Annotated in this window: 52 protein-coding genes and 2 pseudogenes (2 of these 54 only partly in view); 42 read left to right on the top strand and 12 right to left on the bottom strand. The window is 69.8% G+C overall.

What is annotated here, in order from left to right; all coding sequences use genetic code 11:
- From C8K38_RS01670 to C8K38_RS01655, 4 genes are all read left to right on the top strand, one after another.
- Positions 1–646, top strand: partial view of a 5-oxoprolinase/urea amidolyase family protein gene (locus tag C8K38_RS01670; RefSeq protein WP_097209924.1) — the final stretch only. The gene continues 1,361 nt to the left of window position 1, outside the view; 646 of the gene's 2,007 nt are visible here — the last part of the coding sequence; its start codon lies beyond the left edge, outside the window; the stop codon is at positions 644–646.
- Complete coding sequence (gene atzF / locus C8K38_RS01665; protein ID WP_097209923.1) at positions 643–2,319, top strand: allophanate hydrolase; 1,677 nt, start codon at positions 643–645, stop codon at positions 2,317–2,319. The genes C8K38_RS01670 and atzF overlap by 4 nt, the downstream gene beginning before the upstream one ends.
- A 78-nt stretch (positions 2,320–2,397) precedes the next feature.
- The gene (locus tag C8K38_RS01660) at positions 2,398–2,664 is read left to right on the top strand and encodes a DUF1876 domain-containing protein (RefSeq protein WP_097209922.1); all 267 of its coding nucleotides are present in this window, start codon (positions 2,398–2,400) and stop codon (positions 2,662–2,664) included.
- Positions 2,665–2,666: 2 nt separating this feature from the next.
- Positions 2,667–3,014: a YidH family protein gene (locus C8K38_RS01655; RefSeq protein ID WP_097209921.1), complete on the top strand. Its 348-nt coding sequence runs from the start codon at positions 2,667–2,669 to the stop codon at positions 3,012–3,014.
- Here C8K38_RS01655 and C8K38_RS01650 read toward each other — a convergent pair.
- From C8K38_RS01650 to C8K38_RS01625, 6 genes are all read right to left on the bottom strand, one after another.
- Entirely contained in the window at positions 3,009–3,890 is an 882-nt protein-coding gene (locus tag C8K38_RS01650; RefSeq protein WP_245221324.1) for a formylglycine-generating enzyme family protein, read from the bottom strand. The genes C8K38_RS01655 and C8K38_RS01650 overlap by 6 nt on opposite strands.
- Before the next feature lie 76 nt (positions 3,891–3,966).
- Positions 3,967–4,908, bottom strand: coding sequence for an HAD family hydrolase (locus C8K38_RS01645; protein WP_097209919.1), 942 nt, complete (start codon positions 4,906–4,908; stop codon positions 3,967–3,969).
- Between the two features lie 5 nt (positions 4,909–4,913).
- Positions 4,914–6,452, bottom strand: coding sequence for an arylsulfatase (locus C8K38_RS01640; protein WP_097209918.1), 1,539 nt, complete (start codon positions 6,450–6,452; stop codon positions 4,914–4,916).
- Positions 6,453–6,505: 53 nt separating this feature from the next.
- Entirely contained in the window at positions 6,506–7,189 is a 684-nt protein-coding gene (locus C8K38_RS01635) for a hypothetical protein (RefSeq protein WP_097209917.1), read from the bottom strand.
- Positions 7,190–7,242: 53 nt separating this feature from the next.
- Positions 7,243–8,883, bottom strand: a complete 1,641-nt coding sequence (locus tag C8K38_RS01630; RefSeq protein ID WP_097209916.1) for an FAD-dependent monooxygenase — start codon at positions 8,881–8,883, stop codon at positions 7,243–7,245.
- Positions 8,884–8,895: 12 nt separating this feature from the next.
- The gene (locus C8K38_RS01625) at positions 8,896–9,810 is read right to left on the bottom strand and encodes a DUF5995 family protein (RefSeq protein WP_097209915.1); all 915 of its coding nucleotides are present in this window, start codon (positions 9,808–9,810) and stop codon (positions 8,896–8,898) included.
- 87 nt (positions 9,811–9,897) lie between these two features.
- On the opposite strand from C8K38_RS01625, the gene C8K38_RS01620 reads away from it, so the two are divergent.
- The 3 genes from C8K38_RS01620 to C8K38_RS01610 all read left to right on the top strand — a co-directional run bounded on the left by C8K38_RS01620 (position 9,898) and on the right by C8K38_RS01610 (position 13,140).
- Positions 9,898–10,926, top strand: a complete 1,029-nt coding sequence (locus C8K38_RS01620; protein ID WP_097209914.1) for an Rv2578c family radical SAM protein — start codon at positions 9,898–9,900, stop codon at positions 10,924–10,926.
- A gap of 58 nt (positions 10,927–10,984) precedes the next feature.
- Positions 10,985–11,923, top strand: coding sequence for a hypothetical protein (locus C8K38_RS01615; RefSeq protein ID WP_143548366.1), 939 nt, complete (start codon positions 10,985–10,987; stop codon positions 11,921–11,923).
- 83 nt (positions 11,924–12,006) lie between these two features.
- Positions 12,007–13,140, top strand: coding sequence for an AI-2E family transporter (locus C8K38_RS01610; RefSeq protein WP_097209912.1), 1,134 nt, complete (start codon positions 12,007–12,009; stop codon positions 13,138–13,140).
- Between the two features lie 31 nt (positions 13,141–13,171).
- Here C8K38_RS01610 and ypfJ read toward each other — a convergent pair whose 3' ends face one another.
- Positions 13,172–14,116 carry a KPN_02809 family neutral zinc metallopeptidase gene (gene ypfJ, locus C8K38_RS01605; protein WP_097209989.1) on the bottom strand — a complete coding sequence of 315 codons (945 nt, stop codon included), beginning with the start codon at positions 14,114–14,116 and terminating at the stop codon, positions 13,172–13,174.
- 151 nt (positions 14,117–14,267) lie between these two features.
- On the opposite strand from ypfJ, the gene aspS reads away from it, so the two are divergent.
- The 3 genes and pseudogenes from aspS to C8K38_RS01590 all read left to right on the top strand — a co-directional run bounded on the left by aspS (position 14,268) and on the right by C8K38_RS01590 (position 18,808).
- Entirely contained in the window at positions 14,268–16,064 is a 1,797-nt protein-coding gene (aspS, locus tag C8K38_RS01600; protein WP_097209911.1) for an aspartate--tRNA ligase, read from the top strand.
- Between the two features lie 210 nt (positions 16,065–16,274).
- On the top strand, positions 16,275–17,462 hold the full coding sequence (locus tag C8K38_RS01595) for a phosphotransferase family protein (RefSeq protein ID WP_097209910.1): 1,188 nt from the start codon (positions 16,275–16,277) through the stop codon (positions 17,460–17,462).
- 24 nt (positions 17,463–17,486) lie between these two features.
- Positions 17,487–18,808: pseudogene (locus C8K38_RS01590) on the top strand (phytoene desaturase family protein).
- Here C8K38_RS01590 and C8K38_RS01585 read toward each other — a convergent pair.
- Both C8K38_RS01585 and C8K38_RS01580 read right to left on the bottom strand, forming a co-directional pair.
- Positions 18,790–20,532 carry an alkaline phosphatase D family protein gene (locus C8K38_RS01585; protein WP_097209909.1) on the bottom strand — a complete coding sequence of 581 codons (1,743 nt, stop codon included), beginning with the start codon at positions 20,530–20,532 and terminating at the stop codon, positions 18,790–18,792. The pseudogene C8K38_RS01590 and the gene C8K38_RS01585 overlap by 19 nt on opposite strands.
- Before the next feature lie 89 nt (positions 20,533–20,621).
- Complete coding sequence (locus C8K38_RS01580; RefSeq protein WP_373560216.1) at positions 20,622–22,298, bottom strand: alkaline phosphatase D family protein; 1,677 nt, start codon at positions 22,296–22,298, stop codon at positions 20,622–20,624.
- Between the two features lie 181 nt (positions 22,299–22,479).
- Between C8K38_RS01580 and C8K38_RS01575 the strand changes: the two genes are divergently transcribed.
- The 10 genes and pseudogenes from C8K38_RS01575 to aroQ all read left to right on the top strand — a co-directional run bounded on the left by C8K38_RS01575 (position 22,480) and on the right by aroQ (position 33,226).
- Complete coding sequence (locus C8K38_RS01575) at positions 22,480–23,880, top strand: replication-associated recombination protein A (protein WP_097209907.1); 1,401 nt, start codon at positions 22,480–22,482, stop codon at positions 23,878–23,880.
- A gap of 101 nt (positions 23,881–23,981) precedes the next feature.
- Positions 23,982–26,651: an alanine--tRNA ligase gene (alaS, locus tag C8K38_RS01570; RefSeq protein WP_097209906.1), complete on the top strand. Its 2,670-nt coding sequence runs from the start codon at positions 23,982–23,984 to the stop codon at positions 26,649–26,651.
- Positions 26,648–27,157, top strand: a complete 510-nt coding sequence (gene ruvX / locus C8K38_RS01565; protein WP_097209905.1) for a Holliday junction resolvase RuvX — start codon at positions 26,648–26,650, stop codon at positions 27,155–27,157. Before alaS ends, ruvX begins: the two co-directional genes overlap by 4 nt.
- Positions 27,158–27,180: 23 nt before the next feature.
- Positions 27,181–28,389: pseudogene (locus tag C8K38_RS01560) on the top strand (endolytic transglycosylase MltG); the annotation flags it as partial.
- Positions 28,379–29,203, top strand: a complete 825-nt coding sequence (locus tag C8K38_RS01555) for a shikimate dehydrogenase (protein WP_097209903.1) — start codon at positions 28,379–28,381, stop codon at positions 29,201–29,203. The pseudogene C8K38_RS01560 and the gene C8K38_RS01555, both read left to right, overlap by 11 nt.
- Positions 29,204–29,300: 97 nt before the next feature.
- Positions 29,301–29,882, top strand: coding sequence for a prepilin peptidase (locus C8K38_RS01550; RefSeq protein ID WP_257016987.1), 582 nt, complete (start codon positions 29,301–29,303; stop codon positions 29,880–29,882).
- A 46-nt stretch (positions 29,883–29,928) separates the two neighbouring features.
- Positions 29,929–31,128: a chorismate synthase gene (aroC, locus tag C8K38_RS01545; RefSeq protein ID WP_179800413.1), complete on the top strand. Its 1,200-nt coding sequence runs from the start codon at positions 29,929–29,931 to the stop codon at positions 31,126–31,128.
- Complete coding sequence (locus tag C8K38_RS27010) at positions 31,125–31,628, top strand: shikimate kinase (protein WP_179800412.1); 504 nt, start codon at positions 31,125–31,127, stop codon at positions 31,626–31,628. Before aroC ends, C8K38_RS27010 begins: the two co-directional genes overlap by 4 nt.
- A gap of 63 nt (positions 31,629–31,691) precedes the next feature.
- Entirely contained in the window at positions 31,692–32,804 is a 1,113-nt protein-coding gene (gene aroB / locus C8K38_RS01540) for a 3-dehydroquinate synthase (RefSeq protein WP_179800411.1), read from the top strand.
- Positions 32,801–33,226 (top strand): type II 3-dehydroquinate dehydratase, encoded by a 426-nt coding sequence (gene aroQ / locus C8K38_RS01535; protein WP_097209902.1) that lies wholly within the window; start codon positions 32,801–32,803, stop codon positions 33,224–33,226. Before aroB ends, aroQ begins: the two co-directional genes overlap by 4 nt.
- A 68-nt stretch (positions 33,227–33,294) precedes the next feature.
- Here the strand turns inward: aroQ and C8K38_RS01530 are convergent, their stop codons facing one another.
- Entirely contained in the window at positions 33,295–34,008 is a 714-nt protein-coding gene (locus C8K38_RS01530) for a B-4DMT family transporter (protein WP_179800410.1), read from the bottom strand.
- Positions 34,009–34,108: 100 nt separating this feature from the next.
- On the opposite strand from C8K38_RS01530, the gene C8K38_RS01525 reads away from it, so the two are divergent.
- From C8K38_RS01525 to C8K38_RS01435, 19 genes are all read left to right on the top strand, one after another.
- Positions 34,109–35,221 (top strand): M24 family metallopeptidase, encoded by a 1,113-nt coding sequence (locus tag C8K38_RS01525; RefSeq protein ID WP_097209900.1) that lies wholly within the window; start codon positions 34,109–34,111, stop codon positions 35,219–35,221.
- Positions 35,222–35,237: 16 nt separating this feature from the next.
- Positions 35,238–35,801 carry an elongation factor P gene (efp, locus tag C8K38_RS01520; RefSeq protein WP_077041498.1) on the top strand — a complete coding sequence of 188 codons (564 nt, stop codon included), beginning with the start codon at positions 35,238–35,240 and terminating at the stop codon, positions 35,799–35,801.
- A 1-nt stretch (position 35,802) separates the two neighbouring features.
- On the top strand, positions 35,803–36,306 hold the full coding sequence (gene nusB, locus C8K38_RS01515; RefSeq protein ID WP_097209899.1) for a transcription antitermination factor NusB: 504 nt from the start codon (positions 35,803–35,805) through the stop codon (positions 36,304–36,306).
- Positions 36,307–36,513: 207 nt separating this feature from the next.
- Positions 36,514–37,140 carry a bifunctional pyr operon transcriptional regulator/uracil phosphoribosyltransferase PyrR gene (pyrR, locus tag C8K38_RS01510; RefSeq protein WP_097209898.1) on the top strand — a complete coding sequence of 209 codons (627 nt, stop codon included), beginning with the start codon at positions 36,514–36,516 and terminating at the stop codon, positions 37,138–37,140.
- Complete coding sequence (locus C8K38_RS01505; RefSeq protein ID WP_077041500.1) at positions 37,137–38,081, top strand: aspartate carbamoyltransferase catalytic subunit; 945 nt, start codon at positions 37,137–37,139, stop codon at positions 38,079–38,081. The genes pyrR and C8K38_RS01505 overlap by 4 nt, the downstream gene beginning before the upstream one ends.
- Positions 38,078–39,403 carry a dihydroorotase gene (locus C8K38_RS01500; RefSeq protein WP_257016986.1) on the top strand — a complete coding sequence of 442 codons (1,326 nt, stop codon included), beginning with the start codon at positions 38,078–38,080 and terminating at the stop codon, positions 39,401–39,403. The genes C8K38_RS01505 and C8K38_RS01500 overlap by 4 nt, the downstream gene beginning before the upstream one ends.
- The gene (locus C8K38_RS01495; protein ID WP_097209897.1) at positions 39,400–39,891 is read left to right on the top strand and encodes a PH-like domain-containing protein; all 492 of its coding nucleotides are present in this window, start codon (positions 39,400–39,402) and stop codon (positions 39,889–39,891) included. The genes C8K38_RS01500 and C8K38_RS01495 overlap by 4 nt, the downstream gene beginning before the upstream one ends.
- Positions 39,888–41,069: a glutamine-hydrolyzing carbamoyl-phosphate synthase small subunit gene (gene carA, locus C8K38_RS01490; RefSeq protein ID WP_257016985.1), complete on the top strand. Its 1,182-nt coding sequence runs from the start codon at positions 39,888–39,890 to the stop codon at positions 41,067–41,069. Before C8K38_RS01495 ends, carA begins: the two co-directional genes overlap by 4 nt.
- Positions 41,069–44,422, top strand: coding sequence for a carbamoyl-phosphate synthase large subunit (gene carB, locus C8K38_RS01485; RefSeq protein ID WP_097209896.1), 3,354 nt, complete (start codon positions 41,069–41,071; stop codon positions 44,420–44,422). The genes carA and carB overlap by 1 nt, the downstream gene beginning before the upstream one ends.
- Positions 44,419–45,291 carry an orotidine-5'-phosphate decarboxylase gene (gene pyrF / locus C8K38_RS01480; RefSeq protein WP_097209895.1) on the top strand — a complete coding sequence of 291 codons (873 nt, stop codon included), beginning with the start codon at positions 44,419–44,421 and terminating at the stop codon, positions 45,289–45,291. The genes carB and pyrF overlap by 4 nt, the downstream gene beginning before the upstream one ends.
- A gap of 126 nt (positions 45,292–45,417) precedes the next feature.
- A complete protein-coding gene (gene mihF, locus C8K38_RS01475) occupies positions 45,418–45,741 on the top strand; it encodes an integration host factor, actinobacterial type (protein ID WP_027499670.1) in 324 nt (107 codons plus the stop codon).
- 91 nt (positions 45,742–45,832) lie between these two features.
- Positions 45,833–46,384, top strand: coding sequence for a guanylate kinase (gene gmk / locus C8K38_RS01470; RefSeq protein WP_097209984.1), 552 nt, complete (start codon positions 45,833–45,835; stop codon positions 46,382–46,384).
- A gap of 129 nt (positions 46,385–46,513) precedes the next feature.
- The gene (gene rpoZ / locus C8K38_RS01465; protein WP_027499672.1) at positions 46,514–46,816 is read left to right on the top strand and encodes a DNA-directed RNA polymerase subunit omega; all 303 of its coding nucleotides are present in this window, start codon (positions 46,514–46,516) and stop codon (positions 46,814–46,816) included.
- 10 nt (positions 46,817–46,826) lie between these two features.
- Positions 46,827–48,122 (top strand): bifunctional phosphopantothenoylcysteine decarboxylase/phosphopantothenate--cysteine ligase CoaBC, encoded by a 1,296-nt coding sequence (gene coaBC / locus C8K38_RS01460; RefSeq protein ID WP_097209894.1) that lies wholly within the window; start codon positions 46,827–46,829, stop codon positions 48,120–48,122.
- Between the two features lie 152 nt (positions 48,123–48,274).
- On the top strand, positions 48,275–49,489 hold the full coding sequence (gene metK, locus C8K38_RS01455) for a methionine adenosyltransferase (RefSeq protein WP_097209893.1): 1,215 nt from the start codon (positions 48,275–48,277) through the stop codon (positions 49,487–49,489).
- 125 nt (positions 49,490–49,614) lie between these two features.
- Complete coding sequence (locus C8K38_RS01450) at positions 49,615–51,576, top strand: primosomal protein N' (RefSeq protein ID WP_179800419.1); 1,962 nt, start codon at positions 49,615–49,617, stop codon at positions 51,574–51,576.
- Between the two features lie 98 nt (positions 51,577–51,674).
- Entirely contained in the window at positions 51,675–52,073 is a 399-nt protein-coding gene (locus C8K38_RS01445) for a VOC family protein (RefSeq protein WP_097209982.1), read from the top strand.
- Between the two features lie 121 nt (positions 52,074–52,194).
- Entirely contained in the window at positions 52,195–52,425 is a 231-nt protein-coding gene (locus tag C8K38_RS27005; protein ID WP_169310482.1) for a DUF2188 domain-containing protein, read from the top strand.
- A 41-nt stretch (positions 52,426–52,466) separates the two neighbouring features.
- On the top strand, positions 52,467–53,261 hold the full coding sequence (locus C8K38_RS01435; protein WP_097209891.1) for a class I SAM-dependent methyltransferase: 795 nt from the start codon (positions 52,467–52,469) through the stop codon (positions 53,259–53,261).
- A gap of 12 nt (positions 53,262–53,273) precedes the next feature.
- Here C8K38_RS01435 and C8K38_RS01430 read toward each other — a convergent pair whose 3' ends face one another.
- Positions 53,274–54,383 carry an FAD-dependent oxidoreductase gene (locus C8K38_RS01430; protein WP_097209890.1) on the bottom strand — a complete coding sequence of 370 codons (1,110 nt, stop codon included), beginning with the start codon at positions 54,381–54,383 and terminating at the stop codon, positions 53,274–53,276.
- Positions 54,384–54,412: 29 nt separating this feature from the next.
- Here C8K38_RS01430 and C8K38_RS01425 point away from each other — a divergent pair, with 29 nt between their 5' ends.
- The 3 genes from C8K38_RS01425 (at position 54,413) to C8K38_RS01415 (ending at position 56,947) form a co-directional block, all read left to right on the top strand.
- Positions 54,413–55,024 (top strand): TetR/AcrR family transcriptional regulator, encoded by a 612-nt coding sequence (locus C8K38_RS01425; RefSeq protein ID WP_097209889.1) that lies wholly within the window; start codon positions 54,413–54,415, stop codon positions 55,022–55,024.
- Between the two features lie 116 nt (positions 55,025–55,140).
- The gene (locus tag C8K38_RS01420) at positions 55,141–55,815 is read left to right on the top strand and encodes a PadR family transcriptional regulator (RefSeq protein ID WP_097209888.1); all 675 of its coding nucleotides are present in this window, start codon (positions 55,141–55,143) and stop codon (positions 55,813–55,815) included.
- An 88-nt stretch (positions 55,816–55,903) separates the two neighbouring features.
- Positions 55,904–56,947 (top strand): esterase/lipase family protein, encoded by a 1,044-nt coding sequence (locus C8K38_RS01415; protein ID WP_257016980.1) that lies wholly within the window; start codon positions 55,904–55,906, stop codon positions 56,945–56,947.
- A gap of 24 nt (positions 56,948–56,971) precedes the next feature.
- On the opposite strand, the gene C8K38_RS01410 is transcribed toward C8K38_RS01415, so the two are convergent.
- Positions 56,972–57,671 carry the 3' portion of a dipeptidase gene (locus C8K38_RS01410; protein ID WP_097209887.1) on the bottom strand. The gene runs 491 nt beyond the window's last position, so 700 of the gene's 1,191 nt are visible here — the last part of the coding sequence; its start codon lies beyond the right edge, outside the window; the stop codon is at positions 56,972–56,974.

The following is a 57,671-nucleotide window of genomic DNA, read 5'->3' as shown; positions in this document are numbered from 1 at the left end:
GCACGGCGTCCGGGCGGACGCGCCCTGGTGCCCGTGGAACATCGAGTTCATCCGGCGGATGAACGGTCTGGAGTCGGTGAACGACGTCTTCGAGACCGTCTTCGGTGCGCAGTACCTGGTCCTCGGGCTGGGCGATGTCTACCTCGGCGCGCCGGTGGCCACCCCGCTCGACCCGAGGCACCGGCTGGTCACCACCAAGTACAACCCGGCCAGGACCTGGACGCCGGAGAACGCGGTCGGGATCGGCGGCGCCTACCTGTGCATCTACGGGATGGAGGGTCCGGGCGGCTACCAGTTCGTCGGTCGCACCACGCAGGTGTGGAATCACCGGCACCCCCAGCAGTCGGGGCCGTTCGAGGAAGGCACCCCCTGGCTGCTGCGGTTCTTCGACCGGATCAGTTGGTACCCCGTCGAACCCGACGAGCTGTTGGAGTTGCGAGCCGAGACGGCCGCAGGCGGAGCGGGCGGGGTCCAGATCGTCGACGGCAGCTTCTCGCTCGCCGAGCACGACCGGTTCCTCGCGGACAACTCCGAGTCGATCGACTCGTTCCGCGCCACCCAGGCGCGGGCGTTCGGGGCCGAACGCGAGGCCTGGTCCGCGGCGGGGGAGTTCGCCAAGACCGAGGCAAAGGAGGTGGCCGCATGACGGCGGTGGAACGGGTCAGGGCGGCGTATCGCGCGATCGAGGCGGCCGACCGGCCGGAGATCTGGATTCACCTGCGCCCCGAGTCGGAGGCGTTGGCGGAGGCGGAGGCGGTGGACCGGCGCGCCGACACGCCGCCGTTGCGCGGCACGGTGCTGGCGGTCAAGGACAACGTCGACGTGGCGGGGATGCCGACCACGGCCGCCTGCCCGGAGTTCGCCTTCCGACCGGAGTCGGACGCCGAGTCGGTTGCCGCCCTGCGGGAGGCGGGCGCGGTGGTGATCGGGAAGACGAACCTCGACCAGTTCGCGACCGGCCTCGTCGGCACCAGGAGCCCGTACGGCGCGGTGCGCGATTCCCTTCGCCCCGAGTACATCTCGGGTGGCTCCAGCTCGGGCTCCGCCGTGGCGGTCGCGCTCGGCCTGGTGGACCTCGCGGTGGGCACCGACACCGCCGGATCGGGGCGGGTGCCCGCAGGCCTGCAGGGGATCGTCGGGATCAAACCGACCTACGGGGTCGTCTCCGCCGAGGGCGTCGTGCCCGCGTGCGCGTCCTACGACTGCGTGACGATCTTCGCACCCGACCTGCACGGTGCGTCGCGGGCGATGGCCGTGCTCGCCGCGGGCGCGCCTGGCCGAGCCTGGCCGGCGGACGTCCGGCTGGCCGCGCCGCCGCGGCCGCGGGTGGCCGTGCCGCGCGAGCTGCCTGGCCTCGACGCCGACTGGGCGGCGGCGTTCGGCGCGGCGGTCCGCGCGCTGGCCGAATCCGGCGCCGAGATCGTGGAGATCGATCTCGACCCGTTCCTGGCCGCAGCCAGGCTCCTCTACGACGGGGCGCTGGTGGCGGAGAGGTACGCGGCCGTCGGGGCGTTCGTGGATTCGCGGCCCGGCGCCGTCGATCCCACCGTCCGGGCGATCGTCTCGCCTGCGGGCGGGATCGAGGCGCATCGACTGATCGCCGACCGGAGCCGCCTGCAGCAGCTGCGCGCCACGGCGATGGCGCGGTTGGAGGGCATCGACGCCCTGCTGATCCCCACCGCTCCTGAGCACCCGACCATCGCCGAGGTCGCGGCCGACCCGATCGGGGTGAACTCCCGGATGGGGACCTACACCAACTTCTGCAACCTCTTCGATCTGTGCGCGGTGGCGGTACCCGCAGGGACCGCGGGACCCGCACACTTCGGGGTGACCGTGCTCGCGCGTGCCTTCGAGGACGCGGTCGCGGCGGACATCGCGGGGATGGTGACCGGCTCGGTGGTCGAGGGGTGGTCCGCAGCGGCGGCTCCGTCGGTCGAACTGGCGGTGTTCGGCGCCCACCTGCTCGGCCAACCGCTCGAGCACCAGCTCACCACGCTGGGCGCCCGCTGGCTCGGGCCCGTGTGGACCGCGCCGAACTACCGGCTCACGGCCCTGGACACCGTGCCCCGCAAGCCCGGACTGATCCGGGTGGCCGACGGCGGGGTGTCGATCGCGGGGGAGAAGTGGCTACTCTCCCCGGCCGCACTCGGGGACTTCCTCGCCGAGCTGCCGACACCGATGCAGCTCGGCGCCGTCGAGTTCGACGACGGGAGCTGGGGGACCGGATTCGGGTGCGATCACGCCGCGGCGGCCCGCGGCCGGGACATCAGCGAGTACGGCGGCTGGAAGGCGGCGCTTGCGGCGGGGGCGCTCGGGTGAGGGGCCGATGCTCTCGCGCTCTCGACGGGTGGCCGCGCGCCTGCAATGGTTGAGGTGTGACTCGAGGAGGTGAGCATGATGGACGTGAAGCAGTGGTCGGTGGGCGTCGTCATCGACGAGCACGACGGCCGAACGCGGGCCAAGGCACGGCTGAGCGCGGGCGAGAAGCCTGAGATGGTCGGTGTCGGGCTGGCCAGGCTCAACCCGGAGGACGCCGACGTACCGGCGATCGGCGACGAGCTGGCGACCGCGCGTGCACTGGCAGACCTGTCCCACCAATTGATCGAGGCCACCGCGGCCGATATCGAGGAGGTCACCAAGCAGCCGTCGAATCTCTACAGCTAGGCATGAGCCGCAACCTGTTCGGCCCAACCCAGCCGAATACCGGCAGCACCGCTCGCGACCATCTCGCGAACGAGCGGACCTATCTCGCGTGGCATCGCACCGGTATCAGCGTCGCCGCGCTCGGTGTCGCGGTCGCGAAGTTTGCCCCGAACCGCGGCGGCCACGCCGTCGCCGCCGGGTTCATCCTGATCGGCGCCGGACTGCTGGTGTCCGCGTACGGCACCATGCGCTACCGGGCCATCAGCAGGCAGATCGAGTCGGGGGAATTCGCCCCGGCGACCTTTGCCGCGATCGCCACCTCGAGTGTCGTGACGGTGCTCGCGCTGCTCGCGGTGGTGGTCCTGCTATGAGCCAGGAACGTCCGCGACGCAGCGGAACCCGATGTGACTCATCCCGGTGTCGATCATCTGCGGCCTCCTGGCCGCGGGCCGATACCGTCGGCAGTAGCTGTCCGCGCACAGGAACGAGCCGCCCTTGATCACCTTGCGGGGAACCAGGAACTGCGGCTGGCGGGGGTCGAAGCTCTCCGAGCGGCCGGGCCCGCGCGGGTTGCGAGGTGCGCAGCACGACTCCGTCGTGTCGGGGTGTCGGTCCGAGTACCAGTCCGCGGTCCATTCCCAGACATTGCCCGCCATGTCGCGCAGGCCGTACTCGTTCGGCGGAAAGCCTCCGACGGCGGTGGTGGTGCCGTAGCCCGCCTCGGCACGCCACGGGAAGTCCCCGTGCCAGTAGTTGGCCAGCGGGCGGGACTCGGATTCGGGGTCGTCGCCCCAGGTGAAATCGGCGCCGTCGAGGCCGCCCCGAGCCGCGGCCTCCCATTGCGCTTCGGTGGGCAGCGACCGGCCCGCCCACCGTGCGTACGCTTCCGCGTCCTCGTGCGCGACATGGACCACGGGATGCTGTTCCAGGCCGGCCGTCGACGACACGGGGCCCATCGGGTGCTGCCACGACGCACCGACCGTCCAGGTCCACCACTGGCTCAGGTGGCGGAGGTCGACGGGACCCGGAGTGGGCGTGAACACCATCGAGCCCGGTTGCAGGTTCTCGGCGGGAGCCCCGGGGAACTCGGCGGGATCGAGCGGGCGTTCGGCGACCGTGACGTAGCCGGTGTCCCGCGTGAAATGCGCGAACTGCGCGTTGGTGACCGGGTGGGTCTCGATGGCGAAGACGTCTACCGCGACGCGATGCGCAGGACCTTCCTCCTGGTAGTGCCGATCCGAGCCCATGGTGAAGGTCTGGGCGGGGATGCGCCGGACCTCGGAGACGATCTGGGTTTCCAACGAAGCCTTTCCTACTGCCTGATCAGGTGACGGCCGACGAGAAGACGTTCGTCCAGTCGTTCTTCATGCTCACCACGGTCCAGTTCTTTTCTCGTGCGTGATCGAGGGCCTGCTCGGCTCCGGCGACGTAGTCGAACTCGCGGTCGGCGTCGTCGTGCAGGATCAACGCCCGCAGGGACGGGCGGTCGGGCTGCCCGGAGAAGGCGAGCATCGGCAGGTCGCCGTTGGAGTTGCCGACCGACAGAATCGGCCGTCGTCCGATCCGGCTCCAGATCCGGATCGGTTTCTCCGGTCCGTCGTCGAAGAAGTCCATCGCGCCCTTGTAGAGCAGGTCCGTCGCCTCCGCTCCCTCCCGGTACGAGAGGCCCAGGGCGCTGCCGATGATGCGTTCCGGCGGAATCCCGTAGAGCTCGCCCGCAACCGGGCGCATGAAGTCCCGATCGCCGCCCGACGCGATGTAGTTCGCGAAGCCGTTTGCCTCCAGGTAGCGCAGGAGCTCGACCATCGGCGCGTACCCACAGCCCCGATATGGGCGGCTGAGCGTGGGGTGGTCGGTGCCGGCGAAGAATGCCCGGACCCGAGCATCGTAGTTCTCGACCGTGACGGAATCGAACGCCTCGGTGACCGCGCCCATCAGCAGTCTCAGGTCGCCGTCGTCGCCGTGATAGTGCTTGACCATCGCCGCACCGAGCCACTGGAGGTCGTGCTCGTGGGCCGCCTTCCAGGGTTGCATCTCCTGGAGGGCGGGATCGCCTGCCGCCATCTCGGCGAAGCGCCGGACGGTGAAGTCGAGCTGGATGGGCATCGGCTTCTCACACCAGAGCGTGCCGTCGTTGTCGAAGACGGCCACCCGGTCCGTGGGTTCGACGAAGTCCGGGCCGCCCGTGGTGGTGACCCGCTCGACGAAGTCGACGATCGCGGCTCGGGTCGATCCGTCCGCCCAGGAAGCCAGGTGGTTCCCCATAGACGTCAGTCCTTCGCCAGGAAGGCGTGCAGCTTGGCCACCGCGTGGTCGATGGTGAAGCTGGCCGGCTCCTGCCGCGGCGGGAACTCCTTGAAGGTCTCGAGGAACTGACTGGTGATGAACGTGCCGTAGATGGCGATGTAGTCGTGGTCGAGGAACCAGTCCCAGTAGGTGTTCGAGGTGATGTCGGCGCGCTCGAACGGGTCGGTGCGCAGGTTGAACACCTTCGGTACCCGCAGGGCCGTGAACGGCTCCGCCCACAGCCCGAGGGTGCCCTTGGCCCGTTGCTCCATGAACACGATCTTCCAGTTGTCGAAGCGTATGCCCAGCACGTCGCAGTCGTCGGAGAAGTAGATCAGCCCCCGGCGCGGGGACGTCTCGACCTCACCGGTGAGGTACGGGAGCAGGTTGTAGCCGTCGATGTGCACCTTGAACGTCTTGTCGCCGACGGCATGCCCTGCCTTGAGTTGGTCGACGATCTCGGGTGCGCCCGCGGCGGCGAGGAAGGTCGGCAGCCAGTCGTGATGCTGGACGATCTCGTTGGACACACTGCCCGCGGGGATCTTGCCCGGCCAGCGGATCACCTCGGGAACCCGGAAGGCGCCCTCCCAGTTGGTGTCCTTCTCGCTGCGGAACGGGGTGGTCGCGCCGTCCGGCCAGGTGTTTGCATGGGGACCGTTGTCGGTGCTGTAGATGACGATGGTGTCCTCGGCGAGGCCCAGGTCGTCGACCGCGTCGAGCAGCCTGCCGACATGCTTGTCGTGATCGACCATGGTGTCGTGGTACGGCGACTGCCAGTGCCCGGCCTGCCCGAGGCTCTCCGGTTTCGTGTGGGTCCGCAGGTGCATGTGCGTGGTGTTCATCCACACGAAGAACGGTGTGTCGGCTTCCTTCTGCCGGGTGATGAAGTCGATTGCCGCGGAGACCGTCTCGTCGTCGATGGTCTCCATCCGCTTCTTGCTCAGCGGCCCGGTGTCCTCGATGCGTTGCTTCCCGACCGGCCCGTAGCGCGGATCGACCTCGCCCGCGTCCTCCTCGGTGGCCCAGGTATGCAGGACACCGCGCGGCATCATCACCTCGTGGAGTTTGGGGTAGTCCTGCGCGCTGGGGTAATCGGCGAGCTCGGGCTCCTCCTCGGCATTGAGGTGGTAGAGATTGCCGAAGAACTCGTCGAACCCGTGCACGGTCGGCAGGTACTTGTTGAGGTCACCGAGGTGGTTCTTCCCGAACTGCCCCGTCGCGTATCCGAGCGGCTTGAGCAGCTCGGCGATGGTGGGGTCCTCGGCCGACAGCCCGATGTCGACTCCCGGGATGCCCACCTTGCTCATGCCGGTGCGGTACACGCTCTGACCGGTGATGAACGAGGCGCGGCCCGCCGTGCAACTCTGCTCGCCGTAGGAGTCGGTGAACTTCATGCCCTCGTCGGCGAGGCGGTCGATGTTCGGTGTCCGGTACCCCATCAGCCCTTCGCTGTAGCAGCTGAGATTGGTGATACCGATGTCGTCGCCCCAGATCACCAGGATGTTGGGTTTGGTGTCCGCCATCGTTCGCTCCTCGCGTGTGCGGTCGGATGCAAAATGTCGCGGTTCCGACGCTGCTAGGGGCGCCCGTGATGCGCATCACCCGTCTCGGGTGAGAGTCGCCGCCGGGCTCGGTCCGTGGTGAGGATGTACGCGCTGATCAGGATGACCCACGCCGGGAACGCCAACGTCACCCACAGGCTGAAGCTGACGACCACCAGCAGGCTGAGCGCGAGCACATAGGTGATGATCGCCAGCGTCCGCGGCATCAGGCCGGTGCGCAGCCAGATGGTTCCCAGCGAGATCATGAACACCGCGGCCATCCGGACCTCGTAGACGTTGTTGATGTGCAGCATCACCTCGCGGCCGAAGTACATCAGCTCGCCCTCCGGGGCCTTCGATTGCCGGGAGACGGCGAGGAGTCCGCCCGCCAGCGCCATCGACACGCACATCATCGCGAGGAGCAGCAGCCCGCTGCCGAGGAAGACGGTGGAGAAGAACCGGTCCTCCAGCTCCCCGAACCGGTCGCGGACCACCCCCATGAACCACAGGAAGGCGATGCCTGCGAAGGGGGCTAGCACCAGGGCGATGGTGATCTGTGTCTGGCCGCGCAGCCAGGGGGACCCGGTAGCCGCCGGCAGCGAGGTGCGCAACAGCACGATGCTGGCCGCGAACAGGACGCCGAAGACGATCCCGGCGACCGCCGCGGCGCGCGGCGTGCGCAGCTTCCGGAACTCGGCCTCTCCCAGCGTGCCGGCCATGGGATCAATCTTCGCCGAAGTTCGGCCGAAGGACCAGCACTCCGTGCGACCGATCAGCGCAGGGTGCGCGCCAGGTTGTCGGCGAGACCGGCGAGGGTGACCTGGTCAGAGCGGTACCCGACGTAGCCGTCCGGGCGGACGAGGAACCCGGTTCGGTCGCCTGCGCCGTATCCGGCGGCGAACCTGCCGTCGGCGTCGCGCAGGATGATCCCCGAGACGGTGGGCAGCTCGACATCCCGGGCGACGATGACGTGGCTGCGCACCGCCAGGCCGAAACGGTCGGTCACCTCGGCGGCGAGCGCGCGCTGCGTCTCGGCGTCCCTGGCGTCGGAGGCCCACAGCAGCAGCGTGTGGCCTGGGTGACGGAACAGTTCGTGCAGACGGACCGTGAACGCGACGCTGTCCTGACGCAGGCCCGCGGCATCGGGCGCGCGATCGCCTGGGCGGGGGAGCGCATCGACCGTTCCCGACCCGGCCCCGACCAGCGGGCTCGTGGGATAACCGACGAGCAGCTGTGCCTCCCGCACGATCGCCTCGGCGGGGTCGGTCATGTCCGCGCCGATGCCCTCCCTCGAGCTCTTGACGGTGCGCCCCACCACCTCCTCGCCGACGGGGTGCCGCTCCTCGTGATAGCTGTCGAGCAGCAGTGGCGCCGCTGAACCGGTGACGGCCAGCGCCAGCTTCCAGCCGAGGTTGTATGCGTCCTGGACGCCGGTGTTCATCCCCTGCGCGCCGGTGGGCGGGTGGATGTGCGCGGCGTCGCCCGCGAGGAACACCCGACCGATGCTGTACCGGCCCGCCAGCCGGTGGCTGATCCGGAAGACCGAGGACCACCGCAGGCTGCTCGCGGTCGTCGGCTGAGGTGAGAGCCGGTCGAGCACGGCCTGCACGTGCCGTAGCTCGGGCCGTCGCCCGCCCTCGAGGCCGTGTGCGACCTCACCGGAATCCGGAGGCGCAGTGGCGAGTTCGTCAGGGACGAGCATCGAGATCCGGTAGCGCTTGTGTCCGGGCAGGGGGATGCAGACCAGCAGGTCGTCGGTGACGCCGTCGGTCTGATGCATGGCCCGGACGCCGTACCCGCCCGGCATCGTCCAGTCCACCTCGACGTCAGCGAGCATGTACTCCTCGGCGAAGGCGCCGCCCTCGAAGGAGATTCCCGATCCCTTGCGGACCAGGCTGTGCGCGCCGTCGCAGCCGACCAGGTACTGCGACTCGACCGTGAACTCGCCGAACCCGTCCCGGACGGTCGCGTGGACCCCGGCCGGATCCTGTTCGAAGCCGGTGAGTTCGGTGCCCCTGGTGATCTGGCCGCCGAGGCCCTCCAGTGCCTCGGCGAGGACCCGTTCGGTCTCGCACTGCGGGAGCGCGAGGAACCCGTACGGGATCTCGGTGGGCAGGATGAGGTCGAGCTGGGCGACCTCGGCGCCGTTGACGTAGACGAGCTGTCCGCGCATCGTGGTCGCCGCGTCGAGCGCGGGCCGGACCACTCCCATCGCGTCCCAGACCTCGACGGTGCGCGGCTGGATGCCGACGGCCTTCGCGTAGGGCGCGCGCTCGGTGAGACGGTCGACGACGATGACGTCGATTCCGCGCCTGCGCAGTTCCACCGCCAGCGTCAGCCCGACAGGCCCAGCCCCGACGATCAGGACATCGGTCGTCACGGGCGCCACCTGCGGTTCGACTGCCGAGGTCATCCCTGGATTCTGTCAGAGCCCGCCGAGTCGGGTGAGCAATTCGATCGCGCCGTCCGCGGTGGCCAAGAGCGCCTCCATCTCCGCGGTGGCGGCGGGCGCGGTCTGCGGATTCTGCAGGGCGAAACCGTTGGCCAGGGTGAGGGTGTTGTAGCCGCTGTCGGCGGCGCGCAGCAACAGTTCGGAGGCCACTCCCTCGCCCGCGATCCGGTCGAGACCCTCGCCGAGGAAGTAGAACCGCCACAGGGGGCCCAGATCGGCGCCGTACACGGCCTTCGTCCTGGCGACGATCGCGTCGCCGTCGGTGGCGATGGAGTCGACGATCTTGTAGTAGTCGGCGACGTTCCGCTCGGTGGTGCCGGTTGCGGCGACGGCCCGCGCGAGGTCGACCGTCAGGTGCGCGTTGTAGCCGATCATGGCGACCTGGGCGGGGGACAGGGTGCAGTCCCTGCTCAGTGCGAAGTAACGCTGCCATGCGGGTTCGGTTGGGGTGCCGGTGAACTCGGCGTGGACGTTGTCCAGGTAGCGGCGCAGCAGATCGGTGCTGATCGCGTGGGCCCATTCGGGGGTGACGAAGGCGGCCGGGTCGCGCTGCAGCGGCATGACGGCCCGTTGCACGACGGCGTCGAGTCCGATGCCGAACAGTCCGCGCCGGTCGCCGTGCGAGACCAGGATGTCGGATATCCGTTGCTGGCGGACCACCTCCTCCTCGAGTCGGTCCATCGACGAGGTCGCGGTGATCGTGGTGGTGTCGGACAGCGCGGCGACGGCGCCTGCCTCGGCGGCGGACAGCTGGGTGCCGCAGGCCGAGGCGGTCGCGGGATCGGCGGCCGCGGGCCGCGTGAGGGTGAGCGAGGCGAGGAGCGCGATCGAGGAGAGGGTGACGAGGCGGGAGACGGACGTGCGCGAGGTGGTCCGGCGCGGGCTCATCGCCGGAGTGTAACGACCGCGGTGCGGTGATGACGGTTGTCTGCGAGCGCACTTGACAGCGCCTAGAACACGTGTTCGACTCTGTGTATGCGATGGCAGGGGCAGGCTCTCGACGCCGACGACGGCGCCCTTCCCGGGCTCGCCCGTGCCGGGCTCGTCCGCACAGTACAGACGCCCGAGTTCGAGGGCATCACGTTCCACGAGGTGCTCTGCAAGTCCGCGCTGAACAAGATGCCCGACGAGTCCACACTGCCATTTCGCTTCACCATCAATGCGTTTCGCGGCTGTTCCCACGCGTGCCGATACTGCTTCGCCAGGCCGACCCACGAGTATCTCGACCTGGACGCGGGCCGGGACTTCGACAGCCAGGTCGTGGTGAAGACGAACGTGGCCGCCGTGCTGAGGCGCGAGCTGGCCCGTCGGTCGTGGAAGCGCGAGCACGTCGCGCTCGGCACCAACACGGATCCGTACCAGCGGGCGGAGGGGCGCTACCGGCTGATGCCGGGGATCATCGGAGCGCTCGCGGAGTCGGGCACGCCGTTCTCGATCCTCACCAAGGGCACCCTCCTGCGCCGGGACCTGCCCCTGCTCACGCTGGCGGCGCGGCAGGTTCCGGTGGGGATCGGGGTCTCGCTCGCGATCGGGGACCCGGACCTGCAGAAGGCCATCGAACCGGGCACGCCGTCGCCGAAGGCCCGGCTGGACCTGATCAGGGCGATCGCCGACGCCGGATTCGACTGCAACGTGATGGTCGCGCCGGTGATCCCGTACCTGACCGACTCGACGCGGCACCTGGACGAGTTGCTGGGGGCAATCGCAGACGCGGGCGCGAGCGGGGTCACGGTGTTTCCGATGCACCTGCGCGGAAGCACCCGGGGGTGGTTCCTGAACTGGCTGGCCGAGGAGCATCCCGCGCTGATCCGTCGGTACCGGCAGCTCTACGGTCGCGGCGCCTATGTGACCCCGGAATACAAGCTGTGGCTTCGCGGCCGGGTCGCGCCGCTGGTCGAGAAGTACGGACTCGGTGGTGATTCGGGCCATCGGCAGGAAGCCGCGCCTGCACCCGTGCGCGAGCTGGTCGGGGCGGGTACTGCGCCTGCGCTGACGCTGTTCTGAGACAACGCCGAATCCTATAGTGGTAGCAGGGAAATACTCCTGCTTCAAAGGTCGGCATATGTCCGGGTGCGCTCGCTCGGGATGGGTTCGCGGGGCGATGGGCGCCGCGCTCGCGGTAGCGATCTGCGCGGGCCTGACCTCCGGTGAGACAGCAGCGCCCGGGTGGTCGGCCGCGCCCACCGGCCCGGTTTCGCGCTCCGAGAGCGACGGCCTGTGCGACCCGCTCCCCGATGCGCTCGCGTCCGCGGTCGAGGAGGCGGCGGCGGACGGCGACATCGTCGGGATCGCCTACCTGGACCGAGCGACCGACGTCTACCTCGGCGCGGGCGACACGGCAGTGAGATTCCCGGCGGCGTCGCTGACGAAGCTGTTCATCGCCGACGACTACCTGCATCGCATCGCGGCGACTCCGGCGGCGATCGACGGCGAGATGCTGGCGGGGGTCGTGTCGATGCTGGCCACCTCCGATGACGGCGCGGCCGAGCTGTTGTGGACGCTCGGCGGCGGCCCGGCCGTCGTCGAACGCGTAGCCGAGCGGTACGCGCTGTCCGCGACCTCGGCGGACGGTGCCTGGTGGGACACCAGCGTCACGGCCGCCGATATCGCCAGGTACTACGACGGCCTGCTCTCCGGGCGCGGCGGCCTCACCGAGCCCGCGCGGCAGATCATGATCGTCGGGCTCCAGGCGGCCGCGCCCGTGGCCGCCGACGGATTCGACCAGGGCTTCGGGGTCCGGGCGACGCTGGAGCGGTGGGGTGGACCCGGGATCAAACAGGGCTGGATGACGACGGGGGACAGGACGATCCGGCATTCGACGGGGTTCGGGGGACGCGACCACCGGTACGTCCTGGTCGAGCTCGCGGCCCTCGACTCCGGGTCGCCATCCGTCGCCGACGACATCGTCAACGCCGATGCGAGTGCCAGGGCCACCGCGATCGTCGAGGCCGCGATGTCCGCGAGCATCACCGAGGCCACCGTCTGCGTCAGCACGCCGTGACGGCCGGTTTGGTGCCCGCGCCGGAACGGTCGGCGAGTACATTTCCGCTGTAGCGGCACGACCATCCGACCACGGAGTGTGCGATGACCGACGACAGCGAACCGAACGCACGGCAGGCGCCCGAACCCGCGGCCGATGCGGGCACAGCCACCTATCGCCGATGGCTGCGGACCGCGATCCTCTACGTTCTCCTCGCCGTCGCGGGCTACCAGGTACTCGGCTGGCTGCTGCACAACCTGCGCGGTTTCCTCGGCATGCTGTTCCTGGCATGGCTCTTCAGCGTCACCATCGAACCGGTTGTCGACTGGTTCGAACGTCGTGGATGGCGCCGCGGCGCGGGCACGGGACTGGTGCTGGTGTCCCTGCTGCTGTTCTCGATCGGATTCCTCGCGGTGTTCGGGGCGCTGCTCGCCGAGCAGCTGGCCCAGCTGCTCACCGCGCTGCCGGGGGCCGTCTCGCGAGTGACGGAGTGGGCCAACCGGACCTTCGACACCAACTTCTCGACCGGCGATGACCTGCTCAAGCTCACCCCGGACACCATTCGCGAACTGGCGCAACGCTTCACGCCGGGGGTGCTCGGGATCGTGTCGTCCCTGCTCGAGGTCGTGTTCCAGGCGATGACACTGCTGCTGTTCGTGTTCTACATGTCGGCGCAGGGCCCGGCGCTGCGCCGGACGATCTCGAGCTGGTTCCCGGCCCGGCAGCAGCAGGTCATCTCCACCGTGTGGGAGATCTCCGTCGACAAGGCAGGCGGCTACGTGGTGTCCCGATTGATCCTGGCGGCGGTGAGCGCCGTCGCCACCGGCATCTTCCTGATGGCGATCGGGGTGCCGTATTGGCTGCCGCTGGCGATATGGACCGGAGTGGTCTCGCAGTTCATCCCCACCCTCGGCACCTATCTCGCGATCGCGCTGCCCGCGATCATCGCCGCCGCGGCGCAGCCGATGGACGGGGTGTGGGTGGTGGTCTTCGGGACGGCGTACCAGCAGGTCGAGAACTACCTGCTCCACCCGCGCATCACGTCCAAGACCGTGTCGATCCACCCGGCCGTCGCCTTCGGCTCGGTGATCGTCGGGGCATCGCTGTTCGGCGCGATCGGCGCGCTGGTGTCCGTCCCCGTCGTCGCGGTGATCCAGTCGCTGGTCGAAACCTACGGTCGCCGTTACGAACTGGTCCACGATCGACAGGCCGAACGCGACGCGCCCGCCGCCGAGTAGGGGGGCGGGCGCGTCGGGACCGGTTCCTGGGTCAGCGTTGCGCCAGCGCGGCGGGGTTGTCCAGGTCGCGGGTCGCGTAGGTGTTGCAGGCGCTGACCTGCCCGGTCTTGTAGCCGGTGGCGAACCACTTCATCCGTTGCTGGGAGGAGCCGTGCGTCCAGCCCTCCGGATTCACCCGGCCGCTGGAGGCCTGCTGGATCCGGTCGTCGCCCACCGAGGAGGCGGCGGACAGGGCGTCCTTGATGTCGTTCTCGCTCAGCTTGTTGAGGAACGGTGCACCGCCGCCGGGGGCCGGCTTGGTGTCGGCGTAGTGCGCCCAGACTCCCGCGTAGCAGTCGGCCTGCAGCTCGGTCCGCACCGCGCCGGACTCGGCGCCCTTCGGGTCGGCCTGCGCCCGGCCGATGTCGCCGAGCTGATTCTGGATGTGGTGACCGATCTCGTGCGCGACCACGTATTCCTGCGCGAGCGGGCCCGCGCTCGAACCGAACTGGTCCACCAGGAGCTGGAAGAAGCTGGTGTCGAAGTAGGCGGTGGAGTCGGCCGGGCAGTAGAACGGGCCCACGTCGCTGGTGGCGTTGCCGCAGCCGGTGTTCACCGCGCCGGAGAAGAGCATGACGCCCGGCTGGACGTAGCGGACACCGGTCTGCTTCTGCAGTTCCTCGCCCCACACCGAGTCGAGGCTCGCGGTGGTGAACGCGACCCGGCAGTTCACGTCGCGGTTGGCGTCCGCTCCGGTCTCACAGTTCTCCAGCTCCGTGATCGAGCCGGTTCCCAGCTGGGCGGAGTCGGAGGCGCCGGTCAGTCCGCCGAGCAGCGAGCCCGGGTTGCCGCCGAGCAGCAGGGCCAAGACGAGCACCACCAGTCCGCCGAGGCCGCCACCGAGTGCGGCCTTGCCGCCCCGACCGCCTCCGCCGCGGTGGCCGCCGCCGACCGTCACGCGGCCCGAGTCCATCCGCGCACCCTCGTTGAAGGTCATCGTCATCGCTTTCGTTCGAAGTCGAGAACTGCGGATACAGCTTTACACGCGACCGCGCGCAAAGTTCCGACTGCGCGGTTATGTCTTATGAGTGTCTCTCCGTAGGATCGCACCAACTGAGAAGTCGCTGGATAACTGTGGAAGGAACCCCGTGCTGCGCACCCACCTCGCCGGCTCGCTGCGAGCCGAGCACGCCGATCAAACCGTCACCCTCACCGGATGGGTTGCCAGGCGTCGCGATCACGGCGGAGTGATCTTCATCGATCTGCGCGACGCCTCCGGGGTCGCCCAGGTGGTGTTCCGTGAGGGCGAGGTCGCCGAGCAGGCCCACCGCCTGCGCGCCGAGTACTGCGTCAAGATCACCGGCAGCGTCGAGGTCCGGCCGGAGGGGAACCAGAACTTCGAGATCCCGACCGGCGCGATCGAGGTCAACGCGACCACGCTCGAGGTGCTCAACGAGAGTGCCCCGTTGCCGTTCCAGCTCGACGACCAGGTCGGCGAGGAGGCGCGCCTCAAGCACCGCTACCTCGACCTGCGTCGCGAGGGTCCGGGTCAGGCGATCCGGCTGCGCTCCAAGGTGAACGCGGCGGCCCGCGAGGTGCTGGCGCACCACGAGTTCGTCGAGGTCGAGACCCCCACCCTGACCCGGTCCACCCCCGAGGGTGCCCGCGACTTCCTGGTGCCCGCGCGCCTGCAGCCCGGCAGCTTCTATGCGCTGCCCCAGAGCCCGCAGCTGTTCAAGCAGCTGCTGATGGTCGGCGGCATCGAGCGCTACTACCAGATCGCGCGCTGCTACCGGGACGAGGATTTCCGTGCCGACCGGCAGCCGGAGTTCACCCAGCTCGACATCGAGATGAGCTTCGTCGAGCAGGACGACGTCATCCATCTCGCCGAAGAGATCCTCACCAACGTGTGGAAGCTGATCGGCCACCAGATCAGCACCCCGATCCAGCGGATGACCTACGCGGAGGCGATGCGCCGCTTCGGCTCCGACAAGCCGGACCTGCGTTTCGGGCTCGAGCTCGTGGAGTGCATGGAGTTCTTCAAGGACACCACCTTCCGGGTCTTCCAGGCCGAGTACGTCGGCGCCGTCGTGATGCCGGGAGGCGCCAGCCAGCCGAGGCGTCAGCTCGACGGCTGGCAGGAATGGGCGAAGCAGCGCGGCGCCAAGGGACTGGCGTACGTCCTCATCGGTGAGGACGGGGAACTGACCGGTCCGGTCGCCAAGAACCTGACCGACGCCGAGCGCGAGGGCCTCGCCGCGCACGTCGGTGCCAAGCCGGGCGACTGCATCTTCTTCGCGGCAGGCCCGACGAAGCAGATGCGCGCCCTGCTGGGCGCCGCCCGCGGCGAGATCGCCCGCAAGCAGGACCTCATCGACCCGAACGCGTGGGCCTTCCTGTGGGTCGTCGACGCGCCGATGTTCGAACCGACCGCCGACGCCACCGCCAGCGGTGACGTCGCCCTCGGCTACAGCGCGTGGACCGCCGTGCACCACGCCTTCACCTCGCCCAAGCCCGAGTCGATGGACACCTTCGACACCGATCCCGGCAAGGCGCTGGCCTACGCGTACGACATCGTCTGCAACGGCAACGAGATCGGTGGCGGCAGCATCCGTATCCACCGCAAGGACATTCAGGAACGCGTCTTCAAGGTGATGGGGATCGACCACGAGGAGGCGGAGGACAAGTTCGGCTTCCTCATCGACGCCTTCTCCTACGGCGCGCCCCCGCACGGCGGCATCGCGTTCGGCTGGGATCGCATCACAGCGCTGCTCGCCGGGATGGACTCGATCCGCGAGGTCATCGCCTTCCCGAAGTCGGGCGGCGGAGTCGATCCGCTCACCGATGCGCCTGCGCCGATCACCCCGCTGCAGCGCAAGGAGTCGGGCATCGACGCCAAGCCGGAGCCCAAGGGCGAGCCTGAAACGGAAACGCAGGCCTCCTGACCGACTGGGAACCCGACCGGCCGCACCTGCGGGTGCCGGTCCGGTCGGGTCCCGCAGGTGCGGGTCCGTGCTTCGCGGGCGAAGTCTCCATCAATTTCTCGTACGGATCGGTCTGTTTCTGCAGGTCCGCATGGCGGGTCCATCGGTAACCGACCGGACGGGCGACCGAGGGGGCCCGCTCCGGGGCCAGGGCGGGTAGGTTGGACGGCGATGACCGCACTATTGGCCGACCCCGTTTCAGAGGTAGTCGCAGCAGCCGAGCAGCTGCTGGAGCGACGTACCGGAGCTCCGGTCACCCTCGTTGATCCCATCGATCTGGGCGGCAGCGGCCGCACGGTCGTGCTGCGCGTCCGCTGCGCCGAGAATCCCTTCTCGCTGCCACGCACGTTGGTGATCAAGCAGGTCCGCGAGCTGTCCCCGGAGGCCGAGGCCAGGCGCATCGCCGCCTACGCGGCGCTGCCCGCCGACGAGCCGCGGGTGATGGACACCGCCTTCCTCCGCGAGGCCGTGTCGTACCAGTTCGCGACCGCACTGGCGACCGACAGCAGGCCGGGCCCGGAACTGATCGCCTACGACCTCGACGCGCGACTGCTGGTGCTCACCGACCTCGGTGACGCCACCCCGATCGCCGAACTGCTCCAGCAGGCCGACGAGGCTGCGGTCACCAACTCGCTGATGGCGCTGGCTCAGGCGATCGGCCGGATGCACGCCGCGACCGTGGGGCGCGAGGAGGACTTCACCGCGCTGTTGCGCCGCGCCGACGTGCCGCACTTCGGAAACAGCATCTCCGAGCAGGTGGTCGCGTCCGCCCCGAAGGTGCCCGAGTTGCTGCGCCGCGAGCTCGGCATCGAGGTCGGCCAGGACATCGTCGATCGCGTCGCGAAGGCCGCGCGCCTCTTCGACGGCGGCCGCTACCGCGCCTTCAGCCCCTCGGACCTCTGCCCGGACAACATCATCGTCAACGATGCCGGGGTGCGCTTCCTTGACTACGAGTGGGGCGGGTTCCGCGATGCGACGCTCGACATCGCCTACGCCCTCGTGTCGTTTCCCGGCTGCCTGTGCGGGGTCGAACTGTCGCCGGAACGCTCGGCGGCGATGGCGGAGGCCTGGCGCGCCGAGGTGGTCGGGATGTGGCCGCAGCTGGCCGACGACGAGGTGCTCTGCGCCCGGATGCTCGAGGCCCAGCTGATCTGGGTCTGGCTCTCGACCTACTGGTACCTGCCCGACGACCACGAGCGGATCGCCGCCGCCAGGGAGCACCACCTGTCGCTGCCGCGTTCGAAGGCGCTGATCGCGCGGTGGAACACGCTCGCGTCCTGTGCCGACCACGCCGGGGCCCCCGATGTGGCCGCGCATGCACGTGAGGTCGCGGATCGGCTCGCGACGTACTGGGCGTAAGGACGTCAGTCGCGAGGAGGGCCGATGAGTTCGGCGCTGGTCGTGGGCAGCGGACCCAACGGGCTCGCCGCCGCCGTGCACTTCGCGCGGAACGGCGTCGAGGTGCGGGTGCTCGAGGCGGCCGACACGATCGGCGGTGGTACCCGCTCCGGTGAGTTGACCGTTCCCGGTCTGATCCACGATCACTGCTCGGCGTTCCACCCGATGGGCATCGGCTCTCCGTACCTGGCCACGCTCGGCCTCGAGAAGTACGGCCTGACCTGGCGGACGGGTTCGACGCCCTCGCCGAGGACCTGATGCGCCCGGTGCTCGCCGTCCCGCGCCACCCGGTCCGCCTCGCGGCCTTCGGGCCGCGAGCGCTGCTCCCCGCCACCGTCACCACGCGGTGGTGGCGAACGGAGAAGGCGCGCGCGCTGTTCGGCGGCGTCGCCGCGCACGCGTACTGCCGGCTCGACCGGCCGGCCACCTCCGCGGTGGGACTGATGATCACCGCCGCCGGACACCGCTATGGCTGGCCGGTGGCCGAGGGTGGATCCCGGTCGATCACCGATGCGCTCGCGGCGATGCTCGTCGAGCACGGCGGCACCATCGAGACCGGCGTGCGCGTGCGCTCCTCGGCCGACATCCCGCCCGCGGACGTGGTGCTGCTCGACGTCGCGCCCGCGGGCGCCCTCCGAATTCTGGGGGACCGGCTCCCTGCGCGGGTGGCGCGCGCGTACGCGCGTTTCCGCCCGGCGCCTGGTGCGTACAAGGTTGACTTCGCGATCGACGGCCACGTGCCGTGGACGAACCCCGACTGCCGCAGGGCAGGAACTGTCCACCTCGGTGGAGACTTCGCCGAGATCGCGGCCAACGAGCGTCTGGTCGGTGCGGGAGTGATGCCGCGGCGCCCGTTCGTCCTCGTCGGGCAGCAGTACCTCGCCGACCCGACGCGATCACGGGGCGATGTGCATCCCCTGTACGCGTATGCCCATGTGCCGCACGGATACCCGGGCGATGCGACGGAGGCGGTGATCGCGCAGATCGAGCGCTTCGCACCGGGATTCCGCGACCGGATCATCGCGACCGATGTCACCGGGCCCGCCCGGCTGGCCGAGGACAATCCGAACCAGGCGGGGGGCGACATCATCGGCGGCGCGAACAGCGGACCTCAGGTGGTGTTCCGGCCGCGGACGGCGCGTGACCCGTACGACACCGGTGTCGAGGGGACCTTCCTCTGCTCCGCCTCGACCCCGCCTGGCGCGGGGGCGCACGGGATGTCCGGGTACAACGCGGCCCGGTCCGCCCTGCGTCATCTGCGCAGGGCGGACTCAGCGCCTCGGGGTGCTCAGGCGCCGGGCCGGTAGGAGGCGGGGTCGAGCGGTGCGCCGACCGGGAGCGTGCGCTGGGCACCGTCCGCCACCCGGTAACTCACCGCGTGGCGCACGGTCGCGTTGGGGTCGATCGGGTCGCTGACGTAGAACCAGTCCATCTGCGAACCGGCCGTCGCGATCTCGAACACGCCGTAACCGTGGGAGTCGAGTTCGACGTACCGGACGTGCCGGTTGACCGCCTTGAACCCCTCCTCCGCCGCGACGCTGACGGTCCGCGGCGGCACGCCCAGCGTCTCGTCGATGTTCGGGGAGGTCACCGACGGCACCACGAATTCGGTGCCCACCGTGGCGCCGCCCGGGTAGTTCGCGGCGTCGATCGGCAGGTCGCATGCCCAGGACGTGTGGATGTCACCGGTCAGGAAGACCGTGTTGTCGACACCCGCGGTCGTGATCGAGTCGAACAGCCGGCGTCGGTCGGCGGAGTAGCCGTCCCACTGGTCGGTGTTGTACGGAACACCCGCATCGGGCAGCCCGACCATGTCGGTGAGCGCCGCGGTGGTCTTGGTGTCCAGTGGCGGGAACAGGCAGGGCGCGATCATCACCGGGTTGCCGACCACCTTCCACTGGGTCGGTGACGACACGATGCCCTTGGTGAGCCAGTCCATCTGGGCGCGGCCGGTGATGGTCCGGTCGGGGGAGTCCACCTTGCGCCAACCGGCCCCCGACGAGGCCGGCTCGTCGCGGTAGGTGCGCAGATCGAGCATCGAGATCTCCGCCAGGTTGCCGAACCGGAAGCGCCGGTACAGCGTCACCTCGGTGCCGGACCCGGTCACCCGCACCGGCATCCACTCGAAGTAGGCCCGTGCGGAACTGGCCTTGCGGGTGGCCCAGTCGCCCTCGGTGGCAGGGTTGTGGTTTTCCGCGCCGCCGTCGAAGGAGTTGTCCGCGGACTCGTGATCGTCCCAGGTCGCGATGAACGGCAGCTTCGCGTGCAGGGCCATCAGGTCAGGGTCGGTCTTGTACTGGGCGTGCCGGATCCGGTAATCGGCGAGGGAGACGATCTCGTGCGCCGGCTCGTGCGGCCGGACGGCTCCGTTGCGGCCACCGTACTCACCGCGACCGTATTCGTAGATGTAGTCGCCGAGGTGCAGGATCGCGTCCAGGTCCTCGCGCTGCGCGAGGTGGCGGTATGCGCCGAAGTAGCCTGCCTCCCAGTTGGAGCAGGACACCACGCCGAAGCGCAGCCGCGCCAGATCCGCGTCGTTTGCCGGTGCGGTCCTGGTGCGTCCGACGGGGGAGACCTGGCCGCCGACCGCGCCGCCACGGGCGGTGAAGCGGTAGTGGTAGTAGGTGGCGGGCTTGAGGCCGGTGACGTCGACCTTCGCGGTGTGGTCGGAGTCGGCGCCCGTGGTGACGGTGCCGCTGCGCACGACCGAGGAGAAGTCGGGGTCGGTGGCGACCTGCCACTCCAGCGAGATCGACGGTCCCGCACCGGATCCGGGCTGCGCGTCGGCGGACGGGGTGACGCGGGTCCAGATGATGACCCGGTCGGGGAGCGGGTCTCCTGAGGCGACGCCGTGCACGAAGCCGACGGCGGGCGCGCCGGGTGCGGCGGCGGCGGTGCCCGCGGCCACAACGGTGATGCCCACACCCGCGAGCGCGGCCGAACTCTTCAGCAGGGTGCGCCTGCTCACGCTGGGCAGGGTGGTGTGGTCGGGAAGGCAGTTGTCAGACACCCGAGCATCACAGCCGAACATGGACGCGTGTTCAAACTGCAACGGGGTCGATCGCCCAATGTTCATCTGACGTTCGTCCTCGTGTCGTTCGGATGCGGGCGGTCGCGAGCTCATGCGCCCGGACGGTGGGCGGCGGGGTCGAGCGGTGTGCCTACCGGGACCGTGCGCTGGGTGCCGTCCGCGACCCGGAAGCTCGCCCCATGGCGCACGGTCGCGCGGGGGTCGATCGGATCGCTGATGTAGTACCAGTCCATTTGCGAACCGGCGGTGGCGATCTCGAACACCCCGTATCCGTGCGAGTCGAAGTCGAGGTACCGGATATGCCGGTTGACCGCCTTGTACGCCTCCTCCACCGCGAGGCTGGCGGTGCGGGGCGGCACCCCAAGCGAGTCGTCCATGTTCGGGGAGGTCACCGACGGCACCACGAGTTCGGTGCCGATCGTGGGGCCCGCCGGGTAGTTCGCGGCGTCGAGCGGCAGGTCGCAGGCCCAGGACGTGTGGACGTCGCCGGTCAGGAAGACCGTGTTGGCGACACCCGCCTCGGCGATCGCGTCGTACAGGCGGCGGCGGTCGGCGGCGTAACCGTCCCACGAGTCGGTGCCGTAGGGAATGCCCTCGGCGGGGAGTCCGAGTATCTCGGTGAGCGCCGCGGTGGTCTTGGTGTCCAGCGGCGGGACCAGGGTCGGCGCGATCATCACCGGATTGCCGACCACTTTCCACTGCGTCGGCGAGGACACGATGCCGTTGGCGAGCCAGTCCATCTGGGCACGGCCGGTGATGGTCCGGTCGGGGGAGTCCACCTTGCGTCCGGCAGTGGCGGTGGTCTGCTCGTCGCGGTAGGTGCGCAGGTCGAGCATGGAGATCTCCGCGAGGTTGCCGAACCGGAAGCGCCGGTAGAGCGTCACCTCGGTGCCGGACCCGGTGGGCCGCACCGGCATCCACTCGAAGTAAGCCCGGGTGGAATTGGCCTTGCGGGTGGCCCAGTCGCCCTCGGTGGCGGGGTTGTGGTTCTCAGCGCCGCCGTTGAACGAGTTGTCCGCGGACTCGTGGTCGTCCCAGGTCGCGATGAACGGCACCCGTGCGTGCAGCGCCATCAGGTCAGCGTCGGTCTTGTGCTGGGCGTGCCGGATCCGGTAATCGGCGAGCGAGACGATCTCGTGCGGCGGATCGGTGGGCCGGACCGCACCGTTGCGGCCTCCGTACTCGCCTCGGCCGTACTCGTAGATGTAGTCACCGAGATGCAGGACCGCGTCCAGGTCCTCGCGCTTGGCCAGGTGGCGGTAGGCGGAGAAGAACCCGGCCTCCCAGTTGGAACAGGACACCACGCCGAAGCGCAGCCGCGCCAGGTCGGCATCGTTGGCGGGTGCGGTGAGGGTGCGTCCGACGGGGGAGACCTGGCCGGCGACCGCACCCCCGCGGGCGGTGAAGCGGTAGTGGTAAGCGGTCGCGGGCTTCAGACCGATGACGTCGACCTTCGCGGTGTGGTCGGAGCCGGCGTCCGCGGTCACCGTGCCGCTGCGCACGACCGAGGCGAAGCCGGGGTCCGTCGCGACCTGCCAGTCCAGTGCGACCGCCTCTCCAACACCGGAGCCGGGCTGCGCGTCGGCGGACGGTGTGACGCGGGTCCAGATGACGACCCGATCGGGGAGCGGGTCTCCTGAGGCGACGCCGTGCGCGAAGCCGATGGCGCCCGCGCCGGGCGCCGCGCTTGCGGTGCCCGCGGCCGCGACGGTCAGGCCAACGCCCGCGAGCGCGGCCGAACTCTTCAGTAGGGTCCGCCTGCTCAGGCTCGGCAGGGTGGTGCGGTCGGGAAGCCAGTTGTCAGACACCCGAAGATCACAGCCGAACTTGGACGTGTGTTCAACACGTGGCGGGCCTGACGGCCGGATGTTCATCTGACGTTTACTGCCTTGTCGTCCCGGCGCGGTCGGAGGTACCCGCGTCGGTGCCCTTTAGTAGCGTCGACACGTGAGCGATTGGCTGGGATCAACCGACGGTGGCGCGGACACGGGGCTGTTCGCCGCCCCGGGGGAACCCGCGGATCACGCGGGGCCGGTGACCGCGGGCCTGCCGCCGGTGCGCCCGGACGCGCCGCTCGCGGTCCGAATGCGGCCGGTGAGCCTCGACGAGGTGGTGGGGCAGGGACATCTGCTGGGACCCGGCGCGCCACTGCGCAGGCTCGTGGACGGCTCGGGCGCGGCGTCGGTGATGCTCTACGGGCCGCCCGGCACCGGCAAGACCACCCTGGCCTCCCTGATCTCGCGGGCGACCGGCCGTCGGTTCGAGGCGTTGTCCGCGTTGTCGGCGGGCGTCAAGGACGTCCGCGCGGTGATCGACCTGGCCCGCAGGCGGCTCACCGCGGGGGAGCAGACCGTGCTCTTCATCGACGAGGTGCACCGATTCTCCAAGACCCAGCAGGACGCGCTGCTGGCGGCGGTGGAGAACCGGATCGTGCTGTTGGTCGCGGCCACCACCGAGAATCCCTCGTTCTCAGTCGTGTCGCCGCTGCTGTCCCGGTCGCTGGTCCTGCAGTTGCACTCGCTCACCGAGGCCGACATCTGCGCGCTGCTCGACCGGGCCGTCGCGGATCAGCGGGGGCTGGGCGGTTCGGTCAGCCTGACGGACGACGCGCGCGACCATCTCGTGCGGCTGGCGTCGGGCGACGCCCGGCGTGCCCTGACCGCGCTGGAGGCTGCCGCGGGCGCGGCGCTCGATTCGCCTGCCGAGGACGGGTCGGCCGTGGTCGACCTCGAGACCGTCGAGGCGAGTGTCGACAAGGCGGCCGTGCGCTACGACCGGGACGGCGACCAGCACTATGACGTGATCAGCGCGTTCATCAAGTCGATCCGCGGCTCGGATGTGGACGCCGCGCTGCACTACCTGGCCCGGATGATCACCGCGGGCGAGGATCCACGCTTCATCGCACGCCGACTGGTGGTGCACGCGAGCGAGGACATCGGCATGGCCGATCCGACCGCACTGCAGACCGCGACCGCGGCCGCGCAGGCCGTCCAGCTCATCGGCATGCCGGAGGCCCGGCTCGCCTTGGCGCAGGCCACGATCCACCTGGCGACCGCGCCGAAGTCGGGAGCGGTGATCGCCGCCCTCGGCGCGGCCATGGCCGACGTGTCCGCGGGGAAGTCGGGGCTGGTGCCGCCGCACCTGCGGGACGGTCACTACGCCGGCGCCGAGAAGCTGGGCAACGCGGTCGGGTACCGCTACCCACACAACGCCGCCGACGGCGTGTTGCCGCAGCAGTACCCGCCGGACGAGTTGGTCGGCGTCGACTACTACGAGCCGACCGGGCACGGCGCCGAGCGCGAGATCGCGGCGCGGGTGGGCAAGTTGCGGCGGATCGTGCGGGGTTGACGCGGCCCCGAGCGCTGCGCACCCCGTCATCCTCGGCACGTTAAGCTGGATATTCATCTCCAGATGCCCATGACGTATGCCCATGAAGTAAGGACCGGTTAGTGCAGACCCACGAGATCCGCAGGCGATTCCTCGACCACTTCGTCAAGGCGGGTCACACCGAGGTGGCCAGTGCGTCGTTGATCTTCGACGACCCGAACCTGTTGTTCGTCAACGCCGGCATGGTGCAGTTCAAGCCGTTCTTCCTCGGCCAGCAAGCCCCGCCGTACCAGCGCGCGACGAGCGTGCAGAAGTGTGTGCGCACCGGCGACATCGAGGAGGTCGGTGTCACCACCCGCCACAACACCTTCTTCCAGATGGCGGGCAACTTCTCGTTCGGCGACTACTTCAAGGAGGGCGCCATCACGCTCGCCTGGGAGCTGATCACCAAGCCGCTGGACCAGGGCGGATACGGAATCGACCCCGAGCGCATCTGGGTGACCGCCTACGAGAAGGATCCCGAGGCGGCGGAGATCTGGCGTCGCGTCGCCGGAATCCCCGAGGAGCGCATCCAGTTCCGCGACGGCAAGGACAACTACTGGGACATGGGTGTGCCCGGCCCTGGCGGACCGTGCTCGGAGATCTACTACGACCGCGGCCCCGAGTTCGGCAAGGAGGGCGGACCGATCGTGGACGAGGACCGCTACCTCGAGATCTGGAACCTCGTGTTCATGCAGGACGTTCGCGGTGAGCTGAGCCCGAAGCTCGGTCACCAGCCGGTCGGCGTGCTCCCGAAGAAGAACATCGACACCGGCATGGGCGTCGAGCGGGTTGCTCTGGTCCTGCAGGGCGTCGACAACGTCTACGAGACCGACCTCGTGCGACCGGTCATCGCCAAGGCCGAGGAACTCACCGGGCGCCCATATGGAGCGGGCAGCCACGAGGACGACGTCCGCTTTCGTGTCATCGCCGACCACGCGCGCACCGCTGCGATGCTGATCGGCGACGGCGTCAACCCCGGCAACGACGGCCGCGGCTACGTGCTGCGCCGCCTGCTGCGCCGCATCGTCCGCTCCGCCAAGCTGCTCGGCGCCGAGCAGCCGAGCATGCGCGAGTTCATCACGGTCGTGCGCGACACCATGGCGCCGTCCTACCCGGTACTCGACACCGACTTCGAGCGGATCCTCACTGTCGCGGTCGGCGAGGAGGCGGCGTTCCGTCGCACCCTGGTCTCCGGCGAGAAGCTGTTCGAGACGGCGGCCGATGAGGTCAAGACCGCGGGCAAGAAGGTGATCGCGGGCAGCGAGGCCTTCGCCCTGCACGACACCTACGGGTTCCCGATCGACCTGACCCTGGAGATGGCGTCCGAGGCAGGCCTGACCGTCGACGAGGACGGCTTCCGGTCGCTCATGGCCGAGCAGCGGCAGCGCGCCAAGGACGACGCGCGGGCCCGCAAGCAGTCGCACGCCGACCTCACCGTCTACAAGGAGTTCGTCGACCGCGGCGAGACCGAGTTCACCGGCTTCGCCGAGCTGACCTCGGAGGCCACCGTGCTGGCGCTGATCTCCGACGGCGTCCGGATCCCCACCGCGACCGTGGGCCAGGACGTCGAGGTCATCCTCGACCGCAGCCCGCTCTACGCGGAGGCAGGCGGCCAGATCGCCGACATCGGCGTGATCACCGGACCCGGCCTGCGGGTGCGGGTGCGCGACGTGCAGAAGATCGCGAAGAAGCTGTGGGTGCACAAGGTCACCGTCGAGGAGGGCCAGATCACCGAGGGCGACGCCATCCTCGCGCAGGTCGACGCCAACTGGCGGGCGGGCGCGACCCAGGGTCACTCCGGTACCCACATGGTGCACGCCGCGCTGCGACAGGTGCTGGGCCCCAACGCCGTTCAGGCCGGATCGCTGAACAAGCCCGGCTACCTGCGGTTCGACTTCTCGTGGCAGGGCCAGCTGTCGGAGGCCCAGCGCAACGACATCGAGGCCGTCGCCAACGAGGCCGTCACCGCCAATCACCCGGTCAACACGTTCGTCACCGACCTGGCCAAGGCCAAGTCGATGGGCGCGATGGCGCTGTTCGGCGAGAACTACGGCGACGAGGTCCGGGTGGTCGAGATCGGCGGACCGTTCTCGATGGAGCTGTGCGGTGGCACCCACGTCGCGCACTCCTCGCAGATCGGGCCGGTCACGCTGCTCGGTGAGTCCTCCGTCGGCTCCGGCATTCGGCGCGTGGAGGCCTTCGTCGGCCTCGACTCGTACCGGTACCTGGCCAAGGAACGCGCGCTGCTCGCTGGTGTCGCAACGGCGCTGAAGGTGCCCTCCGAGGAGGTGCCAGGGCGCGTGGAGCAGCTGGTGGAGCGGCTCAAGGTGGCCGAGAAGGAACTCGAGCAGACCAAGGCGGCCGCGGTGCTGGCAGGCGCGGGCGCGTTCGTGGAGCGGGCCGAGCGGATCGGCGGGCTGCTGCTGGTCGCCGAGCAGGCCCCCGACGGCGTCGCGGGCAACGACCTGCGCACCCTCACCACCGATGTGCGCGGCCGGTTCGGGACCGAGCCCGCCGTGGTGGTCCTGATCGGATCCGCCGACGGCAAGGTGCCGTTCGTGGTGAGCGCCAACAAGGCCGCGCAGGACCTCGGCGTCAAGGCCGGCGACCTGGTGGCCGCGTTCGGTCCGAGCATCGGCGGCCGCGGCGGCGGCAAGCCGGAGATGGCCCAGGGTTCGGGCAGCGACGCGTCGGGAATCCCCGCCGCGCTCTCGGCAGTGCGCGCCCGCGTCGCCGAGATCGCCGGGTGAGCGAGGCCGATCAGCCCGGCGACCAGGGGCGGGGTCGCCGGATCGGGGTCGATGTGGGCAGCGTCCGGATCGGTGTCGCCGCCAGCGATCCGGACGGGATCCTGGCCACGCCGGTGGAGACCGTGGCGCGGGCCAAGTCCCGCGCCGACCGGTCGGACATCGAGCGACTCGCCGCGATTGTCGCGGAATACGAGGCCGTCGAGGTTATCGTCGGATTACCGCGAACCCTGAGGGGGGAGAGCGGAACCGCGGCCGGACTCGCCTCGAAGTTCGCCGCGCAGCTCCGGGATCGGTTGGCGCCCATCCCGGTTCGCATGACCGACGAACGCTTCACGACGGTGACCGCGTCCAGGGCCCTTCGCGAGAGCGGGGTCAAGGCGAAGGGGCAGCGGTCTGTGATCGACCAGGCCGCGGCCGTGGCGATCTTGCAAGGATGGTTGGACCAGCGCAGCAGGGAACTGCACTCGGAGCAGGCCCTGCCCTCACAGATGGAGGACGGCGAGTGACCGATACCCGGTCGAGAGGGCCCGAGTTGCAGCCGACTCGCGCGGAAGTGCGTCGCGCACGGGAGCGCGCCGCGGGACGCAAGGGCAGGGGCAAGGTCGTGGTCGCGATCGCCGGACTCGGCGCCCTCGCGCTGATCGTGGGTGTCGGCTACGTCGGCGGCAAGAAGCTCCTCGGCGGCGTCGACGTGCCCGAGGACTACGAGGCGGGTCAGTCAGGGCCCGATGTCGTCGTGCAGGTGCACCCCGGTGACACCGCCGACCAGATCGCCACCGAGATGGTCGAAAAGGATGTCGTGGCGAGCGCGTCCGCGTTCTTCAACGCGGCCGTCCAGAACGATTCCATGACGTCGGTGCAGCCCGGCTTCTACAACCTCAAGTCCCAGGTGCCGGCCGCGCAGGCCGTCGCGGGCCTTGTCGATCCGAACTCCCGCGTGGGTGCGCTGGTGATCTCCGAGGGTCGTCAGCTGCACGACACCAAGGACGTGAACACCGGCGCGACCAAGCGCGGTATCTACACCCTCATCTCGGAGGCGAGCTGCCTGCCGACCGCATCGGGTCAGCAGAAGTGCGTGAGCGTCGACGAGCTCAAGGAGGCGGGCGCCAATCCGAACCTCGCCGCGCTCGGTGTGCCCGACTGGGCCGCCGCTCGGGTCAAGTCGGTTCCGGACCGAACCCGGCAGCTCGAGGGCCTGATCGCCGCGGGTAAGTGGGACTTCGACCCGAGGGAGTCGGCGGCGGAGATCCTGACCACCCTCGTCAGCGGGAGCGCGGCCAAGTACGAGGCCACCGGCATCGACCGCGCGGGGAACGCCGTCGGGCTGAGTCCCTACGACCTGCTCGTCGCGGCGTCGCTGGTGGAACGGGAGTCGCTGCCGGACGACTTCGGCAAGGTCGCGCGCGTGATCGTCAACCGGCTCGCCGCGCCACAGCGCCTCGAGCTGGACTCGACGGTCAACTACGCGCTCGACACCACCGAGCTCGCGACCACCGACGGCGACCGCGCGAAGGTCACCCCGTGGAACACCTACGCGATGGACGGACTGCCCGCGACCCCGATCTCGTCGCCGAGCATCGGCGCCGTGGAGGCCGTGGAGAAGGCACCCGCGGGCGACTGGCTGTACTTCGTCACGATCGACAACAAGGGCACCACGCTGTTCACCAAGAGCTACACCGAGCACCTCGAGAACAGCAAGAAGGCGCTGGCGAGCGGGATCCTCGACAGTGGGCGCTGACCTGCCACGCAAGGCCGCGGTCCTTGGCAAGCCGATCGGACACTCCAAGTCGCCGCTGCTGCACCTGGCGGCGTACCGCGCCCTCGGCCTGACCGGCTGGACCTACGACCGGATCGAGTGCACCGGCGAGCAGCTGCCCGGGCTCGTCGACGGGCTGGGCCCGGAATGGGTCGGGCTCTCGGTCACCATGCCCGGCAAGGTCGCCGCCCTCGAGTACGCGACCGAACGCACCGAGCGCGCGGTACAGGTCGGCTCGGCCAACACCCTGGTCCGGGTGCAGGGCGGCTGGCGGGCGGACTGCACCGACGTGGACGGCGTGACCGGCGCACTCGCAGAGGTCGGGGTCACCGATCTGGGCGGCGCGAGCGCGGTGGTGATCGGCGCGGGCGGGACCTCGCGGCCGGCGCTGCGCGCGCTGGCGGACCTCGGTGTCGACGCGGTGACCGTCGTCGCGCGCTCTGCCGACCGGGCGGCGGCCTCGCTGGCCTGTGCGTCGGAGATGGGCCTGCGGGCCCGCCACCTCGGCTTCGATACCGATGCGCTGGCCGCCGCGTGTGCCGACGCGGCGACGGTGGTCAGTACCGTGCCCGCGGACGCGATCGCGCCGTTCGCCGACGCGGTCGCGCAGGCGCCGGTGGTCTTCGACGCCATCTACGATCCGTGGCCGACCCCGCTCGCCGCGGCGGTCCAGGCCGCGGGCGGGACCGTGGTCGACGGCCTGCGGATGCTGCTCAACCAGGCGTTCGGTCAGGTCGAGCAGTTCACCGGCCGCCCCGCCCCGCGCGGGGAGATGGCGGCCGCGGTCGCGCGCTGACGCGACATTTCTCCACAGCTCCGGATCCATCCCCAGCACGGTCGGAATCGACACCCGTGGGGCCTGTCCAGGCGCCCTACGGTGGCAGCGTCGGGGCATGGGAATCGGATTGCTCGGCCTGGCGGGACTGCTCACCGGCGTCGCGACGCGGCGGTTCCTGCGTCGCTTCACCGCGGCGATGTCGCGCTGGTGGGTCGCGGTCCTGATCGTCGGCTTCGTCGCGGCCGGACTCGCCTGCCCGCCGCTGACGGCCGCCGCGGCCTGCGCGTTGCTCTGGTGGTGCGTCTGCCTGTCCGTTGTCGACCTGGGGGAGCGCAGGCTGCCGAACGAGCTCACCCTGCCGGGAGCCTGCGCGGTGTTCCTTGCTTCGGTGCTGGTGGGCCGGGGGATGGCGGCCCTGGTGGGGGCGGCGATGCTGGCCGGTCTCTACCTTGTCGTGCACCTCGTGTCCCCGGCCGCGATGGGCGGCGGTGACGTGAAGCTGGCCCTCGGGCTCGGCGCCGCTGCGGGTGCGGTGGGCGCCAAGGCGTGGCTGGCGGCGGCGGTCGGTGCGGTGGCGCTGACGGCCCTGGTCGGCGGGTGTGCCCTTGCCCTCGGGCGGGGCGGCCGCACGCTCGCGCACGGGCCGTCGATGTGCCTGTCGACGCTGCTGGCGTTGAGCCTGGCCGTGGGCGGCTAGCCGGGGACCGGGCCGGTGTGCGTTGACGCCTACGTTTCGTGAAAAGATGGGCGGCGTGCTGCGCTGGATAACTGCCGGAGAATCCCATGGTCCCGCCCTCGTCGCCCTCCTGGATGGGATGGTCGCCGGGGTCGAGGTGACCTCCGAGGACATTGCGTCCCAACTCGCCCGCCGTCGCCTCGGCTACGGCCGCGGTGCCCGCATGAGCTTCGAGAAGGACGTCGTGACGATGGTCGGCGGCGTCCGGCACGGTCGCACGATGGGCGGCCCCATCGCCATCGAGGTCGCGAACAGCGAGTGGCCCAAGTGGGAGACGGTCATGTCCTCCGACCCGGTGGACGAGGCGCTTCTCAAGGACCTCGCGCGCAACGCACCGCTGACCCGTCCGCGCCCGGGCCACGCCGACTACTCCGGCATGCTCAAGTACGGATTCGACGACGCCCGTCCCGTCCTGGAGCGGGCCAGCGCCCGCGAGACCGCGGCCCGCGTCGCGGCAGGAACCGTGGCCCGCGCTTTCCTGCGTCAGGTCTTCGGCGTCGAGGTGATCTCCCATGTGATCTCCATCGGCACCGCCTCCGGCCCCGCCGACTCACCGGTCCCCGGACCCGACGACCTCGCGGACATCGACGCCAGCCCGGTGCGCGCCTTCGGCGCCGAGGCGGAGGCCGCGATGATCGCGGAGATCGACGCGGCCAAGCGGGACGGCGACACCCTCGGTGGTGTCGTCGAGGTGATCGTGCACGGCCTGCCCGTCGGGCTGGGGTCGTTCATCAGCGGTGAGAACCGGCTCGATTCGCGACTCGCCGCCGCGCTGATGGGCATTCAGGCCATCAAGGGTGTCGAGGTCGGCGACGGCTTCGAGACCTCCCGCCGCCGGGGCAGCGCCGCGCACGACGAGATGCGCCCCGGCCCGGACGGCGTGCTGCGGTCGACCAACCGCGCAGGCGGCCTCGAGGGCGGTATGACCAACGGCGAGGCGCTGCGGGTCCGGGCGGCGATGAAGCCGATCTCCACCGTGCCGCGGGCGCTCGCGACCGTCGACATGTCCACCGGCGAGGAGGCCGTCGCCATCCATCAGCGCAGCGATGTGTGTGCGGTCCCCGCCGCGGGCGTCGTCGCGGAGTCGATGGTGGCCCTGGTGGTCGCGCAGGCCGCGCTCGAGAAGTTCGGCGGCGACTCGGTCGACGAGACGATGCGCAATATCGGCGGATACCTCGCCTCGGTCCGGGAACGCCTGTCGAGGTGACTCCACGGGCAGTCCTGATCGGACCGCCGGGCGCCGGTAAGTCCACCATCGGGAAACGACTGGCGCGGGCGTTGGACGTCGAGATCTTCGACACCGACGCCGCCATCGAGCGCGAAGCGGGCAAGTCCATCCCGGAGATCTTCGCGCAGGACGGGGAACCGGCGTTTCGCGCGCTGGAGGAGGACATGGTCCGGCGCGCGCTGGCCGAGCAGACGGGCATCGTCTCGCTCGGCGGTGGCGCGATCCTGTCCGATACCACCCGCGCCCGGCTGGTCGGCCACACGGTCGTCTACCTGGAGATCAGCGTGGCCGAGGGCCTCAAGCGGACCGGGACCAACACCTCCCGGCCCCTCCTCAACGGTGGCGATCCACGCCAGAAGTACCGGGACCTGATGCGGCGGCGGCGACCGCTGTACCGGAAGGTGGCCACCATCCGGGTCCGCACCGACGGGCGCAGTCCGGCCCGCGTGGTGCAGCAGCTCGTCTCCAAACTGGGGTAGAGCGGTGGCAGCACCCAGGCAGAAGCGATACAGCAGCAGCGCACAGAAGCGGAGAAGCAGACAGTGACCGAACCCGTACGCGTCGAGGTCAAGACCGCCAGTCCCTACCCGGTGATCATCGGCCGTGGACTGCTCGGTGAACTGGTGGACGAACTGATCGGCACGAGGACCGTCGCGATCTTCCACCAGCCGCCGCTCGCGCAGACCGCGGAGGCGGTGCGCGCCGCGTTGGCGGCGAAGGGCATCGACGCCCATCGCGTCGAGATCCCGGACGCGGAGGACGGCAAGGACCTCGCCGTCGCGGGCTTCTGCTGGGAGGTGCTCGGCCGCATCGGGCTGACCCGCAGCGACGCCGTGGTGAGCCTCGGCGGCGGCGCGGCCACCGACCTGGCCGGGTTCGTTGCGGCCACCTGGATGCGCGGCGTGCGGATCGTGCACGTGCCCACCACGCTGCTCGCGATGGTAGACGCGGCCGTCGGCGGCAAGACCGGCATCAACACCGATGCGGGCAAGAACCTGGTCGGCTCGTTCCACGAGCCGTCCGCGGTGCTGATCGACCTGGCGACCCTGGAGACGGTGCCGCGTAACGAGATCGTCGCCGGCATGGCCGAGGTGATCAAGACCGGGTTCATCGCGGACCCGACGATCCTCGACCTCATCGAGCGGGACCCCGAGGCGGCCCTCGACCCGACCGGCGAGGTGCTGCCCGAGCTGATCCGCCGGTCCGTTGAGGTGAAGGCGAAGGTCGTCGCCGCCGACCTCAAGGAGTCGGACCTGCGCGAGATCCTCAACTACGGACACACCCTCGGCCACGCGATCGAGCGCCGCGAGAAGTACCGCTGGCGCCACGGTGCGGCGGTGTCGGTCGGCCTGGTGTTCGCCGCCGAGCTGGGCCGGCTCGCCGGCCGGCTCGACGACGCCACCGCGGAACGGCACCGGACCATCCTCGAGAGCGTCGGCCTGCCCACCACCTACGATGCGTCCGCCTTCGCGGACCTGGTCAAGGGCATGCAGACGGACAAGAAGAACCGGGCGGGCATGCTGCGGTTCGTCGTCCTGGACGGGTTGGCGAAGCCGGGACGGCTCGAGGGCCCGGACCCGACGCTGCTCGCGGCCGCCTACTCCGCGGTGGCCCGCGAGGACCAGCCGGGCACCGGCGGCACGGTGCTGCTGTGAGGGTGCAGGTCCTCAACGGACCGAACCTCGGACGGCTCGGCAAGCGGCAGCCCGAGGTGTACGGCGCAACCACGTACGCCGATCTGGTCGCGCTCTGCGAGGCGACCGCGGTGGAGCTGGGCATCGAGGTGACTGTCCGCCAGTCCGACAGCGAGGCCGAGCTGCTCGGCTGGATCCACGATGCCGCCGACGCGGGTGAACCGGTGGTGCTCAATGCAGGAGCGCTCACCCACACCTCGATCGCGCTGCGGGACGCCTGCGCCGAGCTGGAGGCGGGACTGGTCGAGGTGCACATCTCGAACGTGCACGCCCGCGAGGACTTCCGGCATCACTCGTACCTGAGCGCGATCGCGACCGGCGTCATCGTCGGGTGCGGCGTCGCGGGATACCCGCTCGCGCTGAGGTTCCTCGCCGAGAGATAGCGCTGCGCGCCCGTGCGCGGGTCTCACCCCGATCGGGGTGAGACCCGCGCACGGGCAGTGGAGCTGCGTTACTTGCCGTTCTCGGGCTTGATCGCCTCGAAGACCTCGGTGGGGGCGTCGTCGACGTAGTGGCGACCGCCGCCCGAGGTCTGGTCGTCGGCCTGCTGCCTGCCGGCCTGGTCGTTCTCGTAGTAGCCCTGATCGGTCTCGTAGTAACCCTGGCCGGTGCCGTGTTCGGAGGCCCACTCGGAGGCCTCGTAGTTCTCCTCCGCGGCCTCGACCACGTCGTAGTCCTGTTCGCTCGCGTACGCGCCCGCGGCGCCTGCCGCGGCGGGGGCTGCGGTCGCTCCGGACTTGCGGGCCTCGCGCCGCACCAGGAAGCGTCCGACCGTCACCGCGAGCATCGCGGGCAGGAAGACGAGCAGGATGGTGAAGGCGGCTCCGGAGGTGAGCTCGAAGAACAGTGTGTTGTCGCCGAGCGCGATGCCGGTGGTGACGCCGATCAGCCAGGACACCGCGCCCGCCAGCACGCCCGCGACGGCGGCGGCCTTGAGCCACATCATGGTCAGGTCCGCGCCCGACTCCTCGTCCACCGCGGTGCGCGCGTCCCTGATGCCGTCGAGACCGCCCCAGAGCAGTGCGACCAGCACCACGAACGCCAGCGAGACCCACCGTAGTGACGATCCGTGCAGGGGCCACTGCGTGACCGCGAGTCCGAGCACCACCCTCGTCACGACATGCACCGACGCCATACCCAGACCACGAAGAAGCCACGAGTTCATGCCGACAGCGTAACGACCGCTCAATGGGACCTGTGGCCTAACCCACACCTGGCGTCGCGAGGGCCCTCGCGGGGGCCGGACGCTGCCGTAGGTTGGGCTCATGTCGACCGTCGATCACGGGTCCCGCCGGGCCGCGCTGCGCACACTGCTCACCGACTGGGGCGTCGAGGCGCTACTGGTGACCGATCTGCTCAACATCAGGTACCTCACGGGGTTCACCGGGTCGAATGCGGCGCTGCTCGTCGACGCCCGCGACGAACCGGGTGCCGAGTCTCGGACCCTCATGTGCACCGACGGCCGGTACCTGATCCAGGTCGGCGAGCAGGTGCCGGACCTCGAGGCGGTGATCGACCGCTCCAGCGCAGGGCACCTCATCGGTCGCTGCGCCGACACCGATGCCGGCCCGGTGCGGCTCGGGTTCGAGAGCCACGTCGTGACCGTGGACGAGCTCGCCGCCTGGCAGGAGCTGGCTCCGTCACTCGAGATGATCCGGGCGCCGCGGCTGGTGGAGCGGCTCCGCATGGTCAAGGACGAGCACGAGGTGGGGCTGCTGCGGCGAGCGTGCGCGGCGGCCGACCTCGCCCTCGCGGTCCTGATCGAGCGCGGGGGACTGCGACAGGGCCGGACCGAGCGGGAAGTCGGACGGGAACTGGAGTTCCTGATGCTCGAGCACGGTGCGGACGGCATCTCGTTCGAGACGATCGTCGCGGCGGGCGCGAACTCGGCGATCCCGCACCACCGTCCGACCGACGCCACGCTGGCCGCAGGGGACTTCGTCAAGCTCGACTTCGGGGCAACGGTCGAGGGGTACCACTCGGACATGACCAGGACGTTCGTGCTCGGTGCGGCGGCGGACTGGCAGCGCGAGGTGTACGAGCTCGTGGCGACCGCGCAGGCCGCGGGCCGGGCCGCCCTCGCACCGGGCACGGAGGTCGCCGCGGTGGACGCCGCGGCCCGGTCGGTGATCGAGGCCGCGGGTTACGGGGAGCTGTTCCTGCACGGTCTCGGGCACGGCGTCGGGCTGGAGATCCACGAAGCACCGGGAATCGGCAAGCTCGGCACCGGTACACTGCTAGCCGGTGCTGCGGTAACAGTCGAGCCCGGTGTGTACTTCTCCGGTCGCGGAGGCGTCAGGATCGAGGACACGCTCGTTGTTCGCGAGCAGGAGCCCGAGCTCCTCACCCTCACCACCAAAGATCTCGTAATCGTCTGAAGGAGACGCGAAGTAAGTGGCTGACACCAGTGATTTCAAGAACGGGCTCGTGCTGAAGATCGAGGGCCAGCTCTGGCAGATCATCGAGTTCCAGCACGTGAAGCCGGGCAAGGGCCCCGCGTTCGTGCGGACCAAGCTCAAGAACGTGCTCTCCGGCAAGAACGTGGACAAGACCTTCAACGCGGGCGTCAAGGTGGAGACGGCGACCGTCGACCGTCGCGACATGACGTACCTGTACCACGACGGTAGCGACTACGTATTCATGGACGGCGACACCTACGACCAGATCTCGATCAGCGAGGCCACCGTCGGCGACGGCGCGCGCTTCCTGCTGGAGAACATGCAGGTCCAGGTCGCGACCCATGAGGACGCGCCGCTGTTCGTCGAGCTGCCGGTCACGGTCGAGCTCGTCGTCAAGCACACCGATCCGGGCCTGCAGGGCGACCGTTCGACCGGTGGCACCAAGCCCGCGATCCTGGAGACGGACGCCGAGGTGCAGGTCCCGCTGTTCGTCAACACCGGCGACAAGCTCAAGATCGACTCTCGGGACGGCAACTACCTGGGCCGCGTGACTTCGTAGCGTGTCCGGTAGTCAGAAGAAGCTCGGGGCCAGGCACAAGGCCCGTAAGCGCGCAGTCGATTTCCTCTTCGAGGCGGAGGCGCGCGACCTCGATCCGGTCGATCTCGCCACCGAGCGGGCCGAGCTCGCCCGTACGGACGACGCCGTCGCCCCGGTGAACCCCTACACCGTCACCCTGGTGACCGGGGTCGCGGAGAACCTCGACCGGCTTGACCGGGTCATCGCCGACCACCTGCAGGACTGGACACTCGAGCGTCTGCCCGCGGTGGACCGCGCGGTCCTGCGGATCGCCGTGTGGGAGCTCTTCCACGCCACCGACGTGCCGCCTGTGGTGGCGGTCGACGAGGCCGTGGAGCTGGCCAAGGAGCTGTCCACCGACGACTCGCCGGGATTCATCAACGGGGTACTCGGTCAGGTGGTGCTCGTCGCGCCGCAGGTGCGAGCCGCCGCGGCCGCCACCTCGCAGCGCACGGAGGCCACGCCCGAGCCGGGCACCGACGCCTGACCCGGCGCCGAACGACACGCGAACGCCGCGGACCGATCACGGTCCGCGGCGTTCGTCGTCCGGGCCGGGAAACGGTCGAAACGGGGGTTCGACTGTGGCTCAGCACACCCCGAACCGCGTCGGGTTCCTGGTCACCGCGCTGATAGGCTGGCGGGCGTCAGACATCCTTTAACGATCCGTCCAGAGAGGCGGAGAAGGAGGTCCAGCTTGCTCACGCCCGAGCCATCCTCCGCCGATTCATCGGCCCAGGATCACCCTGTCACCAGGGAGCTGCTCTCTTCTGCCGACGTTGGTCGGACGATCGCGCGGATCGCGCACCAGATCATCGAGAAGACCGCGCTCGACGCCGAGACCGACCCGCCCCGAGTGGTGTTGATCGGTATCCCGACGCGCGGCACCACCCTCGCCAACCGCCTGGCGAACAAGATCGAGGAGTTCTCGGGTGTCCGCCCCCCGACCGGCTCGCTCGACATCACCCTCTACCGCGACGATCTGCGGACCAAGCCGCACCGTCCGCTCGAGCGCACCTCGGTGCCCGAAGGCGGTGTGGACCAGGCGCTCGTGGTCCTCGTCGACGACGTGCTGTTCTCCGGGCGGACCGTGCGCTCGGCGCTCGACGCGCTCCGTGACCTGGGCAGGCCGAAGGCCGTGCAGCTCGCGGTCCTGGTCGACCGCGGCCACCGGGAGCTGCCGCTGCGGGCCGATTTCGTCGGCAAGAACGTGCCGACCGCGCGCACCGAGGACGTGAAGGTGCAGTTGGTCGAACACGACGGGGTCGACAGCGTGACGCTCAGCGGCGGCGTGAACAAGGCGAGCGGGGAGCCGAATCTGTGAAGCATCTGTTGTCGGTTTCGGATCTGACCCTCGAGAGCGCGACAGGTCTGCTCGACGAGGCCGAACGATTCGAGCAGGCCCTCCTGGGCCGCGAGGTCCGCAAGCTCCCGACGCTGCGGGGGCGCACCGTGATGACGGTGTTCTTCGAGAACTCGACCAGGACCAGGGTGTCCTTCGAGGTCGCGGGCAAGTGGATGAGCGCCGACGTGATCAACGTCAGCGCCAGCAGTTCCTCGGTGTCGAAGGGCGAGTCGCTGCGGGACACCGCGATGACCCTGAGGGCCGCGGGGGCGGACGCGTTGATCGTGCGGCACCCGGCCTCCGGTGCGGCGCACCGGATCGCGGAGTGGACCGCGGACGGCGATGACGGCCCGGCCGTGATCAACGCCGGTGACGGCACGCACGAGCACCCCACCCAGGCGCTGCTGGACGCGCTGACCCTGCGACAGCGGCTCGGCTCCATCGCGGGCAAGCGGGTCGCGATCGTCGGCGACATCCTGCACAGCCGGGTGGCCAGGTCGAACGCCTTCCTGCTCTCCACGCTCGGCGCGGAGGTCGTGCTGGTCGCGCCGCCCACGCTGCTGCCGGTGGGGGTGTCGAGCTGGCCGGTGACCGTGTCGCATTCGCTGGACGCGGAGCTGCCCGGCGTCGATGCGGTGCTGATGCTGCGGGTGCAGGCCGAGCGCATGAACGGCGGGTTCTTCCCGTCGCCGCGCGAGTACTCGATCACCTACGGGCTGTCCGAGAAGCGGCTGGGCATGCTCGCCGAACACGCCGTTGTGCTGCACCCGGGTCCCATGCTGCGCGGCATGGAGATCGCGTCGGCGGTCGCGGATTCACCGAAAGCTGCAGTGCTGCAGCAGGTTACGAACGGAGTTCACATTCGCATGGCTGTCCTGTTCGGGTTGTTGGTCGGTACTGAGGAAGGTGTGGCGCTGTGAGCCAGGACATTTCCCGAGGCTTCGCCCGCGGTGACATCCTGATCCGCGGGGCGCGCATCTACGGCGAGGGTGAGCCGCAGGACGTGCTGATCTCCGACGGTGAGATCCGCGGGATCGGCGCCGGACTGGACGCACCCGAGGGCGCCGAGGTCATCGAGGCGGCCGGCCAGGTGCTGCTGCCCGGCTTCGTCGACCTGCACACGCACCTGCGCGAACCCGGTCGTGAGGACACCGAGACCATCGAGTCCGGGTCGTCCGCCGCGGCGCTCGGCGGCTACACCGCAGTGTTCGCGATGGCCAACACCAGCCCGGTCGCCGACTCAGTCGTGATCACCGACCACGTGTGGCGCAGGGGACAGGAGGTCGGCCTGGTCGACGTCCATCCGGTCGGCGCGGTCACTGTCGGGCTCGCGGGCAAGCAGCTCGCCGAGATGGCGACCATGGCGTCGGGCATCGGCAAGGTCAAGATGTTCTCCGACGACGGCCACTGCGTGTACGACCCGTTGATCATGCGCCGGGCACTCGAGTACTCGAGCGCGCTCGGAGTCCTCATCGCCCAGCACGCCGAGGAGCCGCGGCTGACCGTCGGTGCCGTCGCGCACGAGGGTCCGACCGCCGCCCGGCTCGGCCTGGCCGGCTGGCCCCGGGCCGCGGAGGAGTCCATCGTCGCCCGCGACGCGCTGCTGGCCCGCGATGCAGGTGCCCGCGTGCACATCTGCCACGCCTCCACCGCAGGCACCGTCGAGCTGATGAAGTGGGCACGCGGACAGGGCATCTCGATCACCGCTGAGGTCACCCCGCATCACCTGCTGCTCGACGACTCCCGGCTGGAGACCTACGACGCGGTGAACCGGGTGAACCCGCCGCTGCGCGAACCCAGCGACATCGCCGCGCTGCGACAGGGCCTGGCCGACGGCGTCATCGACTGCGTCGCCACCGACCACGCCCCGCACGCCGAGCAGGACAAGTGCTGCGAGTTCTCGGCCGCCAGGCCCGGCATGCTCGGGTTGGAGACGGCGCTGGCGATCGTCGCGCAGACGATGGTCGAGACCGGCCTGCTGGACTGGCGCGGCGTGGCCCGGGTGATGAGCGAGCGGCCCGCCGAGATCGTCGGACTGAGCGATCAGGGCCGACCGATCGCGGTCGGCGAGCCGGCCAATCTCACGCTGGTGGACCCGGATCGCGAATGGACGGTGCGGGCACCGGAACTGGCGTCGATCGCGCAGAACAGCCCGTTCGACGCGATGACGTTCGGCGCCAGGGTCACCACCACCCTGCTGCGCGGCCGGGTCACCGTCCTGGACGGGAAGGTGCGCGCATGAGCACGGACCGGATCCTGCTGACCGTCGGCTTCCTCCTGTTCTGGGCGCTGATGGTGGCGCTGATGTACCGGGGCTGGAAGAAGCGGGCCGGCCGTCAGGCGGACGCGATCGGCGAGCTGCCCGCGGTGCCAGCCGACCTGGGCGCGCAGCTGATCCCGCCGAGCAGCGGCCTGTACGTGGGCAGCACCCTCGCGCCCAGCTGGCAGGACCGGATCGCGGTCGGGGACATCGGCTTCCGCGCGACCGGCGATATCAGCAGGCACGAGAAGGGTGTGCTGCTCGAACGAGACGGCGCCTCGGCGATCTGGATCCCGCAGTCCTCGATCCGGGCGATCCGGACCGAACGCGGGCTCGCAGGCAAGGTCATGAGCAAGGACGGGGTCCTGGTGATCCGGTGGGAGCTGCCCACCGGAACGGAGATCGACACCGGATTCCGTGGAGACGACAAGAGTGTGTACCCGGCATGGGTGAACGGAGAGAACGCGTGAGTGACAGCTTTGAATCAGCGAGCGGCACAGGACCGGCGGCCCTGGTCCTCGAGGACGGGCGGATCTTCCGCGGCACCAGCTTCGGTGCGGTCGGCCAGACCCTCGGCGAGGCGGTCTTCAGCACCGGCATGACCGGCTACCAGGAGACCCTCACCGATCCGAGCTACCACCGCCAGATCGTGGTCGCCACCGCCCCGCAGATCGGCAACACGGGCTGGAACGGCGAGGACGGTGAGGCGCTGAGCGCTGGCCGTCAGGCCTCGGGCGACTCCAACAAGATCTGGGTGGCCGGCTACGTGGTCCGCGATCCCGCGCGCCGCACCTCGAGCTGGCGCGCCACCGGGTCGCTGCAGGACGAGCTCGTCCGCCAGGGCATCGTCGGGATCGCGGGCATCGACACCAGGGCACTGGTCCGGCACCTGCGCACCCGCGGTTCCATGCGGGCCGGGGTCTTCTCCGGCGCGGCGCTGACCGACCACGCCGCCATGCTGCAGGCCGTCAAGGACCAGCCGTCGATGCTCGGCGCCGATCTCGCGGGCGAGGTCAGCACCGACAACGGCTACATCATCGAGCCGGTCGGCGGCGAGGCCCGGTTCACGGTCGCGGCCATCGACCTGGGCATCAAGACCAACACCCCGCGGATGTTCGCCCAGCGCGGCATCCGGGTGCACGTGCTGCCCTCGAACGCGAGCCTCGAGCAGATTCTCGACCTCGGCGCGGACGGAGTGTTCCTGTCCAACGGCCCTGGCGACCCGGCCACCGCCGACGGCGCGGTGCACCTGACCAAGGAGGTGCTCGGCCAGGGCCTGCCGCTGTTCGGCATCTGCTTCGGCAACCAGATCCTCGGCCGCGCGCTCGGTCTGAGCACCTACAAGATGAAGTTCGGCCACCGCGGCATCAACATCCCGGTGATCGAGCACGGCACCGGCCGGATCGCCATCACCGCGCAGAACCACGGGTTCGCGCTCGAGGGCGAGGCGGGCCAGGAGTTCGACACCCCGTTCGGCCGCGCCGTGATCAGTCACACCTGCGCCAACGACGGCGCCGTCGAGGGCGTCCGCCTGCTCGACGACTCGGCCTTCTCGGTGCAGTACCACCCCGAGGCCGCGGCGGGCCCGCACGACGCCGCCTACCTGTTCGACCGCTTCACCAGCCTGCTCGAGGGAGTCAAGAAGTAATGCCACGTCGCACAGATCTCAAGCACATCCTGGTGATCGGTTCCGGACCGATCGTCATCGGACAGGCCTGCGAGTTCGACTACTCGGGCACCCAGGCGTGTCGTGTCCTGCGTGAGGAGGGCCTGCGCGTGTCGCTGGTCAACTCCAACCCGGCCACGATCATGACCGACCCCGAGTTCGCCGACGCCACCTACGTCGAGCCGATCACCGCGGAGTTCGTCGAGAAGGTCATCGCCCGCGAGGCCGAGCAGGGCCACAAGATCGATGCGGTGCTCGCCACCCTCGGCGGCCAGACGGCGCTGAACACCGCGGTCGCGCTGCACGAGCAGGGCATCCTCGAGAAGTACGACGTGGAGCTGATCGGCGCCGACTTCGATGCCATCCAGCGCGGCGAGGACCGGCAGAAGTTCAAGGACATCGTCGCCAAGGTCGGCGGCGAGTCGGCGCGCTCGCGGGTCTGCTTCACGATGGAGGAAGTCCACGACACCGTCGCCGAGCTCGGCTACCCGGTCGTCGTGCGGCCCTCGTTCACCATGGGCGGCCTCGGCTCCGGCATGGCGTACAACGAGGAAGACCTCACCCGCATCGCGGGCGGCGGACTTGCCGCCTCGCCCACCGCGAACGTTCTCATCGAGGAGTCCATCCTCGGCTGGAAGGAGTACGAGCTCGAGCTGATGCGCGACGGCCGCGACAACGTGGTCATCATCTGCTCGATCGAGAACGTCGACCCGGTCGGCGTGCACACCGGCGACTCGGTGACCGTGGCCCCGGCCATGACGCTGACCGACCGCGAGTACCAGAAGATGCGCGACCTCTCCATCGACATCCTGCGCGAGGTCGGCGTCGACACCGGTGGCTGCAACATCCAGTTCGCGATGGACCCGACCGATGGCCGCCTCGTGGTCATCGAGATGAACCCCCGCGTGTCGCGCTCGTCGGCGCTGGCGTCGAAGGCGACCGGCTACCCGATCGCGAAGATGGCCGCGAAGCTGGCCATCGGCTACACCCTCGACGAGATCGTCAACGACATCACCGGCGAGACCCCGGCCTGCTTCGAGCCGACCCTCGACTACGTCGTGGTGAAGGCGCCCCGCTTCGCGTTCGAGAAGTTCCCCGGCGCCGACGGCACCCTGACCACCACCATGAAGTCGGTCGGCGAGGCGATGTCGATCGGCCGCAACTTCACCGAGGCCTTCGGCAAGGTCATGCGGTCGCTCGAGACCAAGCGGGCCGGCTACTGGACCGGGCCCGAGCTCGAGGTCGACGACCTGGACGCCCTGCTCGCGGACCTCAGCGTGCCGCAGGACGGCCGGATGTACGGCATCGAGAAGGCGTTCGCGCTCGGCGCGACCATCGAGCAGCTCTTCGAAGCCACCAAGATCGACCCGTGGTTCCTCGATCAGTTCCAGCAGATCCACGAGCTGGGGGAGCAGGTCCGCGCGGCCGAGGTCGTCGACGAGGCGCTGCTGCGTCAGGCCAAGTACCACGGCCTGTCCGACCGCCAGATCGCCTCGCTGCGCCCGGGTCTCGGTGGTGACAGCCAGGAGGGTGAGGACGCGGTCCGCACACTGCGCGACGCGTTCAAGATCCGCCCGGTCTACAAGACCGTCGACACCTGCGCGGCCGAGTTCGAGGCCAAGACGCCGTACCACTACTCCACCTACGAGCTCGATCCCGAGGCGGAGTCCGAGGTCGCGCCGCAGACCGAGCGGCCCAAGGTGCTGATCCTGGGCTCGGGCCCGAACCGCATCGGTCAGGGCATCGAGTTCGACTACTCCTGTGTGCACGCCGCGCTCACGCTCTCCGAGGCCGGCTACGAGACCGTCATGGTCAACTGCAACCCGGAGACGGTCTCCACGGACTACGACACCGCGGACCGGCTGTACTTCGAGCCGTTGACCTTCGAGGACGTCCTCGAGGTCTACCGCGCCGAGTCGGCGTCGGGCACGGTCGCAGGCGTCATCGTCCAGCTCGGCGGCCAGACCCCGCTCGGCCTGGCGAAGCGGCTCAAGGCCGCGGGCGTCCCGATCGTCGGCACCAGTCCCGAGGCCATCGACCTCGCCGAGGATCGCGGCGAGTTCGGCCGCGTGCTCACAGAGGCGGGCCTGCCCGCGCCGAAGTTCGGCACCGCCACCACGTTCGATGGTGCCCGCGAGATCGCGGGCGGCATCGGCTACCCGGTGCTGGTGCGCCCCTCCTACGTGCTCGGTGGGCGCGGCATGGAGATCGTGTACGACGAGAAGTCGCTGCAGGACTACATCTCTCGGGCCACCGAGATCTCCGACGACCGCCCGGTGCTGGTGGACCGGTTCCTGGAAGACGCGGTCGAGATCGATGTCGACGCGCTGTGCGACGGCACCGAGGTGTACCTCGGCGGCGTGATGGAGCACATCGAGGAGGCCGGGATCCACTCCGGCGACTCGGCCTGCGCGCTGCCGCCCATCACGCTCGGCAAGGCCGACCTCGAGAACGTCCGGCGTTCGACCGAGGCACTGGCCAAGGGCATCGGGGTCAAGGGCCTGCTGAACGTGCAGTACGCGCTCAAGGACGACATCCTCTACGTCCTCGAGGCGAACCCGCGCGCCAGCCGCACGGTGCCGTTCGTGTCCAAGGCCACTGCGGTGCAGCTGGCGAAGGCCTGCGCCCGGGTGATGCTCGGCGAGTCCATCGCGGACCTGCGCGCGAGCGGGGTCCTGCCCGCCACCGGGGACGGCGGCAACACCCCGGCCGGCGCGCCGATCGCGGTCAAGGAGGCGGTGCTCCCGTTCAACCGCTTCCGCAAGGCGGACGGCACCGGCGTCGACACCCTGCTGAGCCCGGAGATGAAGTCCACCGGCGAGGTGATGGGCATCGACGCGGACTTCGGTACCGCGTTCGCCAAGAGCCAGACCGCCGCCTACGGCTCGCTGCCCACCAGCGGCGTGGTGTTCGTCTCGGTCGCGAACAAGGACAAGCGGTCGCTGATCTTCCCGGTCAAGCGGCTCGCCGACCTCGGCTTCACGATCCTGGCCACCGAGGGCACCGCGGACGTGCTGCGGCGTAATGGCATCGCCTGCGAGGAGGTGCACAAGCAGTCCGGCGAGGACCTGCCGGAGGGCGCGCGCACCATCGTCGACCAGATCAAGGCCGGGGAGGTGGACATGGTGATCAACACCCCGTACGGCAACTCGGGTCCCCGCGTGGACGGCTACGAGATCCGCAGCGCGGCGGTGTCGGTGAACATCCCGTGCATCACCACCGTCCAGGGCGCCTCGGCGGCGGTCCAGGGCATCGAGGCCGGTATCAGGGGCGATATCGGTGTGCGCTCGCTGCAGGACCTGCACGCGGCGCTGCGCGAGCCGGGACAGAAGTGAGTCAGCACAGCTGGGGCAGCCGGCTCCGGTCCGCGATCGCGGACCGGGGCCGGCTGTGTGTGGGCATCGATCCGCACCCTTCGCTGCTGCGGGCGTGGGGGCTCCCAGAGACCGCTGGGGGCGTCGAGACCTTCGCGGAGATATGCGTGGAGGCCTTCGTCGGCGACGTGGCGCTGGTGAAGCCACAGGTGGCCTTCTTCGAGGCCTACGGGTCGGCCGGGTACGCGGTGCTCGAGCGGACCATCTCGGTGGTGCGCGCGGCGGGCACGCTGGTCATCGCCGATGCCAAGCGGGGCGACATCGGTTCCACCATGGCGGCGTACTCGCAGGCCTGGCTGGGCAAGGAGGCGCCGCTGGCGTCGGACGCGGTGACGGTCTCGCCCTATCTCGGGTTCGGCGCGCTCGAGCCCGCTGTCGAGTTGGCGACCGAGCACGGCCGCGGGCTCTTCGTGCTCGCCCGTACCTCCAATCCGGAGGGTGGGCAGTTGCAGGGGGCTCGGTTGCTGGGTGATCAGCTCGACGCTGCCGACCTGTCGGCTGTTTCTGCTGGTAAGGGCGTGTCGGTCGCGCAATCGATCGTCGACGCGGCAGTGGCGCAGAACCGGGACGGCCGGGACACGGTGGGCCTGGTGGTCGGCGCGACACGCGGACACGGATTGGATTTATCGGAATTTTCCGGGCCGATTCTTGCGCCCGGACTGGGCGCACAGGGCGCCACCGTGGCCGATCTGGCAGAGATTTTCCGCGATTCACGAGAGTTGTTGCTGCCCAACACTTCTCGGGACATTTTGCGGAACGGGCCGTCTGTTTCCGCGCTTCGCGAGGCCGCGGAGCGGGTCAGGGACGACGTCGAGAACGGACTCGCATAACCCACCGGAATTACGCGCTGACCTGGGGGGTGGGTTCGCAATCGGCGCTCGGCGTGAGTACGGTCGCTATCGCTGCTGGTTAACCGGTGGCAGAAGACTATTTGCACACGACGAGACGGAGGAACCGTGGCCCTTCCCCAGTTGACTGATGAGCAGCGCGCCGCTGCTTTGGAGAAGGCGGCTGCAGCCCGTAAGGCCAGGGCTGAGCTCAAGGAGCGCCTCAAGCGCGGCGGCACCGACCTGAAGCAGGTCCTCAAGGATGCCGAAGAGAACGAGATCCTCGGCAAGATGAAGGTGTCGGCACTGCTCGAGGCCCTGCCCAAGGTGGGCAAGGTCAAGGCGCAGGAAATCATGACCGAGCTGGAGATCGCTCCGACCCGTCGCCTTCGTGGCCTCGGCGATCGGCAGCGCAAGGCTCTGCTCACCAGGTTCGATTTCGACGCTGAGTAGGAATCTGGTGGCTGACACAGACAACGTGTCAGACAACAGCAAGACCACCCCGGCTTCGAACAGCGGGGAAAGCACAGCGCAGAGGGGCCGGCTGGTAGTACTGGCCGGCCCCTCAGCCGTGGGTAAGTCGAGTGTGGTCCGCAAACTGCACGAGCGACTTCCCGACCTGGTCTTCAGCGTGTCTGCCACGACGAGAGACCCGCGGCCCGGCGAGGTCGACGGCAAGGACTACACGTTCGTCACCGCCGACGACTTCGAGCGGATGATCGCAGCGGGCGAGATGCTCGAATGGGCGGAGATCCACGGCGGGCTGCAGCGGTCGGGCACCCCCGCCGCGCCGGTGATCGCGGCCCTCGAGGCCGGACATCCTGTGCTGGTGGAGGTCGACCTGGCGGGTGCTCGTGCCGTCCGGGCGGCGATGCCGGAGGCGATTCTTGCCTTCCTGGCGCCGCCGAGCTGGGAGGAACTGGTGTCCCGGCTGACCGGTCGCGGCACCGAGTCCGAGGCGGTCGTCGCCCGCCGCCTTGAGACCGCGAAGGTCGAGTTGGCGGCCAAGGACGAGTTCGACACGGTCATCGTGAACGAGGATGTCGACCGTGCGTGCGACGAGTTGGTATCCTTGTTGGTTGGAGCGCCGCGATAGTCGGCGTCCGTTCAGAATTCTGTAAAGAAGACAGTATCGATCTCGACTAGCAGCACCTTTGCTCGAACCTGCAGTTCTCAGAAGTAGTTGCAGTTGAAACAAGCGCCGACCACCACAGGAGATTCGCCAGTGAGCGCAACTCAAGCAGCCTTGTCCGACGCCGAGCGACACGGCGTCCCGGCGTACGACACCCCGTTGGGCATCACCAACCCGCCGATCGACGAGCTGCTCGCCCGCACCTCCTCGAAGTACGCGCTGGTGATCTACTCGGCCAAGCGTGCGCGCCAGATCAACGACTACTACAACCAGCTCGGTGACGGCATCCTCGAGTACGTCGGCCCGCTGGTCGAGCCGGGCCTCCAGGAGAAGCCGCTCTCCATCGCGCTGCGCGAGATCCACTCCGACCTCCTCGAGCACACCGAAGGCGAGTGATACAGAGCCCGTGAGCGAGCTCCCATCGGATTCCGCCGACCGACCCCGCCGCATCGTCGTCGGGGTCGGCGGCGGAATTGCCGCATACAAGGCCTGTTCGATCATCCGCAGCTTCACCGAGAGTGGACACCACGTGCGGGTGATCCCCACGGACTCGGCTCTGGAGTTCGTCGGCCGCGCGACGTTCGAGGCGCTCTCCGGCAACCCGGTGCAGACCGGGGTCTTCGCCGACGTCCCGCAGGTGCCGCACGTGCGGCTCGGCCAGGAGGCCGACCTGGTGGTGATCGCGCCCGCGACGGCCGACCTGATGGCAAGGGCCGCACACGGTCGCGCCGACGATCTGCTCACCGCGACCCTGCTCACGGCCCGCTGCCCGGTGGTGTTCGCGCCCGCGATGCACACCGAGATGTGGGAGCACCCCGCGACGGTCGCGAACGTGGCGACCCTGCGCGAACGCGGCATCTGTGTGATCGAGCCCGCCTCCGGTCGACTCACCGGCAAGGACACCGGCGCGGGCCGGCTGCCAGAGCCGGACGAGATCGTCGGACTGGCGACCCTGCTGCTCGAGCGTCCCGACGCGCTGCGCCGCGACCTCGTCGGCCGCAAGATCCTGGTGTCCGCGGGCGGCACCCGTGAACCCCTCGACCCGGTCCGATTCCTTGGCAACCGCAGCTCCGGCAAGCAGGGCTACGCCATCGCGCGGCTCGCCGCCCAGCGCGGCGCCGAGGTGACCCTGATCGCCGGATACACCGCGGACCTGGCCGATCCGGCCGCGCTCGAGGTGATCCGGGTCCGCACGGCGGGTGAGCTGAAGGAGGCCGTCGACAAGGCGGCGGTCGCAGCGGAGGCGGTCGTGATGGCCGCGGCCGTCGCGGACTTCCGGCCGTCCACCATCGCCGACAGCAAGATCAAGAAGGGCGCCGACGAGCCCGACACGATCCCGCTGACCCGCAACGAGGACATACTGGCCGGGCTCGTCCGGTCGCGACGCGACGGCGACCTGCCGAACACCTCCGTGATCGTCGGCTTCGCGGCGGAGACCGGCGACGCGCACGGCGACGTGCTCACCCACGCGCGCTCGAAGCTCGCCCGCAAGGGCTGCGACCTGCTGGTGGTCAACGCGGTCGGGGAGGGCAAGGCGTTCGAGGTCGACCACAACGACGGCTGGCTGCTCGGCGCCGACGGCTCCGAGGTCGCGTTGGAGTACGGCTCCAAGGCCTTGATGGCCAGTCGGGTGCTCGACGCCCTGGTGTCCCTGCTCGACAGTGGCGGGGGCGCGCACGCACAGAACGGTTCGGCCTCGTAGTCTGAAAGTCAGACCCTTTGTCGCCGACCCCGGCGCGGAGGGAATACATTTCCGCTGATTTCATTTTTCTGCTGATTTCAATGGTTCATATCCGTCGTACCCCGCACTAGGGTCTGTGGGGCAATACCAACGCTGTGGCGAGAGGGAGATCTGTGAGCAAGTCCGGCAGTCGGCTATTCACCAGTGAGTCTGTGACCGAGGGACACCCGGACAAGATCTGTGATGCGATCAGCGACTCCATTCTCGACGCACTGCTCGAACAGGACCCGCGCAGCCGGGTGGCCGTCGAGACGCTTGTGACCACCGGTCAGGTGCACGTGGCGGGAGAGGTCACCACCACCGCGTACGCCGACATCCCCAAGATCGTCCGCGACAAGGTCCTCGAGATCGGTTACGACTCCTCGGCCAAGGGCTTCGACGGCAACTCCTGCGGCGTGAACATCGCGATCGGCGCGCAGTCCCCGGAGATCGCGCAGGGCGTCGACCACTCGCACGAGGCCAGGGTCGACGGCATCACCGACGACGAGATCGACCGGCAGGGCGCGGGCGACCAGGGCCTGATGTTCGGCTACGCCTGCACCGACACCCCCGAGCTGATGCCGCTGCCGATCGCGCTCGCGCACCGGCTCTCGCGCCGGCTGACCGAGGTCCGCAAGACCGGCGTGCTGCCGTACCTGCGTCCGGACGGCAAGACCCAGGTCACCATCGAGTACGACGGTGACAAGGCCGTGCGGCTCGACACCGTCGTCATCTCCACCCAGCACGCCGCGGACATCGACCTCGACAACCTGCTCACGCCGGACATCCGCGAGAAGGTGCTCGGCTCGGTGCTCGCCGAGCTGGGCGTGCCCACCCTCGACACCGCCGACGTCCGGCTGCTGGTCAACCCGACCGGAAAGTTCGTGCTCGGCGGGCCGATGGGTGACGCAGGCCTGACCGGTCGCAAGATCATCGTCGACACCTACGGCGGCATGGCCCGCCACGGTGGCGGCGCCTTCTCCGGCAAGGACCCGTCGAAGGTCGACCGGTCCGCCGCGTACGCGATGCGGTGGGTGGCCAAGAACGCCATCGCCGCAGGCCTGGCGGAGCGCATCGAGGTCCAGGTCGCATACGCGATCGGCAAGGCGGCCCCGGTCGGCCTGTTCGTGGAGACCTTCGGCACCGAGCGGACCGATCCGGCGCTGATCCAGAAGGCGATCACCGAGGTCTTCGACCTGCGCCCAGGCGCGATCATCCGCGATCTCGACCTGCTGCGTCCGATCTACGCGCCGACCGCGGCGTACGGGCACTTCGGCCGCACCGACATCGACCTCCCGTGGGAGCGCACGGACCGGGCCGAGAAGCTGCGCGCGGCCGCCGGACTCTAGATGGCGACAGCGACGAGCCGCTCACCGAAATCGGTGGGCGGCTCGTGCCGTCGGTTGGTCGTTTAGTGGCGGTGAGCGCGGAACGGGAACCGGCGGCGGAGCTGCCCGTCGCCAGGGTGATCCCGATGCTGCCGCTCGCGCACCTGGACCGCGAGTTCGACTACCGGGTACCGCGCGAGCTCGACGTGCAGGCCCAGCCGGGGGTGCGGGTGCGCATCCGCTTCGCGGGCAGGCTGGTGGACGGGTTCCTAGTCGAGCGCATCGCGACCAGCGAGCACCCCGGCAAGCTGGGCTGGCTGGACCGCGTTGTCGGTGCCGAGCGGGTGCTGACACCGGAGATCGCCGCGCTGGTGGACGCCGTCGCCCAGCGGTACGCGGGCACCAGGGCGGACGTGCTGCGGCTGGCGATACCGCCCCGGCACGCGCGCGTGGAGGCCGAGCCGACGGCCGAGCGGGGGCCCCTTCCCCCGTCACCCGGCTGCGAGGCCTGGTCGAGCTACGTGCACGGCGAGGCCTTCGTCTCGGCGGTGCGGGCGGGCCGCGGTCCGCGGGCGGTCTGGCAGGCACTTCCGGGAGAGGACTGGCCCGCCCGGCTGGCCGAGCTGGCGGCGGTGGTCGTGGCGCGCGGTCAGACCGCGGTGCTGGTGGTGCCCGACCAGAAGGACCTGGACCGGGTCGCGGCCGCGTCTGTGGACCTGGTCGGCGACGATCTGGTGGTCCCGTTGGCGGCGGGACTCGGTCCCGCGATGCGGTACCGCCGCTGGCTCGCGGCGCTTCGGGGCACCGCCCGGATCGTGGTCGGAACCAGGAGCTCGGTGTTCGCGCCGGTGCCGGACCTCGGCCTGATCGTGGTGTGGGACGACGGCGACGACAGCCATTCCGAGCCGCGCTCGCCGTACCCGCATGCCCGCGAGGTGGCCCTGCTGCGGGCGCACGCGAGCGGCTGCGCCCTGGTGGTCGGTGGTCACGCCAGGACCGCCGAGGCGCAGGCGCTGGTGAACTCGGGCTGGGCGCACGACCTGGTGGCCGACCGCGCCGAGGTGCGGGCCAGGTCGCCGCAGGTCACCGCCCTCGCGGATAGTGATCATGCGCTGGCGCGGGACCCGGGGGCCAGGGCGGCCAGACTGCCCGCGATCGCCTTCGCCGCGGCCAGGGAGGCGCTCAAGGCGGGAGCGGGCGTTCTCGTGCAGGTGCCGCGCCGCGGATACGTTCCGTCCCTGGCCTGTGGCAAGTGCCGGGCGCCCGCCCGGTGCCGACGGTGCAACGGTCCGATGTCGCTGGCGTCGGCGGTGGGACCGGACGGTGCCGGTACCCCGACGTGCCGGTGGTGCGGCGTCGCCGACGCCACCCATCGGTGCAACGCGTGCGGGTCGCGATCGCTGCGCGCCGTGGTCGTCGGGGCGGGCCGGACCGCGGAGGAGCTCGGCAGGGCCTTCCCCGGCGTCGCGGTGACGCATTCCGGCGGGACCGAGGTGACGGCGGCGGTCAAGCCGGGCCCGCGGCTGGTGGTGGCGACCGTCGGGGCCGAGCCGGTGATGCCGGGCGGCTACGGGGCGGCGCTGCTGCTGGACGGTTGGGCCTTGCTGGGGCGGGCTGACCTGCGGGCGGAGGAGGAGACGCTGCGACGCTGGATGACCGCGGGCTCGCTGGTGCGTCCCGCCGGCGAGGGCGGGCGGGTCGTGGTGGTCGCCGACTCGGGCCTGCCCACTGTCCAGTCGCTGGTGCGCTGGGATCCGGTTGGCGCGGCCCAGGCTCAGCTCGACGAGCGGGCGGAGGTCCGATTCCCGCCGACCGTGCACATCGCCGCGGTGGACGGCTCGCGCGAGGCGATCGAGGCGTTGCTGGCGAACGCGACACTGCCCGACGTGGTGGAGCGGCTCGGTCCGGTGCCGTTGCCGCCGGGCGAACGGTTGCCGTTCTCTGGTGACGGTCCGGAGCCTGCCGATGTCGAGCGGATGCTGCTGCGGGTGCCGCGGGGGAGCGGCGGCGCCCTGGCGAGGGCGTTGTCCGAGGCGCAGGCCGTGCGCGGCGCCCGGCGTGAAGCGGGGTCGGTCCGCGTGCAGATCGACCCCGTCCGGATCGGCTGAGGCCTCCCGATTCACCCCGCCGAAGAACATTGCTCGATAGGTTGAGAACCGGTGCGGAATCAACCATGGAACGAGTCCTTCGAGGAATCGAGCAGAAGATGTCCAGCTTCCCGGGCCTGGCCCACATCGCCGTCACGGTATCCGATCTGGCCGCCAGCACCGCGTGGTACAGCGCATTGTTCGGGGCGGCGCCAGTGCTCGACGAGGACGAGGAGTCGGGAACCTTCCACCACACGGTGTTCGCACTCGACGACGGAATGCTCTTCGGACTGCACACCCACACCGGCGGTGGTGCCCCCACCACATTCGATGAACGGCACGTCGGTCTCGACCACATCGCGTTCCGGTGTTCCTCCGACGAGCTGCCCCGATGGCGGGATCGGCTCGACGCCCTTGGGATTGAGCATGGCGGGATCAAGTCGGCACATTACGGATCCGGTCTGTCCTTCCGCGATCCGGACAACATCGCTCTCGAGTTCTTCGCGCCGCAGGCGTAGACATTCGGTGTCCGCTCCGCCACCACCGGCGGCCACGGACCGGCGGTTGTGCCAGGAACGGGCAGGGCGTTCACTGGAAGTGGATTCGTGGTTCAACCGTCTGAGTCCGAGGAGGCTCGGCATGAAGCGGGCAACGCCATCGACAACGCGCAGGACCTACGACGTCTTGCCCCACGAGGGCGACGCGGCGCACTGCTGGGAGGTGCACCAGTACGGTTCGCGCGAGCACAACTACTACGGCACCGAGCGGGAGGCGATCGCCGCCGCCCGTGAACTGGCGCACGCGCATCACCCGGCGAAGGTGGTGCTGCACGGGCGAGATGGATTCGCGTACCGCGAATTCAACTGTTAGCGCGGGCGTTTCACCCTCTTGAGTCGGTCGCGAGGAGTGCCATGGGAGCTCGGCCGGAGCAGTGGGCGAGCGGCGAGGACTATCAGCGCTACATGGGCCGGTGGAGCCGCCTGGCCGCCGTCGAGTTCCTTCGCGGTCTGCCGCCGCTGCCCGCGGCCGTGTGGTGTGACGTCGGGTGCGGGACGGGTTCGCTGACGCAGGTGATCCTGGCCACGGAGCGGCCGACGCGGGTCCTCGGTGTCGACCCCTCGGCCCAGTTCCTGGCCGCCGCCGCGCTTCGTTCGGATGGGCGTGCGGAGTTCCGGCTCGGCTCCGCTGCCGCGATCCCTGCCGCCGACGGCGAGTTCGATCGGGTCGTCTCCGCGCTGGTGCTCAACTTCGTACCCGATCCGTGGGCGGCCCTGGCCGAGATGATCCGGGTCACCCGGCCTGGCGGGCTGGTCGCCTCCTATGTGTGGGACTACGCGGACGGTATGGACATGATCCGGCTGTTCTGGGACGCCGCCATCGAGTTGGACCCGGCCGCCGCCGCGGTCGACGAAGGAGCCCGGTTCCCCCTGTGCCGCCCCGAGCCACTGCGCGAGCTGTTCGGTTCGGCGGGATTGACCCGGGTCAGGGTGGGGCAGGTCGAGGTGGACACCGTTTTCGCGGACTTCGATGACTTCTGGCGCCCGTTCCTCGGTGGTCAGGGTCCCGCCCCCGGGTACTGCGCGAGCCTGCCCGAGGACCATCGGGCCGCCCTGCGGGAGAGTCTTCGCGCCACGACCCCGCGGAACGCCGCCGGTGCCGTCCTCCTGTGCGCGCGGGCGTGGACGGTCCGCGGTCACCGGCCGTGAATCGGAGTCATTTCAGCCAGGTTGGAAGAAGGCGAGCATTCTCCGGCTGGCGTCCGGCGACATCAGGATTTCCTGCATGCGTGTGGACATCCGGGCGGCAGCGCTGGTGCGGTCGAACATCTCGCGTTCGTATTCTCTGACGGCGGCGGGAAAGTCGTCCGGGTGCGTGGCCAGCGCGAGACCGAGCACCGCGCCGTCGAGCAGCGCCATGTTGGCGCCCTCTCCCACCGGCGGCATCAGGTGCGCGGCATCGCCGACCAGCGTGACGTCTTGCGCCGACGGCCACGTCAGGCCGGCAGGGAGAGTGGTGATCGACCGCGGCACGACCGTGTCGTCGCACGCCGCGATCAGCGCGGTGAACCGTGAGTCCCAACCGGGGAGCAGGTCGATCAGCCGCGCCCGGGCGGCGGCCGGGTCATCGAACGGGATCCCGCAGGTAGCGAACCAGTCTTCACCGGTGTTATAGAAGCTGAGGCCGATGCGAACGCGGCCGTCGCCGTTGCGTTGCGCCGCCAGGGAAAGTCCGTTGCCGAGCACCCAGTAGTTGCCGCGCCCGACCATCGCCGCGAGGTCGGGGTGCGTGCGGTCGATGTCCGGAATGCCGACCTCCACGACGTTCTGCCCGATATGAGCCGGGCGGGCGTCGGTGAGCAGCGCGCGGACCCGGGACTGCGCGCCGTCCGCGCCGACCAGCAGGTCATACGCCGCGCTGCTCCCGTCGGCGAAGTGAAGGCGGCCGTTGTCGGCGGATTCGTACGCGTGCCCCCAGCGCACCACGTCTTGAGGGAGGGAATCCAGCAGCAGGTTGCGCAGATCGGCGCGGTCGACCTCGGGTCTCTCGAGCGGGGCGTCGTCGGGCGTGTCCTCCTGGAGCAGCAAGGTGCCGTCCGGCTCCAGAAGGCGCATGTCCTGTCCTTCGCCGCGGGCGATCGCGTCGAACTGGTCGATCAGGCCGGCCTCGCGCAGCGCTCGCTGCCCGGAATGTATGTCGAGCATGCCGCCCTGGCCACGCGCGCCGCGCGAGAGCTCACGTTCGTACACGACGGCGTCGACGCCGTTCACCTGCAACACCCTGGCGAGGGTCAGGCCGCCCAGTCCGGCTCCGACAATGGTGATGGTCACAGTCGCCCCCTTCGATACACCGATTCGTCGTGCGAGCCGCGATCCGGCTGGCGGACGCGGACGGGCTGGCGGCGGTGTCGGTTCGCAAGGTTGCCGCCGCACTGGACGTCGGGCCGATGCGGTTGTACGGCTACATCACCACCAAGGACGAGTTGCTCGACCTGATGGTCGATTCGGTCTACGCCGAGGTGCGGCCGGCCGGAGACGGCTGGCGAGAGGTCTTGCGGTCCCTTGCTGAAACCACCAGACAGGCTGCTCACCAGCACGAATGGCTTGCCGACCTGATCGGCGGGCGCCCCCAGCTCGGGCCGCATGCGTTGGCAAGAGGGGAAGCCGTGGTGGCCGCGATGGGCGGCGTCGGCGTGGACGCCATCATGCCGGTGGTTGACGCGGTCAATGCGTACGTGATCGGCGCGGTGCGCCGGGAAATCACCGAACAGCGCGCTGAGCGGGCCACCGGGATGGACAAGACGCAGTGGCAGACCGCCTTCGGGCCTTACCTCGAGCGGACCTTCGCTTCTGGCCGATTCCCCGCGCTGTCCACGGTCATTCGCGACGGCGTCCACCTGGACGCCGACCAAACCTTCCGCATCGGACTCGACTTCCTCCTCGACGGCATTCAAGCCCGCATCTCGAGCTGACGCGGGACCCGTATCACACCCATTTCGAGTGTGAGGCCAGCCATCCCCTTGCCACCGACTGTTTGTCGATATATCGTCGAAGACGTAATTGATGCGAACAGTCGTAGGAGGCTGACATGGAACACATTCAACGAGAGCACGACCACGGGCGCGGCAGGCGCAGGCCCGGACGCGAGGGGCGCGATCGTCGTCGCGACGGATTCGGCCCCGGATTCGGTCCTGGTATGGCCTTCGGGCCCGGCCACGGTCCCGGCGGTCAGCGGCTCGGCCGTGGGCGCGGGCGCGGTGGACGCGGGCGGCGCGGCGACGTGCGTGCCGCGGTGCTGCTGCTCCTCGCCGAGGGGCCGATGCACGGCTACGAACTGATCCAGCGGATCGTCGAGCGCAGCAACGGCGTGTGGCGGCCCAGCCCCGGCTCGATCTACCCGGCGCTCGCACAGCTCGAGGACGAGGGCCTGGTGTTGATCGAGAAGGTGGCAGGCCGCAAGACCGCGCGCCTGACCGAAACGGGCGTCGCGTACGTGGAGGAGAACAAGGCAGACCTGGGGAACCCGTGGGACGAGGTCAGCGCCGGGGTGGGCCAGGAGGCGCAGGACCTGCGCGGACTGATCGGACAGCTGATGGGTGCGGCCGGCCAGGTCGCCGCGGTCGGGACCCCGGACCAGATCCGCAAGGCGGGCGAGGTGCTCACCGAGTCCCGCCGGGCGCTGTATCGGATTCTCGCCGATGATCCGAACCCGACGGCCACCACCCCGGCTTCGGACGAGACCGAGTCCGAGCCCGACGAGTGATCGGTGACCGAACCCCAACCGGACCGTGCTGAAATCGTGACCGCCCGGTGGTCCCGGGGCCGCGGCCACCGCGCGCATGATGTGGATCGTGAACCGGATCGATACGAGGGCGTCAGGGGTGGGAGCGGGTCGCAGGGTCGTCGCGATCATCTCGCTGACGTGCGCCGCCGCCGTCCTCCCGCTCTCGTCCGCTGACGCCCAATCCAGCACGACCCAGGGCGCCGGGTCGATCTCCGAGGTCCCCGAGAATCGCGGGCCTGTGCAGGCGACCCATGTCGACGCGGCCGCCTTCGCCCGAGAGCATCCCGGCACGACCCCGCCCGGATCGAACGACTTCTCCTGCAAGCCATCCGGCGCGCATCCGCGTCCGGTGATCCTCGCGCACGGCACCGACGCGAACGCCTACTCCGACTGGTCCGCGATGTCGCCCGCGCTCAAGGCGGCCGGGTACTGCGTCTTCGCCCTCAACTACGGGGGCAGGCCCGGCGGGGACTCGTTCGGGACCGAGGACATGCGGATCAGTGGTCAACAGACCGCGGACTTCGTGCAGCGGGTGCGCGCAGCAACAGGAGCCGAGAAAGTCGACCTGGTCGGCTTCTCCCAGGGCGCGACGGTGACGAGATACTTCGTCAACCGGCTCGGTGGGGCCGCGGCGGTCGAGCGGTGGGTCGGGGTGGCGTCGCCGTCGTACGGCGGGATCTTTTACGGGCTGGCTCCGGTCGTCGACGGAATCCCTGGCGGGGCCGAGGCCATCGAGGCCGTGCTCGGACAGGCCGTCGGCCAACAGATCCAGGGTTCACCATTCCTGGACGCGCTGAACGAGCCCGCCGACACCGTCCCGGGCGTGAGTTACACCACCATCGGCACCCAGTACGACGAGATGATCCAGCCCGCGTCGAATGTCGCCCTGCGCGGCCGGGGCGCGACGAACGTCACCATCCAGGCGCTGTGCCCGGAAGACCGGACCGGACACATGAACATGGTCTACGACCCGTTCACCATCGGCCTCGTGCTCCGTGCGCTCGATCCCGGTGCCCCGGAACCGGTCTGCGCCCCGGTGGCGCTGGGGACCGGGATCCCCGAGATGATGTACGAGAGCAACTTCGGTGGCGGCAGCAGCGACGGCAGTTGACCCGGTCGTGCGTGCCGCGGCGTCTCAGCCGGCGGGCAGCACCTCGCCCATCACGCGCAGCGTGTTGCCGCCCATGATCGCCCGGATCTCGTCGTCGCTGCGGCCGCGGTCGCGCAGCTCCTGGGTGATCACCGCGATCTCGCTGGTGTCCCAGGCGACCGTGGTCGCTCCGTCGTAGTCACTGCCCAGCGCCGCCGTCGCGAGGCCGCCGACCTCGATCACGTGCTCGATCGCGTCGACTACGGCGGCCGGGGTCAGCTCGCACACGGCCGCGTCCCAGTAGCCGATACCGACCACGCCGCCGGTGGCCGCCACCCCGCGGATCTCGTCATCGGTGAGGTTGCGGTTGACGTTGCAGGTGGCCTGCACGCCGCCGTGGCTCGCGACGAGGGGCCGCGTCGCACGCTCGAGCATCTCCTTGATTGCCGGGTGGCTGGCGTGGGCGATGTCGACGATGATGCCGCGCCGCTCCATCTCCGCGAAGACCGTCCGTCCGAGATCGGTCAGGCCGCCCTTGGCCTCACCGTGCATCGAGCCGGCCGCCTCGTTGTCGAAGAAGTGGGTGAAACCCGCCATCCGCATGCCTGCGTCGTAGAGCGCGTCGAGGTTCTCGGCCTTGCCCTCGAGGTTCTGCAGACCCTCGACCGAGAACAGGGCGCCGGTCACGTTCTGTCCCGCCGCGCGGTCCGCGAGCAGCGCCGCGAGCTCCTCTCGCGTCTTCACG

Origin of the sequence: Rhodococcus sp. OK611 (genome assembly GCF_003050885.1) — a bacterium.
Taxonomy (GTDB): Bacteria; Actinomycetota; Actinomycetes; order Mycobacteriales; family Mycobacteriaceae; genus Rhodococcus_G; species Rhodococcus_G oryzae.
The sequence above is the reverse complement of the archived record's forward strand: the minus strand, read 5'-3'. Positions and strand labels throughout refer to the sequence as shown.

Bases quoted from the DNA above. Each gene is read 5' to 3' on its own strand.
- C8K38_RS01435 (WP_097209891.1), top strand. From the start codon at position 52,467: ATGGGAGCTCGGCCGGAGCAGTGGGCGAGCGGCGAGGACTATCAGCGC.
- C8K38_RS01445 (WP_097209982.1), top strand. From the start codon at position 51,675: ATGTCCAGCTTCCCGGGCCTGGCCCACATCGCCGTCACGGTATCCGAT.
- ypfJ (WP_097209989.1), bottom strand. From the start codon at position 14,116: ATGACCTTCAACGAGGGTGCGCGGATGGACTCGGGCCGCGTGACGGTC.
- C8K38_RS01550 (WP_257016987.1), top strand. From the start codon at position 29,301: ATGGGAATCGGATTGCTCGGCCTGGCGGGACTGCTCACCGGCGTCGCG.
- C8K38_RS01660 (WP_097209922.1), top strand. From the start codon at position 2,398: ATGGACGTGAAGCAGTGGTCGGTGGGCGTCGTCATCGACGAGCACGAC.
- C8K38_RS01610 (WP_097209912.1), top strand. From the start codon at position 12,007: ATGACCGACGACAGCGAACCGAACGCACGGCAGGCGCCCGAACCCGCG.
- C8K38_RS01640 (WP_097209918.1), bottom strand. From the start codon at position 6,452: ATGGCGGACACCAAACCCAACATCCTGGTGATCTGGGGCGACGACATC.
- C8K38_RS01645 (WP_097209919.1), bottom strand. From the start codon at position 4,908: ATGGGGAACCACCTGGCTTCCTGGGCGGACGGATCGACCCGAGCCGCG.
- C8K38_RS01525 (WP_097209900.1), top strand. From the start codon at position 34,109: ATGTCGACCGTCGATCACGGGTCCCGCCGGGCCGCGCTGCGCACACTG.
- C8K38_RS01615 (WP_143548366.1), top strand. From the start codon at position 10,985: ATGTCCGGGTGCGCTCGCTCGGGATGGGTTCGCGGGGCGATGGGCGCC.
- C8K38_RS01420 (WP_097209888.1), top strand. From the start codon at position 55,141: ATGGAACACATTCAACGAGAGCACGACCACGGGCGCGGCAGGCGCAGG.
- C8K38_RS27005 (WP_169310482.1), top strand. From the start codon at position 52,195: ATGAAGCGGGCAACGCCATCGACAACGCGCAGGACCTACGACGTCTTG.
- aroC (WP_179800413.1), top strand. From the start codon at position 29,929: ATGGGCGGCGTGCTGCGCTGGATAACTGCCGGAGAATCCCATGGTCCC.
- C8K38_RS01495 (WP_097209897.1), top strand. From the start codon at position 39,400: ATGAGCACGGACCGGATCCTGCTGACCGTCGGCTTCCTCCTGTTCTGG.
- C8K38_RS01585 (WP_097209909.1), bottom strand. From the start codon at position 20,532: ATGTTCGGCTGTGATGCTCGGGTGTCTGACAACTGCCTTCCCGACCAC.
- C8K38_RS01450 (WP_179800419.1), top strand. From the start codon at position 49,615: ATGCTGCCGCTCGCGCACCTGGACCGCGAGTTCGACTACCGGGTACCG.
- C8K38_RS01655 (WP_097209921.1), top strand. From the start codon at position 2,667: ATGAGCCGCAACCTGTTCGGCCCAACCCAGCCGAATACCGGCAGCACC.
- C8K38_RS01620 (WP_097209914.1), top strand. From the start codon at position 9,898: ATGCGATGGCAGGGGCAGGCTCTCGACGCCGACGACGGCGCCCTTCCC.
- atzF (WP_097209923.1), top strand. From the start codon at position 643: ATGACGGCGGTGGAACGGGTCAGGGCGGCGTATCGCGCGATCGAGGCG.
- C8K38_RS01595 (WP_097209910.1), top strand. From the start codon at position 16,275: ATGACCGCACTATTGGCCGACCCCGTTTCAGAGGTAGTCGCAGCAGCC.
- C8K38_RS01635 (WP_097209917.1), bottom strand. From the start codon at position 7,189: ATGGCCGGCACGCTGGGAGAGGCCGAGTTCCGGAAGCTGCGCACGCCG.
- C8K38_RS01630 (WP_097209916.1), bottom strand. From the start codon at position 8,883: ATGACCTCGGCAGTCGAACCGCAGGTGGCGCCCGTGACGACCGATGTC.
- carB (WP_097209896.1), top strand. From the start codon at position 41,069: ATGCCACGTCGCACAGATCTCAAGCACATCCTGGTGATCGGTTCCGGA.
- C8K38_RS01650 (WP_245221324.1), bottom strand. From the start codon at position 3,890: ATGGGCTCGGATCGGCACTACCAGGAGGAAGGTCCTGCGCATCGCGTC.
- C8K38_RS01625 (WP_097209915.1), bottom strand. From the start codon at position 9,810: ATGAGCCCGCGCCGGACCACCTCGCGCACGTCCGTCTCCCGCCTCGTC.
- C8K38_RS01530 (WP_179800410.1), bottom strand. From the start codon at position 34,008: ATGAACTCGTGGCTTCTTCGTGGTCTGGGTATGGCGTCGGTGCATGTC.